The sequence below is a fragment of the Betaproteobacteria bacterium genome, from assembly GCA_016194905.1.
GTDB lineage: Bacteria > Pseudomonadota > Gammaproteobacteria > Burkholderiales > JACQAP01 > JACQAP01.
In genome coordinates this window covers 1-55,215 of record JACQAP010000017.1, presented here as the reverse complement: position 1 = coordinate 55,215, position 55,215 = coordinate 1, and the positions used below count along the sequence as shown (strand labels likewise).

General features: G+C 59.7%; 63 protein-coding genes and 3 pseudogenes (1 of these 66 only partly in view). 26 read left to right on the top strand and 40 right to left on the bottom strand.

What is annotated here, in order from left to right; translation table 11 throughout:
• Positions 1-340 carry the 5' portion of a hypothetical protein gene (locus tag HY067_10665; GenBank protein ID MBI3528418.1) on the bottom strand. The gene continues 17 nt to the left of window position 1, outside the view, so the window shows 340 of its 357 coding nt (coding positions 1-340); the start codon lies at positions 338-340; the stop codon falls past the left edge of the window.
• Positions 341-540: 200 nt separating this feature from the next.
• Here HY067_10665 and HY067_10660 point away from each other — a divergent pair, with 200 nt between their 5' ends.
• A complete protein-coding gene (locus tag HY067_10660) occupies positions 541-1,125 on the top strand; it encodes a YceI family protein (GenBank protein MBI3528417.1) in 585 nt (194 codons plus the stop codon).
• 80 nt (positions 1,126-1,205) lie between these two features.
• Here the strand turns inward: HY067_10660 and HY067_10655 are convergent, their stop codons facing one another.
• Both HY067_10655 and HY067_10650 read right to left on the bottom strand, forming a co-directional pair.
• Positions 1,206-1,715, bottom strand: a complete 510-nt coding sequence (locus tag HY067_10655) for a hypothetical protein (protein ID MBI3528416.1) — start codon at positions 1,713-1,715, stop codon at positions 1,206-1,208.
• Positions 1,716-1,860: 145 nt separating this feature from the next.
• Entirely contained in the window at positions 1,861-2,823 is a 963-nt protein-coding gene (locus tag HY067_10650; GenBank protein ID MBI3528415.1) for an amidohydrolase family protein, read from the bottom strand.
• Between the two features lie 400 nt (positions 2,824-3,223).
• Between HY067_10650 and HY067_10645 the strand changes: the two genes are divergently transcribed.
• The 3 genes and pseudogenes from HY067_10645 to HY067_10635 all read left to right on the top strand — a co-directional run bounded on the left by HY067_10645 (position 3,224) and on the right by HY067_10635 (position 6,223).
• Positions 3,224-4,117, top strand: a complete 894-nt coding sequence (locus HY067_10645; protein MBI3528414.1) for a hypothetical protein — start codon at positions 3,224-3,226, stop codon at positions 4,115-4,117.
• Positions 4,114-5,322 (top strand): serine/threonine protein kinase, encoded by a 1,209-nt coding sequence (locus tag HY067_10640; protein ID MBI3528413.1) that lies wholly within the window; start codon positions 4,114-4,116, stop codon positions 5,320-5,322. Before HY067_10645 ends, HY067_10640 begins: the two co-directional genes overlap by 4 nt.
• Before the next feature lie 82 nt (positions 5,323-5,404).
• Positions 5,405-6,223 (top strand): annotated as a pseudogene (locus tag HY067_10635) (glucan biosynthesis protein).
• 143 nt (positions 6,224-6,366) lie between these two features.
• Here the strand turns inward: HY067_10635 and HY067_10630 are convergent.
• Complete coding sequence (locus HY067_10630) at positions 6,367-6,570, bottom strand: cold-shock protein (GenBank protein MBI3528412.1); 204 nt, start codon at positions 6,568-6,570, stop codon at positions 6,367-6,369.
• A gap of 426 nt (positions 6,571-6,996) precedes the next feature.
• Between HY067_10630 and HY067_10625 the strand changes: the two genes are divergently transcribed.
• Positions 6,997-7,257: a UBP-type zinc finger domain-containing protein gene (locus HY067_10625; GenBank protein ID MBI3528411.1), complete on the top strand. Its 261-nt coding sequence runs from the start codon at positions 6,997-6,999 to the stop codon at positions 7,255-7,257.
• A 106-nt stretch (positions 7,258-7,363) separates the two neighbouring features.
• On the opposite strand, the gene HY067_10620 is transcribed toward HY067_10625, so the two are convergent.
• The 5 genes from HY067_10620 to HY067_10600 form a co-directional block, all read right to left on the bottom strand.
• On the bottom strand, positions 7,364-8,290 hold the full coding sequence (locus tag HY067_10620; GenBank protein ID MBI3528410.1) for a cytochrome C-binding protein: 927 nt from the start codon (positions 8,288-8,290) through the stop codon (positions 7,364-7,366).
• A 140-nt stretch (positions 8,291-8,430) separates the two neighbouring features.
• Positions 8,431-8,727, bottom strand: coding sequence for a hypothetical protein (locus HY067_10615; GenBank protein MBI3528409.1), 297 nt, complete (start codon positions 8,725-8,727; stop codon positions 8,431-8,433).
• Positions 8,720-9,187 carry a hypothetical protein gene (locus HY067_10610; GenBank protein ID MBI3528408.1) on the bottom strand — a complete coding sequence of 156 codons (468 nt, stop codon included), beginning with the start codon at positions 9,185-9,187 and terminating at the stop codon, positions 8,720-8,722. The genes HY067_10615 and HY067_10610 overlap by 8 nt, the downstream gene beginning before the upstream one ends.
• 2 nt (positions 9,188-9,189) lie before the next feature.
• Positions 9,190-9,678, bottom strand: coding sequence for a DUF2269 domain-containing protein (locus HY067_10605; protein ID MBI3528407.1), 489 nt, complete (start codon positions 9,676-9,678; stop codon positions 9,190-9,192).
• Positions 9,675-10,769, bottom strand: coding sequence for a saccharopine dehydrogenase NADP-binding domain-containing protein (locus HY067_10600; GenBank protein MBI3528406.1), 1,095 nt, complete (start codon positions 10,767-10,769; stop codon positions 9,675-9,677). The genes HY067_10605 and HY067_10600 overlap by 4 nt, the downstream gene beginning before the upstream one ends.
• Before the next feature lie 291 nt (positions 10,770-11,060).
• Between HY067_10600 and HY067_10595 the strand changes: the two genes are divergently transcribed.
• The 3 genes from HY067_10595 (at position 11,061) to HY067_10585 (ending at position 12,832) form a co-directional block, all read left to right on the top strand.
• Positions 11,061-12,095, top strand: a complete 1,035-nt coding sequence (locus HY067_10595) for an aldo/keto reductase (protein MBI3528405.1) — start codon at positions 11,061-11,063, stop codon at positions 12,093-12,095.
• Positions 12,096-12,131: 36 nt separating this feature from the next.
• A complete protein-coding gene (locus tag HY067_10590) occupies positions 12,132-12,389 on the top strand; it encodes a Spy/CpxP family protein refolding chaperone (protein MBI3528404.1) in 258 nt (85 codons plus the stop codon).
• Between the two features lie 170 nt (positions 12,390-12,559).
• On the top strand, positions 12,560-12,832 hold the full coding sequence (locus HY067_10585) for a hypothetical protein (protein ID MBI3528403.1): 273 nt from the start codon (positions 12,560-12,562) through the stop codon (positions 12,830-12,832).
• A gap of 116 nt (positions 12,833-12,948) precedes the next feature.
• Here the strand turns inward: HY067_10585 and HY067_10580 are convergent, their stop codons facing one another.
• From HY067_10580 to HY067_10565, 4 genes are all read right to left on the bottom strand, one after another.
• Positions 12,949-13,152, bottom strand: a complete 204-nt coding sequence (locus HY067_10580) for a cold-shock protein (protein ID MBI3528402.1) — start codon at positions 13,150-13,152, stop codon at positions 12,949-12,951.
• 273 nt (positions 13,153-13,425) lie between these two features.
• Positions 13,426-14,034: a hypothetical protein gene (locus tag HY067_10575; protein ID MBI3528401.1), complete on the bottom strand. Its 609-nt coding sequence runs from the start codon at positions 14,032-14,034 to the stop codon at positions 13,426-13,428.
• Positions 14,035-14,087: 53 nt separating this feature from the next.
• Entirely contained in the window at positions 14,088-14,588 is a 501-nt protein-coding gene (locus HY067_10570) for a hypothetical protein (protein ID MBI3528400.1), read from the bottom strand.
• A 47-nt stretch (positions 14,589-14,635) separates the two neighbouring features.
• On the bottom strand, positions 14,636-15,481 hold the full coding sequence (locus HY067_10565; protein MBI3528399.1) for a TauD/TfdA family dioxygenase: 846 nt from the start codon (positions 15,479-15,481) through the stop codon (positions 14,636-14,638).
• A gap of 225 nt (positions 15,482-15,706) precedes the next feature.
• Between HY067_10565 and HY067_10560 the strand changes: the two genes are divergently transcribed.
• The gene (locus tag HY067_10560; GenBank protein MBI3528398.1) at positions 15,707-16,144 is read left to right on the top strand and encodes a CHRD domain-containing protein; all 438 of its coding nucleotides are present in this window, start codon (positions 15,707-15,709) and stop codon (positions 16,142-16,144) included.
• Positions 16,145-16,249: 105 nt separating this feature from the next.
• Here the strand turns inward: HY067_10560 and HY067_10555 are convergent, their stop codons facing one another.
• A complete protein-coding gene (locus tag HY067_10555; protein ID MBI3528397.1) occupies positions 16,250-17,995 on the bottom strand; it encodes an adenylate/guanylate cyclase domain-containing protein in 1,746 nt (581 codons plus the stop codon).
• Between the two features lie 377 nt (positions 17,996-18,372).
• Here HY067_10555 and HY067_10550 point away from each other — a divergent pair, with 377 nt between their 5' ends.
• From HY067_10550 to HY067_10540, 3 genes are all read left to right on the top strand, one after another.
• Positions 18,373-18,972, top strand: coding sequence for a DUF4124 domain-containing protein (locus tag HY067_10550; protein MBI3528396.1), 600 nt, complete (start codon positions 18,373-18,375; stop codon positions 18,970-18,972).
• Between the two features lie 519 nt (positions 18,973-19,491).
• Positions 19,492-19,851, top strand: a complete 360-nt coding sequence (locus HY067_10545) for a hypothetical protein (GenBank protein MBI3528395.1) — start codon at positions 19,492-19,494, stop codon at positions 19,849-19,851.
• Positions 19,852-19,870: 19 nt separating this feature from the next.
• Entirely contained in the window at positions 19,871-20,197 is a 327-nt protein-coding gene (locus HY067_10540; protein ID MBI3528394.1) for a hypothetical protein, read from the top strand.
• A gap of 210 nt (positions 20,198-20,407) precedes the next feature.
• Here the strand turns inward: HY067_10540 and HY067_10535 are convergent, their stop codons facing one another.
• A complete protein-coding gene (locus tag HY067_10535; GenBank protein MBI3528393.1) occupies positions 20,408-21,226 on the bottom strand; it encodes a hypothetical protein in 819 nt (272 codons plus the stop codon).
• A gap of 637 nt (positions 21,227-21,863) precedes the next feature.
• On the opposite strand from HY067_10535, the gene HY067_10530 reads away from it, so the two are divergent.
• Entirely contained in the window at positions 21,864-22,121 is a 258-nt protein-coding gene (locus HY067_10530; protein MBI3528392.1) for a hypothetical protein, read from the top strand.
• Between the two features lie 28 nt (positions 22,122-22,149).
• Positions 22,150-22,287 carry a hypothetical protein gene (locus HY067_10525; GenBank protein ID MBI3528391.1) on the top strand — a complete coding sequence of 46 codons (138 nt, stop codon included), beginning with the start codon at positions 22,150-22,152 and terminating at the stop codon, positions 22,285-22,287.
• 170 nt (positions 22,288-22,457) lie between these two features.
• On the opposite strand, the gene HY067_10520 is transcribed toward HY067_10525, so the two are convergent.
• From HY067_10520 to HY067_10480, 9 genes are all read right to left on the bottom strand, one after another.
• A complete protein-coding gene (locus tag HY067_10520) occupies positions 22,458-23,237 on the bottom strand; it encodes a hypothetical protein (GenBank protein ID MBI3528390.1) in 780 nt (259 codons plus the stop codon).
• A gap of 26 nt (positions 23,238-23,263) precedes the next feature.
• Positions 23,264-25,201, bottom strand: coding sequence for a C1 family peptidase (locus tag HY067_10515; GenBank protein MBI3528389.1), 1,938 nt, complete (start codon positions 25,199-25,201; stop codon positions 23,264-23,266).
• An 18-nt stretch (positions 25,202-25,219) separates the two neighbouring features.
• Positions 25,220-26,161: a hypothetical protein gene (locus tag HY067_10510; GenBank protein ID MBI3528388.1), complete on the bottom strand. Its 942-nt coding sequence runs from the start codon at positions 26,159-26,161 to the stop codon at positions 25,220-25,222.
• A gap of 18 nt (positions 26,162-26,179) precedes the next feature.
• On the bottom strand, positions 26,180-26,422 hold the full coding sequence (locus tag HY067_10505) for a M15 family metallopeptidase (protein MBI3528387.1): 243 nt from the start codon (positions 26,420-26,422) through the stop codon (positions 26,180-26,182).
• A 741-nt stretch (positions 26,423-27,163) separates the two neighbouring features.
• A complete protein-coding gene (locus HY067_10500) occupies positions 27,164-28,864 on the bottom strand; it encodes a hypothetical protein (GenBank protein ID MBI3528386.1) in 1,701 nt (566 codons plus the stop codon).
• Between the two features lie 46 nt (positions 28,865-28,910).
• Positions 28,911-29,486, bottom strand: a complete 576-nt coding sequence (locus HY067_10495; protein MBI3528385.1) for a hypothetical protein — start codon at positions 29,484-29,486, stop codon at positions 28,911-28,913.
• Between the two features lie 662 nt (positions 29,487-30,148).
• On the bottom strand, positions 30,149-30,943 hold the full coding sequence (locus tag HY067_10490; GenBank protein ID MBI3528384.1) for a helix-turn-helix transcriptional regulator: 795 nt from the start codon (positions 30,941-30,943) through the stop codon (positions 30,149-30,151).
• A 691-nt stretch (positions 30,944-31,634) separates the two neighbouring features.
• Entirely contained in the window at positions 31,635-32,405 is a 771-nt protein-coding gene (locus tag HY067_10485) for a hypothetical protein (GenBank protein MBI3528383.1), read from the bottom strand.
• A 195-nt stretch (positions 32,406-32,600) separates the two neighbouring features.
• Positions 32,601-32,912, bottom strand: coding sequence for an EAL domain-containing protein (locus HY067_10480; protein ID MBI3528382.1), 312 nt, complete (start codon positions 32,910-32,912; stop codon positions 32,601-32,603).
• On the opposite strand from HY067_10480, the gene HY067_10475 reads away from it, so the two are divergent.
• On the top strand, positions 32,897-33,112 hold the full coding sequence (locus HY067_10475) for an EAL domain-containing protein (protein ID MBI3528381.1): 216 nt from the start codon (positions 32,897-32,899) through the stop codon (positions 33,110-33,112). The two genes, HY067_10480 and HY067_10475, sit on opposite strands and share 16 nt — an antisense overlap.
• A gap of 72 nt (positions 33,113-33,184) precedes the next feature.
• Here HY067_10475 and HY067_10470 read toward each other — a convergent pair whose 3' ends face one another.
• The 6 genes from HY067_10470 to HY067_10445 form a co-directional block, all read right to left on the bottom strand.
• A complete protein-coding gene (locus HY067_10470) occupies positions 33,185-34,432 on the bottom strand; it encodes a choice-of-anchor D domain-containing protein (GenBank protein MBI3528380.1) in 1,248 nt (415 codons plus the stop codon).
• Positions 34,433-34,622: 190 nt separating this feature from the next.
• On the bottom strand, positions 34,623-34,880 hold the full coding sequence (locus HY067_10465; protein MBI3528379.1) for a hypothetical protein: 258 nt from the start codon (positions 34,878-34,880) through the stop codon (positions 34,623-34,625).
• A gap of 83 nt (positions 34,881-34,963) precedes the next feature.
• Positions 34,964-35,923, bottom strand: a complete 960-nt coding sequence (locus HY067_10460) for a hypothetical protein (GenBank protein MBI3528378.1) — start codon at positions 35,921-35,923, stop codon at positions 34,964-34,966.
• A 13-nt stretch (positions 35,924-35,936) separates the two neighbouring features.
• The gene (locus HY067_10455) at positions 35,937-36,308 is read right to left on the bottom strand and encodes a hypothetical protein (protein MBI3528377.1); all 372 of its coding nucleotides are present in this window, start codon (positions 36,306-36,308) and stop codon (positions 35,937-35,939) included.
• Complete coding sequence (locus tag HY067_10450; GenBank protein MBI3528376.1) at positions 36,305-37,162, bottom strand: peptidoglycan-binding protein; 858 nt, start codon at positions 37,160-37,162, stop codon at positions 36,305-36,307. The genes HY067_10455 and HY067_10450 overlap by 4 nt, the downstream gene beginning before the upstream one ends.
• A 472-nt stretch (positions 37,163-37,634) precedes the next feature.
• Positions 37,635-37,895, bottom strand: a complete 261-nt coding sequence (locus HY067_10445; GenBank protein MBI3528375.1) for a hypothetical protein — start codon at positions 37,893-37,895, stop codon at positions 37,635-37,637.
• Positions 37,896-38,141: 246 nt separating this feature from the next.
• Between HY067_10445 and HY067_10440 the strand changes: the two genes are divergently transcribed.
• Positions 38,142-38,690, top strand: coding sequence for a hypothetical protein (locus tag HY067_10440; GenBank protein ID MBI3528374.1), 549 nt, complete (start codon positions 38,142-38,144; stop codon positions 38,688-38,690).
• Between the two features lie 28 nt (positions 38,691-38,718).
• Here the strand turns inward: HY067_10440 and HY067_10435 are convergent, their stop codons facing one another.
• Positions 38,719-39,522, bottom strand: coding sequence for a class I SAM-dependent methyltransferase (locus tag HY067_10435; protein ID MBI3528373.1), 804 nt, complete (start codon positions 39,520-39,522; stop codon positions 38,719-38,721).
• Positions 39,523-39,883: 361 nt separating this feature from the next.
• Between HY067_10435 and HY067_10430 the strand changes: the two genes are divergently transcribed.
• From HY067_10430 to HY067_10420, 3 genes and pseudogenes are all read left to right on the top strand, one after another.
• Positions 39,884-40,489, top strand: a complete 606-nt coding sequence (locus HY067_10430; GenBank protein MBI3528372.1) for a hypothetical protein — start codon at positions 39,884-39,886, stop codon at positions 40,487-40,489.
• A gap of 215 nt (positions 40,490-40,704) precedes the next feature.
• Positions 40,705-41,118 (top strand): annotated as a pseudogene (locus HY067_10425) (DUF2844 domain-containing protein).
• A 16-nt stretch (positions 41,119-41,134) separates the two neighbouring features.
• A complete protein-coding gene (locus HY067_10420) occupies positions 41,135-42,322 on the top strand; it encodes a DUF3443 domain-containing protein (GenBank protein MBI3528371.1) in 1,188 nt (395 codons plus the stop codon).
• Positions 42,323-42,438: 116 nt separating this feature from the next.
• Here the strand turns inward: HY067_10420 and HY067_10415 are convergent.
• The 3 genes and pseudogenes from HY067_10415 to HY067_10405 all read right to left on the bottom strand — a co-directional run bounded on the left by HY067_10415 (position 42,439) and on the right by HY067_10405 (position 43,535).
• A pseudogene (locus HY067_10415) lies at positions 42,439-42,507 on the bottom strand (SOS response-associated peptidase).
• 102 nt (positions 42,508-42,609) lie between these two features.
• Positions 42,610-43,125, bottom strand: coding sequence for a hypothetical protein (locus HY067_10410; protein MBI3528370.1), 516 nt, complete (start codon positions 43,123-43,125; stop codon positions 42,610-42,612).
• 32 nt (positions 43,126-43,157) lie between these two features.
• Complete coding sequence (locus HY067_10405; protein MBI3528369.1) at positions 43,158-43,535, bottom strand: helix-turn-helix transcriptional regulator; 378 nt, start codon at positions 43,533-43,535, stop codon at positions 43,158-43,160.
• A 140-nt stretch (positions 43,536-43,675) separates the two neighbouring features.
• Between HY067_10405 and HY067_10400 the strand changes: the two genes are divergently transcribed.
• Both HY067_10400 and HY067_10395 read left to right on the top strand, forming a co-directional pair.
• On the top strand, positions 43,676-43,963 hold the full coding sequence (locus tag HY067_10400; GenBank protein ID MBI3528368.1) for a hypothetical protein: 288 nt from the start codon (positions 43,676-43,678) through the stop codon (positions 43,961-43,963).
• Positions 43,964-44,399: 436 nt separating this feature from the next.
• Positions 44,400-45,719: a ThiF family adenylyltransferase gene (locus HY067_10395; protein ID MBI3528367.1), complete on the top strand. Its 1,320-nt coding sequence runs from the start codon at positions 44,400-44,402 to the stop codon at positions 45,717-45,719.
• A 209-nt stretch (positions 45,720-45,928) separates the two neighbouring features.
• Here the strand turns inward: HY067_10395 and HY067_10390 are convergent, their stop codons facing one another.
• Together HY067_10390 and HY067_10385 are read right to left on the bottom strand one after the other, a co-directional pair.
• The gene (locus HY067_10390; protein ID MBI3528366.1) at positions 45,929-46,285 is read right to left on the bottom strand and encodes a hypothetical protein; all 357 of its coding nucleotides are present in this window, start codon (positions 46,283-46,285) and stop codon (positions 45,929-45,931) included.
• Positions 46,286-46,657: 372 nt separating this feature from the next.
• The gene (locus tag HY067_10385; GenBank protein MBI3528365.1) at positions 46,658-46,945 is read right to left on the bottom strand and encodes a DUF1330 domain-containing protein; all 288 of its coding nucleotides are present in this window, start codon (positions 46,943-46,945) and stop codon (positions 46,658-46,660) included.
• Between the two features lie 145 nt (positions 46,946-47,090).
• Between HY067_10385 and HY067_10380 the strand changes: the two genes are divergently transcribed.
• Entirely contained in the window at positions 47,091-48,038 is a 948-nt protein-coding gene (locus tag HY067_10380; GenBank protein ID MBI3528364.1) for a DnaJ domain-containing protein, read from the top strand.
• Positions 48,035-48,385: a hypothetical protein gene (locus HY067_10375; protein ID MBI3528363.1), complete on the top strand. Its 351-nt coding sequence runs from the start codon at positions 48,035-48,037 to the stop codon at positions 48,383-48,385. The genes HY067_10380 and HY067_10375 overlap by 4 nt, the downstream gene beginning before the upstream one ends.
• Positions 48,386-48,596: 211 nt before the next feature.
• On the opposite strand, the gene HY067_10370 is transcribed toward HY067_10375, so the two are convergent.
• The gene (locus HY067_10370) at positions 48,597-48,824 is read right to left on the bottom strand and encodes a type II toxin-antitoxin system HicB family antitoxin (protein ID MBI3528362.1); all 228 of its coding nucleotides are present in this window, start codon (positions 48,822-48,824) and stop codon (positions 48,597-48,599) included.
• Between the two features lie 186 nt (positions 48,825-49,010).
• On the opposite strand from HY067_10370, the gene HY067_10365 reads away from it, so the two are divergent.
• The gene (locus HY067_10365; GenBank protein ID MBI3528361.1) at positions 49,011-49,982 is read left to right on the top strand and encodes a histidinol phosphatase; all 972 of its coding nucleotides are present in this window, start codon (positions 49,011-49,013) and stop codon (positions 49,980-49,982) included.
• A gap of 136 nt (positions 49,983-50,118) precedes the next feature.
• On the opposite strand, the gene HY067_10360 is transcribed toward HY067_10365, so the two are convergent.
• The 3 genes from HY067_10360 to HY067_10350 form a co-directional block, all read right to left on the bottom strand.
• Positions 50,119-51,816 carry a glycosyltransferase family 39 protein gene (locus tag HY067_10360; protein MBI3528360.1) on the bottom strand — a complete coding sequence of 566 codons (1,698 nt, stop codon included), beginning with the start codon at positions 51,814-51,816 and terminating at the stop codon, positions 50,119-50,121.
• Positions 51,817-51,938: 122 nt separating this feature from the next.
• Positions 51,939-52,619, bottom strand: coding sequence for an anti-sigma factor (locus tag HY067_10355; GenBank protein ID MBI3528359.1), 681 nt, complete (start codon positions 52,617-52,619; stop codon positions 51,939-51,941).
• Between the two features lie 3 nt (positions 52,620-52,622).
• Positions 52,623-53,159 carry a sigma-70 family RNA polymerase sigma factor gene (locus HY067_10350; protein ID MBI3528358.1) on the bottom strand — a complete coding sequence of 179 codons (537 nt, stop codon included), beginning with the start codon at positions 53,157-53,159 and terminating at the stop codon, positions 52,623-52,625.
• 234 nt (positions 53,160-53,393) lie between these two features.
• Between HY067_10350 and HY067_10345 the strand changes: the two genes are divergently transcribed.
• Both HY067_10345 and HY067_10340 read left to right on the top strand, forming a co-directional pair.
• A complete protein-coding gene (locus HY067_10345) occupies positions 53,394-54,290 on the top strand; it encodes a metallophosphoesterase (GenBank protein ID MBI3528357.1) in 897 nt (298 codons plus the stop codon).
• Positions 54,290-54,670 (top strand): cytochrome c oxidase subunit II, encoded by a 381-nt coding sequence (locus HY067_10340; GenBank protein MBI3528356.1) that lies wholly within the window; start codon positions 54,290-54,292, stop codon positions 54,668-54,670. Before HY067_10345 ends, HY067_10340 begins: the two co-directional genes overlap by 1 nt.
• Positions 54,671-55,215: the final 545 nt, after the last annotated feature.

Below are 55,215 nucleotides of genomic sequence, written 5' to 3'. Positions count from 1 at the left end.
TGAGCGTATGCCGCCGGGCGCGAATGTAAGGGCGAATTTCCTTCGGCCAGCGCCCCTGGTCCACGGCCTTTTCCCAGGCGTCGCTTAGCAGCACTTCAGCGCTTTCGAGCTCGTAGATGGCACTGTATTTCGGCTCGCCTTCCGCGACCAGCGGCTTTTTTTGTCCGTCTATCCTCATGGACGCACCCGGTTCGGACGTCACGCGGGTTGCCGACAGCACCCCCGGCACCTTGAGCAGGAATGGCACGTGCTCTGCGTCGTAGATTTCGTTGAAGAGAGCTTCCTTGGCGGGATCGATGTCGAGACTGGCGGTGAAGACGTACCTGGCTTTCGGATGCATGACTTGTCCTCCGGAATAGTGTCGGGCGCGATCGACGCACACCCGGTCCGGCGATGTTAGCAGCCCGCCCACCGTTTGGCGGAAATCGTTCGATGGCGCGACAGGCCGTGACATGGCGATAATGCAGGAAACGCGACGATCCGGCAGCCTGGCCGGGCATCGGCGCCCGGATTCGACAACGCGGATATTCGGAGGTTGTGATGAAACTTGTTTCTCTCGTGTTCGGCTTTTTTTTCGCCGCGCTTGCCAGTGGCCATGCGTCGGCAGCCGATCGTTACAGGATAGACCCCGACCACACGTTTGCGCATTTCGCCGTCGTGCATACCGGCGTTTCCTCCGTGCGCGGCCGAATGGGCGTCATCAAGGGAAGCGCGACACTGGATGCAGACAAACAGACCGCGGAAGTCACCGTGGACCTCGATCCGCGCTCGATCGATACCGGTGTAAAAAAACTCGATGCCGTGCTCAGCGACGAAATGTTCTTCAACGTCGCCAGGTACAAGACGGCCCGCTTCGCCGGCCGCGCCGTGAAGTTCAGGGACGGCGTGCCGTCGGAATTCGACGGCGAACTGACGATTCATGGCGTGACCAAACCGGTGTATCTGACCGCCGATCACTTCGTCTGCAAGCAGGTCAAGATCATGGTGCTGGATCGCTTCGTCTGCGGCGGCGACCTCCAGACGACTTTGAAGCGGTCGGATTTCGGGCTGGACAAATATTCGTCGATGGTCAGCGACGACGTGCGGCTCGTGATATCGGTCGAGGCGATCCGGGAAGATAAATGAATCGGTGACTGGCAACTGGTGACTAGTAATTGGTGGCGAATGCCCAGTGCCTCGAGCCTTTACGATTGACCCGCGCCAGTTCATCTCAGCTTGGCGATTTCCCGCAGTTGCTGATCGTAGTGATCGGAGAGGGTCTTGAGGCTTTGCTTCAGCAACGCCTTGGCGTGATCGTATTTCTTAATCTCCCCAGCCATTGCCCGTTCACGGACGTCGGACGATGAGCTGCCCCGGTCGCTACCCGCGGGCGCAGGAAACCGGTTTACATCGAGCGACGGGGCCTTGTCCAGCTTGCGCTCGAGTTCGCTCAAACGACTGCGCGATTGATTGAACTCCCGGGTCAGCGCGGAGTAGCGCCTGTCCGTGGCGCGGATGCGCGCCCTGCGATACTCCTTCAACTGATTGGTATTCGCCTCCATGCGCGTGATCAACACCGCGACATGGTCGTTGATCTGCGTCATTTCCGGGTAGGCATGCGCGGGCAATGCAAGTTGTTTGGCCTGGGCAAGGAGATCCGCCGCCATCGCTCCCGGGGCGGCGAGTTGCAGCACCAGCGCAAAGGCGGCGGCAACGAACATTGTTTCGGTCTTCAACGATCTCATACTCAATTGACGACTCCTCACTCTTGCCTCAAAAACAAATCGGCATAGCAATAGTGAACTTTAGCTTGAAATTGCGCTTTTGCGCAGCCGAAAAGCGGCGGCGGTCTCGCTCTTGCCCAGTCCCGAGCCCCCGTTCTTATTCGAACCCGTACAGCGTAGCCGGATTTTCGACCAGCACCTTGCGCAATGTGCGTTCGTCAGGCGCCCAGTCGGCAAGAAGATCGAACAGGATCGCGTCGTCGGGCTTGCTTGCGATTTCCTTTACCGTCGGGTGCGGCCAGTCGCTGCCCCAGACCATGCGTTCCGGCGCAGCCTCGACGAACGCTTTTCCGACGGCGCCGGTATCCGCATAGCTCGGCGGCCCGACCTTCGTATCATGGTAGGCACCCGATACTTTCACCCACGCCCGCCCCTTGTCGACCAGCCCCAGGATGACGCGATACGACGGATGATCGATACCCGCGGGCTGCGGAACACGCCCCAGGTGATCGAACACGATCGGGGCCGGCAGCCGCAGCAGCAGATCCTCGATCTGCACGATCTGGTCGCCCAGCATGTGGATCTGCACATGCCAGCCGAGATCGTTTACGCGATTCGCCAGCGGCTCCATCATCTCCAGCGAAGTCGCGCCCTTCTGTACCAGATTGAAGCGGATGCCGCAGACGCCAAGATCCGCGAGCCGCTTCAGCTCGGCATCCGTCACGGTGTCGTCGACCACCGCCACCACGCGCGCGCTCAAGCCGAGCTTTGCTGCGGCCTCGAGCGAAGGACGGTTGTCGGTGCCGTAAGTCGACGGCGTGACGATGACGGTACGCGAAGTGCCGATGCGCTTCTGGAGCAGCCCGTAGTCTTCGATTGTCGAATTGGGCGGTCGCAGCGTAGCTGTCGGAGCAAGAGGAAAACGGTCGTCATAGAAGTGCATGTGGCAATCGCACGCATTGGCCGGCGCTTTGAGCTTCGGCGCCGCAGTGCCGGAAGAAAAAGGCACGCGATGTTCTTCGGCGCGGGATTCCTTCAGGGCAAGACCGCCTGCCGCCACCAGGGCCGCCAGCCCGGCGTTCTTGATGAAAGTGCGGCGGTCGATCTCATCGTTCGTCATGGTCTTACCCTTCGCTGCACAAGCCACGTGGCCCGGGAATTATTGTAGTGCGAGAACGCAATGACCTGCTACACCTGCGCATCGCGATGCGAATCCGCCCAGTCTATACCGAGGGCATGAAGCATCGCATAGATCCCGAAGGCGCACGGTTGCCGATCAAACTCGATTCGACCTCGAATGGCGAATTCGTACCGGTCGCACTCTCGGCCGCGAACCGCGCCGCCAATTACCGTCGCACGCGAACGCCTGGCCTATCTGGAAAATCCCCAGCCTCACCACCTCACCTGCGGACCGGTCGTTGTCGTTCCACTCCCGTTTTCCCTTCTTCCCTCTCACCGCGTCCCTCTCCCCTTTTCTACGCGTGTAAAATCTTGCGTTTACCCACCCTTCGACCGCCAACGTGAACGATCCCGGTTCCCTGCCTACGCTCGCCAGTGTAGTATTCATCCGCATTACGGAGTTCGCACGCCGGCCGGTGCCGGAGCAGGCGCGTCTGCGCGCGCAGCTCGAATCCGCACTTGCGGTGGCGCTGATACGCATTCCCTTGCAGATCCGGATCATTCTCGACGCGCCCGACGGCATGGCGATCGCCGTGCTGGGCAATCCGGCGGCCGCGCTCGACATTGCGCAACGTTGCATGAGCGCGTCGGCCGCCGGCGTTTCCATGGCGGTGGCCATCAACCATGGCGCGATCCGTCTCGCCCCGGACGATAGCGGACATCAAGGCCTGATCGGCGATGCCGTCGGCACCGCGTCGGCAATCGCGCATTTTGCGGGTCCGGCGCGCCTGTTCGTGTCGCGCTCGTTCCGCGAAGCCCTTGGGGAATCCTCCCCCGCCCGTGCGATCTCCATTCGGCCGGCCGGCATCTTCACCGACGCCAATGTGCGCACGCATGAACTGTTCGCCCCGGACCCGGCTTCCGCGCATCGTCGCCGCAAGATCCTCGCCGCCGTGGGCGCGGTGGTGCTGATCGGCATCTTTGCCGTACTGGTGTACTTCCACGAGAACATTCGCCATGAGTGGCGTGTCGGCCAGCCGGCCACGCTCGCACTCGACATCTATCCCGATGGCGATATCTTCGTGGACGGCGTGGCAAGGGGAAAAAGCCCGCCGCTCGCAAGTCTTCGGGTCGAACCCGGACAGCACACGATAGAACTGAGAAGAAAAGGTGAAATACCGTTCCGCACCAGCGTCGATCTGCGGGCCGGCAGGTCGACGACCATCGAGTATGCCTTCGCGCCTGGTGGCGAGCGCGGCTTGCTGCGCCGATTGCGCGATTGGGTATTGCGATGAACGACATGCTGCAACTGGGCCGTTACAAGATTCTCGGCGAACTCGGACGCGGAGCGATGGGCATCGTGTACCGGGCCGAGGACCCGGTGCTCGATCGTCAGCTCGCCATCAAGACCGTATTCGTGCCGGCGGACGATGCGGATCGCAGGGAATACGAAGCACGCTTCACCCAGGAAGCAAGAGCGGCCGGCAAGCTCGGCCACCCCGGTATCGTGACCATCTACGACGTCGGCCGCGAAGGCGAAATGGTTTACATGGCAATGGAACTGCTTGAAGGCGTGGATCTCGGCGCCCAGGCGGCAACACGCCGATTCTCGGTGACGGAAGCCGTGGGCATCGTCGAGCGGGTCGCGGACGCATTGTCGTTCGCGCACGACCGCGGCGTGGTCCATCGCGACATCAAGCCGCCCAACATCATGCTCCTCGGCGGCGGGCGCGTGAAGATCATGGACTTCGGCATCGCGCGCATGCGCTCGTCGGACCTCAAGACGCAGACCGGACTGATGATGGGTACGCCGCGCTACATGTCGCCGGAGCAAGTATCCGGCCGGATGGTGGACCAGCGATCTGACATATTCTCGCTTGGCACCGTACTGTACGAGTTGCTCACCGGCACCAAGCTGTTCGCAGGCGACGAGGCAACGGAGATCATGTACAACGTCTCCCAGTTGCGACCGGTGCCGCCGAGCCGCATCAATCGCCAGGTTCCCGCGATGCTTGACCTCGTGGTGGCCAAGGCGCTGGAGAAGGACGTCGGCGAGCGTTACCAGGACGCCCACCAGTTCGCAGCCGACTTGCGTGCTTGCCTGAACGAGCTCGGCGTTCAGCGTGCAGACACCGATACGACGCAGCGCATCGATCGGCGATCCGGTGCGGCGCAAGCAGCGGACAAGACGGAAAAATTTCGCGCCGGAGACGGCGACGCGACCATGCCGGCAATCGATACCGGCACAAGAACTCGCAGCGGCAGGCCGCAGAACATCATCGTCGATTCGAATACGCGACTGGCCGTATCGCAGCTCTTCGATTCCTCCGCGGCGCTCAAGCGCCTCACCGAACCGGAGAAAAAAGATCATGGCAGGCTGATCGCTTCTCCCCGGCCTTCGAACTTCCTGGTACGCATGTGGCGCGATCTCGAGATGCGGATTCTGGTTGGCGCCATGCTGGCCGCTGCACTTGCCGGCGTCATCGTCGCCGCGTACTGAATCCGCAGGTGCTCGATCCGCCTGTGCGGATCGAGCAGGCTACGTGTCGGAACCGATTCCGCGTGCACCCCTCTAACAGGGAGAGTTTCCGGACTTCACCGAATTCTGGGTCGAAGAACAGGCCGAATCCGCCGATGCCATCAAGGTCTACGCGTTGCTCGACGGCCCATCCGTCGTGGGCGCTTATCGATTTTCGATGCGGCGCGGACGCGCCGTGTTGATGGACATCGATGCAACGATCTTCGTCCGCGGGGACATCGCACGCCTGGGCATTGCGCCGCTCACCTCGATGTACTGGTTCTCCGACACCATTAAACCGACTGCAGTCGACTGGCGTCCCGAACTGCACGACTCCGACGGGCTCGCGCTCTGGACCGGCAAGGGAGAACGCATCTGGCGCCCGCTGAACAATCCGTCCGGCCTCGTCGTGTCCGCATTCGCCGATGATCGGCCGCGCGGTTTCGGACTGTCGCAGCGCGACCGCAACTTCGATCACTATCTCGACGGGGTGCGTTACGACCTCCGGCCTTCCCTGTGGGTCGATCCGCTTTCCGGATTCGATCGCGGTGCCGTGCAGCTCGTCGAACTGCCGACCGACGACGAGATTCACGACAACATCGCGGCAATGTGGGTGCCGGCCGAGCCAGCAGCGGCGGGCCGCACTTTCGATTTCAAGTACCGCCTGCAGTGGTCCGCCGACGAGCCTTTTACTTCATCACTGGCGCGATGCGTGGCGACTCGCCTTGGCAATGGCGGCGTCCCCGGATTGTCGCGCCCGAAAGGCGTGCGCAAGTTCATGGTCGAGTTTCTCGGCGCGCCGCTAGCGAAACTGCCGTTCGGCGTGAAGCCGGAGGCGGTGCTGTGGGCTTCGCGCGGAGAGTTCTCGGAAGAATGGCGATGAAACGCTCAGCGAGACCTGGGCCTACCAGTATCATCCGTTCGGCAACGGCTGATCGGCGGAATGCGAACGGCGGGAGGCATCGAAGCGGAACAGAAAGAAAAAGCCCGGTTTCCCGGGCTTTTTCTTTGCTGCCGCCGTCCTGCTCAGGCAGGGCGGATGTTCGACGCCTGATCACCCTTGGGGCCGGTCGTCTTGTCGAAGGTCACCTTCTGGTTTTCCTTGAGCGACTTGAAACCGTTGCCTTGGATTGCGGAGAAATGGGCAAACAAATCCTTGCCGCCGTCATCCGGGGTAATGAAGCCAAAACCTTTCGCGTCGTTGAACCACTTAACGGTACCTGATGCCATCTTTATTCGTCCTTGAAAAAAATTAGTGATAGAGGCTTTCGCCAGAAGGCGGCAGACCAAGAGGAGAAATTAAGGAGATCTGAGGAGTACCGTTCTAACGGGGCTACGACGGACCAGCAATATCAGCGCTTGGAGATTCCTGCGGCTTCCTTATACCCCTTTACCCGTGCTCGGTCAAAGGTCTCATAACGGGGGTTTGGAGGTCTGTTTTGTATGATAAATCCAGGAATTTATATGACCATGGCCTACGCATTCGGGTGCTGCGCAAGGCCGTTATTCCGATAGCTGCCTGTCCTCGCCCTCCGGATATCGGGTCCCGGCTTTCCGGCTCGCCGGCGGTCGGACAGGAAAGAAATCGCATCTTGCGGAAACTCGATTTTCATTAACATGGGCTCTTCCGATCATCCTGGAATCGAAGGAGCGGCGATGCCTGCAGTTTGCGAACACATCAGTCAGATTCGTGATGTGAAACCCTCTGCGAAAGGTTGCGAGGATTGCCTGAAGACAGGTGACACATGGGTGCACCTGCGGATCTGCCTCCAGTGCGGTCACGTGGGTTGCTGCGACTCCTCGAAGAACAAACACGCCACCAAACATTTTCAGAAGACCGCCCACCCGATCATGCAGTCCTTCCAGCCGGGCGAATCATGGCGATGGTGCTACGTCGACCAGGTCTACATTGAATAGCCGGGACGGACTCATCGCAGCCACGCGGGGTTGTCCCGCCTTGCCTTCTTCACGCAATCGACGAACACTGGCTATTTTTTCGGCAAAGGCTGCGTCTGCAGTCATTTCACGGAGCGAGCGACGCGGTATAGGCGGCGATCGCCACCATGTCTTCTTCGCTCAATCCGGCGACGACCGACTTCATCAACTCCGCCCATTGCCCGTTGCGCAGGCCGTGCTGGATATCGTAGAGCTGGCGCACGACATAGCTGGGTGAGCGGCCGGCCAGTGCAGGCACCGGACCGAGGCCTTTCAGGTCGGCGCCGTGGCAGATCGCACAAGGCGTTGTCCTGCCTGCACCACTGGTGATCAACGCCTCGCCTTTGCGGATGCTGCCGATCGGCACATAAGCGATGAAGCCGGAATCCGAGTCGCGCAGCTCGGTGCGTTCGAGATTTTCCGGCATCTCGATGATGCGCTGGCCGATCGGTTCCGTGCCGCCGCTATCGTCCGCAATCAGCATCCAGCCACCGACTTTTGTCTTCGGCACCGTTTCGGTTTCGACAATCCGGATCCACGGCGCCGGTTTCAGCGAGGCGAAGTATTCGGCGGCGGCCTTCGTGTCTTCCTCGCTAACCAGCTTCGCGACGGCGACCATGAAATTGATCGGCAGACTCGCCGGCTCCGAGCTCTTTCTTACGCCGCTCCTGAAGTCCGCCACCTGCTGCGCAATATACGCGGCGGGAAGTCCCGCCAGGCTGGAGTTTTCCGGACGGCCGAGCCCGTTCGGCAGGTGGCAGTAGCCGCACGCGAACTGGCCCGGCTTGTTACCGCGCCCGACGACATCGGGCATCGACGGATGATTGTCGGGATGCCAGTCCGGCGGACTGAAGAGATCGCGGATCTGTGTCAGCGTGTAAGCGGCTGCGCTATTTGGAACGTGCTTCAACGTACCGTCGTCGGGGGCGGGTTGAATACCCGGCGGATTGACCGGATAGGCCCACACCGGAAGCGAATCGGCTGCATCGGCGGGAACGCCGGCAGCGATGGCCAGGAAAGCATATGTCAGGACGACTGCGAACTTGCTCATGGCCCCTCCCACTTGGTCTTATTGTTTGTGTCGATAGCAACCGCTGGAAGAATAGTGTATCCCGCCGCCGTCTCGCGTAATACCCGGTCTCTCGCGTCCCGCCGCTAAATTCCCAGATATTCGGCTGCCCAACGATTGCCGAATCGCCCGTCCGGATCCCATTGCCTCTTCGTGACCAGGAATTCTGTCGCACGCGGATAGCACCTTTCGAACTGGGCAGGTAAGGGCCAGCGCTGGTATGGCAAATAGGAGGAGACACGGATCAATGCATTGATTTCGGTTGCGTTCAGACGGCTTACATCATCGATAAACTCTTTGGTGAAACCGATTCTCGGTGCGAGCAGAAGGGCAGACGACGCAGCCAGGGCTGTGTTAAATCGACGGCGGGACGCATCAATCATGGGAACGCTGTCTGCCCAGATAGCGCGCCATAGCGGCGAACCGCCGGCTTGTTTCCCGGGCGAAGAGATAGCCTGCCATCGGGTCGAGTATTGCTCCGAGCCACTTTGGCCGCAGCTTGATCGAGTAGGTGTAGATCAGATCCGACCCACCGTCGCCCCTGTCACGAAAGCGCATGGACGCAGCCCAGAGTGCGAAAGGCCCCGTGGGCTCGACCATTTCAGCGGAAGCTTGCGGGGGTGGGTTGTAGGACAGGAACCGCGTGCGCATCGATAGCCATGTTTTCCATCCGAGGCCGACGTTTGTCGATACGGCACCAACGTAAGGATGCGATCCGCCACCTTCAACGTAAGTCACGTTGAGCAGCGTGTCCCACCTCAATCTCACGTTATGATTGAAAAACGCCTCGAAAGCATCCGCGCTCTTTGCAGGCATGATGAACTCGAGTTTTCCGCGCGCCATGTTCAGGTTAAAGGCAGAGGCTTGGCGACCATCAAATAGACGAGAAGCACCACGGCCGTGAAGGCCGGAACACCCAACGCGAACCACCAGCTAAACCAGCGGTGAAAGTGCGCCGGCAATGCTTCGACCGAAGATACCCGTCCTGCCTCTCTCTCGAGCATGATTTGAATCGCGACGACCGGCAGCCAGCACAGCCCGACAAGAAAGAACAATCCCCATGCGGCCATGGACCAGGCGCTTACCATCGGCCAGCCGAGCAAGTTCATCAGCACAATCCCACTCACTGCCTGGATTACTACCGCGGGCGCGATAAGGCAGGCGTCAGCGATCACAGCAAGTCGAAGAACGGCGCGCAACGATACGATTTCACCCGACTTTATTGCATTGCGATAGCCGAACCAACAGAAGAATGCGATCGCGAGACCCGCCCCGAGGAGAATTGTCGCGCTGAGAATATGTGCAGTCTTCCAGAACCAGAATGCGTCGCTCATGCCGGGCCTTCCTTGATGGCAACCGAAATGCGCCAGCGCGCAAATTCGGCCTCGAATTCGGCGAGCTTCAGAAAACCCATGCACACAAACGCTCCGCTGGCCGCAACTTGTCCGCGTGCAAGTTTGCGCGCAAGCAGGATTGCAGCCATGCAGGGAATCTCCGGGCCGTGGTTGGCATCGGCAGTGAGGTGCCAATCGATACGCATCTTCGATCCGTCGCTGCTGATGCCGGCGAGACTTACCAGCATTCCGCCGCGCTCGCTTCCGAAACAATCCAGCAGCGATGCCACGCGATTCAACAACGGCGCCGCACGCTCGATCGGCAAAGGCATCCCGGACCGGCGCAACGCTGCTGCAGACCAGAGCGCGAGATGTTGAATTCCAAGTTCGAGTGCGGCACGAAACTCGACCGTCCTTACGCCGGGATATCGCGCGGGAAATAGATCGAGATCGGGAATATCGCACGCGGCAGCCCAACGCACGCCCAGTCCGGAGAAATCCACGCGAACAAGTTCCTGCCAGCCCGATGCGTTGCGCCATTGGCCGTCACGCATCCACTTAAAGGGCTTTCCTGCATAGCTGAACACCCCGGCAATGGTCGCCGTCCCGCGCGGAGCGCGTTGGCCGGGAGCAATGTACGTTTGAATTTCATCGATCTGCCGAAATCGGGTAATGAGTTCGTCCACGACCGCAGATGACAGTGCGGGCACGGTGCTCGCGCCCGATATCATAAGCAGCCCTGAATCGCGCGCCAGCGAATCGATCTCTTGTGCAAATCCGTTGACGAATGCGCGACCGTCGGCCAGATCTATGTAATGCGCCCCCGCTGCAACCGCCGCCTTCGCAACGCGATAGTCCTGTCCCTGGAAAGGTCCGGCGCAATGGATGACGATATCCGGAGACAACTTCTTGAGATCCGCTGCGAAATTCGATGAAAGCAAATCGAGTTTCACAGCCTGTATTTTCTGATGGGGACCGATCGCGCCCGGCGCGCGCCCAGCCGCTATGACCTGAATGTCCGGATCGGCGCTAAGAGCGTGGCAGATACGCGCACCAAAATTTCCATAACCGCCGATGACGACTGTTCTCATTCAGGAAATGTGGATTTGTACACCGCAGACCACAATCGATTTCGGCGATTCTAGCGTCTGGAGGCGTGCTTGGGCATGTCATGGCTTTTAACGAGACCCAAGATCATCACCTTTCCGTCGGCCTTCCCTTTCCCTTTTTCATCTTATGGCCGAATGCCCTGGCGAAGCCTGGAGTACTCTTTTAGGCCGGTATCCTCTTGGGCACCGCTTTCCTCTTTTACCTTTTCTCTCCAATCTTTCCGCTGTGCCATTTGCTACCCTATAAGGCTCACGTCATCCATGGAGGTTGTCATGCGCTACCGCCTGCTCGGCCGTTCCGGCCTGCTCGTCTCGGAAATCTGTCTTGGCACGATGACTTACGGCGGCAAGGGACGCTGGCAGCCGATCGGGCAGCTCGGGCTCGCAGAGGTTGAAAGTCAGATCAAAGCGGCGTTCGAAGCGGGCGTCAACTTCATCGATACCGCGGACGTCTACTCGGAAGGCGATTCGGAAGGACTGGTCGGCCAGGCGCTGAAGAATCTCAAGTTGCCGAGGGAAGAGCTGGTCATCGCCACCAAGGTGCGGGTCCGCATGGGCGCGGGACCGAACCAGGTCGGCCTGTCGCGCGGACACATCATGGACGGCGTGAACGCCAGCCTGCGTCGCCTGCAACTGGACCACATCGATCTCTACCAGATTCATGGACAGGATCTGGCGACGCCGATGGAGGAAACGCTCCGCGCACTGGAAGACCTGATCCGTTCCGGCAAGGTGCGCTACATCGGGCTGAGCAACCATGCGGCCTGGCAGATCATGAAGGCGGTTTCGATTTCGCAGCATCGCGACTGGAACCGCTTCGAGAGCATTCAGGCTTATTACTCGCTTGCCGGCCGCGAACTCGAGCGCGAGATCGTGCCGGTCGCGCTCGACCAGGGATTGGGAATTCTCGTGTGGAGTCCGCTGGCTGGCGGACTGCTGTCCGGAAAATTCGCCGAGAACGATAAAGGCCCGGATGGCGCAAGGCGCACCAGCTTCGATTTTCCGCCGGTCGACCGCCCTCGCGCCTTCCGCTGCGTCGAAGCGATGCGGCCGATCGCCAAAGCGCACGGTGTTTCCGTTGCCCGCATTGCGCTGGGCTGGCTGCTGCATCAACCGGCCGTCGCAAGCGTCATCATCGGCACGAAAACGAAGGAACAACTTGCCGACAACATCGCCGCGACCAACCTGCGGCTGTCCGAAGCCGAACTGAAATCCCTGGACGAAGCCAGCCAGTTGCCGCCCGAGTATCCGGGATGGATGTTCGATCGGCAGAACCGCGACCGGTTTTCGGGAGGCGCGATCACGTAAAAGAGAGTCGCCTGGCAGGCTCATGCCGACAGCGCGATTTCACGCACGCAGGAAAGAACGGCAAAGATGGAAGAGCATCGCTCGCACAAAGGCGAAGCACGCGCCGAGGTCGATACGGCAACAAAGCTGGACAAAATGTCGCAGGCAATGCGTGATCGCGCCGATCAGTTGCAGAAAGTCGCCCAGGATGCCCGGGCTTTCGAAGGCGTCCTGTCACCCGAACAGAAGACGATCTTCGATCTCTACTGGAAGGCGCAGTTTCATCAACGGATGGGCCATCGTCCGCTGGCATGAGCTTCAAAAAGTAGAGGCAGCGGATAACTTACGACCGCGGTAACAGGAAGTTGTGGGCCCGTCAGTAACCCGGAACCGGGCAAGAGTCCGATTCACGTCCTGCGCGTTTCAACCCGTCCCCAACCGTTACGGGTACCATGAGGTTCCAAACCCATCCGATCGGAAACGTCATGGCAGCTCCAGCTACTGTACGGCCTGCAGATCCTGTGCGCGACCTGGCAGCGAGGATTTTTGTCGAACTGGTCTGCCGTAACGTCGTCGTCACCGAAAGCGCCGCGCAGATCAAATCCAATCCGGAGAACCTCGCCAGGATCAGCTTCAAGCTGGCTGAAACATTTCAGCGTGTCGACGTCGAGCTCAAGGCCCCATCGTTGCCGAAGAATCAGGAATTCGACATGAAGGCGGCCAGCTTGCCCGGGTGGGAAGCGGAAAAGCCAGGGTGAGGGCGCGGAATTCGCGCCGAACGACATCGGTACGACGACAAAGAAAAAAGCCCGGTTTCCCGGGCTTTTTTCGCTCAGCGCTGATTCCTCAGCCCTGGGCCCCGCACTCCCCCTGCTTACGCAGGTTGAATGTTGGATGCCTGATCGCCCTTGGGGCCGGTGGTCTTGTCGAACGTCACCTTCTGGTTTTCCTGCAGCGACTTGAAGCCGTTGCCCTGGATCGCGGAGAAGTGGGCAAACAAATCCTTGCCGCCGTCATCCGGGGTGATGAAACCGAAACCTTTTGCGTCGTTGAACCACTTAACGGTACCTGAAGCCATTTGAAATCTTCCTTAACTGATAGTGAATGGGCGTTTCGCCCGAAAGCGAGAACATCAAGAGGTGAAATTAAGGAGATCTGAGGAGTACCGTTGTACCGGGCTACTACGGACCAGCAAACTCAACGCTTGAAAATTCTGCATCGTCGTTATACGTGGTCAACCGCGCAAGGTCAAAGGTTATTTGGCTTTTTTTGGCTGGGGGGTACCGGATGCTGTCGTCCCATTCGATCGACTGGCTGTTTCGGTCCACCCCTCTTGACTCACTCCGAATCCCTACTTCTCGGTCAACGCTTTGCGGAAGCCGGGATTGTGCACCAGTTCATGTGTCGCTCCGACCACTGCGTCGCTCAGCACCTCGTAGTAGTTGTCCGCCTTGTACGAGATTCCGTAGCGGCTGGAAGTCCCCGTGGTGGCGACCACCCACAGAATCTTGCCGTTCGCATCGGTGAGCGTGGCCTGCAGTTCGACTTCGGCGTTGTAGCGGTTGGTCTCTTCGGCGAAGAATTTCCTGACCTCGCCTTTCAGGATGACATCTCCACCGCTTTCCACCACATTGAGACCGAGCGCGGACATGAGCGATTTCACCTGATAAGTCACGAAGCGCGGGACATCCTCCTTCGTGGTCACCTTGCGCAGCGGAACCTTGTTCATATTGCGACCTATGAAGGCGGGATCCTCGCGATTGTCGGTGAAAGAATCGATCTGGAACTTGATGCCCTCGAGACCTTTCAGATCGACCGGCGACCTCTCGGACATCGGCGCGGTCGGCTTCCAGACCAGCGGGATATTTTCAAGTTTGTCGGCGGCGGAGGCCGTGGCGAGGTTGCCGAAGGCGATGCCGGTTGCGAGAACTGCCAGCGCGAAATGGAAACGCTTTCTCATGCTATTTCCTCCATGGTGAGCGATGGGGCGTGAATTGCGTACGGACTGTTTCTCTAGTTCACTTCCCCCTTGTTCAATCTACCGGTGACGGCATCGATCTCGACGGTCGCTTTATGGTTGCTGGGGAGAAACATCTGGTATCTGTACATCGGCTTGCCGCTTACGCCCACCGAAAGCTCCATTGATGTCACCCTGACCGGGCCCGTGAAAATCTCCGGCGCCGATGCGCGGGCCTTTGCTTCCGCGAATGTAGCACGCTGATACATCGAGTAGCGAAACAGGCCGGTCTTGCTCTTGAACTGGAAGTTCGTCGGATTGGCCGGGTTGCAGAATGCCTCGGCATTGGTGCCTTCCGGACTCAGAACACTGACTACGTAAGGCGTCATCTCTCCGCCGCCGCTTTGCTGCCATCCGGTCACAATGCCCGGACGTTCCTTCAGCACCGCTTCCAGACAAGTCTCCAGCGTCCCGCCGGGCTCCCAGGGATCGGCGGCGAAAGCAGCCGGCAGCGCAAGCAAGTTCAGCGAGAGCACGCAAAAGGAAATGGATTTCATAGTCGGGTCGAGTGATGTAAGAAGGTCCGCCATCGGGTTTACGCCATCTACTGCAGCGTCCTGTCCGCCACCGTGATCCTGTGCAGCAGCCGGCGATGGCCTTCGTAGCCGCCGGTGGCGGCATGGATCACGCTGCGGTTATCCCATATGATCAGCATGCCCTCGACCCATTTGTGGCGGTAGACGAATTCCAGCCTGGCCTGATGGGCGTACAGCTCTTTGAGAATCGGGATGGCTTCGTCGTCGGGAATGCCGTCGATGCCGATGGTGTAACCCGGACTGACGTAGAGCGCGAGGCGCCCGGTTTCGGTATGCGGTCGCGCGAGTGGATGAAGCTGCGTTTTCAATGCCGAGTCACCGTACTTGATCGCCATCGAACGGCCCTTGTCGCGCTCGCCGTACATTCCGTCCTTCGCATAGCCCTTGCGCGCCGAGTGAATCGCCATCTTGCCTTTCAGCAGCGCCCTCATGGAACCCGACAAGCCGTCCCATGCGGCGTACTGATTTGAAAACAGGGTGTCACCGCCGGTCGGCGGAATGATGTTGCCATAGAGCACCGTCGCCGCGGGCGGACGCTTCAGGAAGCTCCAGTCGGAGTGCCACGTCTCGGCGAAGATCGGCGTCTTCTCGTCGGCCTCGCGCTTCACCTGCACCACGCGCGGATGTCCGGCGATCGCTTCGAGGTACGGGTCTTCGCCGTTCGGTCCCATGTAAGCGGCGAAGCGCTCGATGTCCGCGATTTCCATCGGCTGGTCCGGGAACGCGACGACCTGGTACTTCAGCCAGGCGGCACGAATTTCGGCCACTTCCCCGGAGGAGAGGTCTTTGGTGAGGTCGACCCCGCGGATGAGCGCGCCGCAGGATGCTTGCTGCCGGGTCGCTTCAATAGCCATTTCGTAGCTTTCCTGTCATCGGCTGTTCACAAGACCGATTTTAGACTGCACGCAGCAATCATGCAGGCCGCCGCAGGTCCCCCTGTCGCCATTCCCCGACTATCCGCAGGCTCCTTGTCTTCGCTATCGCACCGCCCCGCCCGGAACTCCGTGGATAACGTCGGTGTCAGATGGGCTGAACCGTCGTCACCATCCGACGTTCGATCAACCCATGGAGGAAATCACATGAAACCAATTTTTCGAAAGACACGCATCGCATGTGCCGGCTTTACCCTGATTGCGGGTGTTCTTGCTGCAAGCACCGGGCTGGCGATAGCCGGCGCGTCGAAAGTTACGCTGAGCGGCGCTCAGGAAGTGCCGCCGGTCCAGACCTCGGCGGCAGGGACCGGCACGATCACGGTCAATGACGACAAGACCGTCAGCGGCAGCGTAACCACGACGGGTGTCAAAGGCACGATGGCACACATTCACGAAGCGGCGCCGGGCAAGAACGGCGGGGTCGCGATCCCCCTGGAAAAGAAATCCGACAACGAATGGGCCGTACCGGCCGGCGCCAAGCTCACCGATGCGCAGTACAAGAGCTACAAAGCCGGCGACCTCTACGTCAATGTTCACAGCGATGCGAACAAGGCCGGTGAAATCCGCGGTCAGTTGAAGCCCTGATCTCCATCAAGCAGGAATGAGGGGCGTCGGGCAGGCAGAAAACGGATCGTCTGTTCCCTCATCGCCAGCCTGACGCTACGAGACAGGTAAAACAAACTTGATTCCTTACTGCGATGGCGGCGCCAAGCCCGCCGCGCGGAACGCATCAAAGACGCGCGCCAGTACGGTTGGATCCTCGTAAGGTAAGCGTTCGATGAAGGGCTTCGCCAGGACCGCCGGGCTGATGCGCTCCGCTTCCCGCATCGCCTGCTGCGCCTGTTCGAAACGCCCCAGTTCCGCGTAAGTGGCAGCCAGAAAACCGTGCGCAGGCAACCAGTCCGGATTGCGGCTCACGACCCGGTTGAGTTCCGCCAGGGCGTCGTCGTAGCGGCGCATCAGGAAGTGGACGTGGCCCAAGGTGTACGAATAGCTCGGCGGATAGTGGGGATTCAGGCGCATCGCCTTCTGCACCGGCACGATGGCCTTCTCGGGATGCGACCAGCTCAGCACCTCTCCAAGTATGAAGTGGGAATGAGCATCGCTCGGCGCAAGATCCACTGCGCGTTGCGCTACGATGATCGCCTTGTCATGCGCCCTCTGCCAAAGCAGCGCAGTGGCCAGGGCCCGGTAGGCGGCCGGCAGCAGATCGTCCAGGGCGATGGCGCGCTCGGCAAACTCGAACGCACGTTCCAGCGTTTGCCGTTCCTGGGACCAACCCATGGTCCAATCCCGGTGGTAGGTATGGGAAAGCAGGGCATAGGCCTCGGCAAATTTCGGATCCAGGTCGACGGCCTTTTCGAGCATGCGCCGTGCCGCGATGTTCGACTCGCTCGTCGTGCGCTGCAGGTAGTCGATGCCGCGCAGCAAGCAATCGTAGGCTTCGGGAAGATCGGTGCGCCGGCGTTCGCGCTGCTGCTGCTCGCCGCGGGTAAGCGTTATCGCGAGCGCATCGACGATGCGGCGGGTGATTTCATCCTGCACTGCGAATACGTCATCCAGTCGGCGGTCGTAACGGTCCGCCCACAGGTGACGGCCGCTCGATGCATCGATCAGCTGTCCGGTAATGCGAACGTGGTCGCCCACTTTGCGCACGCTTCCCTCGAGTACATAGCGCACACCCAATTCGCGGCCGACCTGCTGCACCCTGACCGCCTTGCCCTTGTAGGAAAAGGTGGAATTGCGCGCGATGACGAACAGGCCAGAAAGCTTGGACAGGTCGGTGATCAGATCTTCGACGATCCCGTCGCTGAAATATTCCTGATCGGGATCGGCACTCATGTTGTCGAACGGCAGCACTGCGATGGAAGGAATGCCGGGCGGCGTGAGGCCTTGTCCTGATTTCACGGCTGTTTCCGTCGCAGGCGAGAGCCCTACGCGATAGGCGCGCACGGGCTTGGCGATGTTCTTGGCGGCATGCTCGCCGATGAACTCGTAGTGAAGGGCAACCTTGTTTTCGACCTGGTCGTAGGTCGTGCCCGAAATGCAGATCCCGCCGGCTTCCGCGAGATCCTGCACGCGCGCGGCGATGTTGACCCCGTCGCCGTAAATGCGCTCGCCCTCGGCAATGACGTCGCCCAGGTTGATGCCGATGCGAAATTCCATCCGGCGTCCCGGGGGCAACAGCTCATTGCGAACGGCCAGTGCCTTCTGGATGGCGGCGGCAGAATGCAGGGCATCCACCACGCTGGGGAATTCGGCGAGCAGGTTGTCGCCGGGAGAATCCACCACCCGTCCGCCGTGTTCGCGTATCAGCGAAACCATGAGGTCGCGGTAGGCCGTCAGCGTGCGAACGGTCGCCGCCTCGTCGTCGCCCATCAGGCGGCTGTAGCCTTGCACATCCGCACTTACGATCGCGGCGAGTCTTCGCTGCATGAATGCCCTTGAAATGCGTTTGGGATTCGCCGAGCCCGCCCGGGAGGGAGACAATCCGTGCCGAATGTACGCTGGCGTCGATAGTGGGTCAATCAGCGCATCCTGGTCGCCAACGCCACGGCACGTTGCGGACCCACACCTTCTCCCGTTTGGTAACGAAGTGTCACCAGGGCACAGGAACGCGGCATTGCACGTTGCGGACCCACACCTTCTCCCGTTTGGTAACGAAGTGTCACCAGGGCACAGGAACGCGGCATTGCACGTTGCGAGGGGAACCTCGTTGCGGGATGATCTGAACCGGTTGTCGCCGTCCGCGGTCTTACGATGGAAGGGCGGCACGCCGTCCGGGCCCATACCCATACGAGGAGAACGCCGACATGCGCGCGCGACTCATTGCACTTTTCCTGCTCGCTGCAGCCGGCCTGCTGTCAAACGCGACCGCGAACGCCGACATCCTTCGCTGCAACGACGCGAACGGGAACGCGCTGTACACCGATTCCGCCTGTCCCGCCGGCATGCGCGCCGTCGGCGTCACGTCGTTCCCGCTATCCTGCGCCACCGAGGATTGCGAGCGCCGCCGCGAACGCGACCTCAACGAAGCCTACGAGCGCGTTCGCGCTGAAAAGGCGCAGTTGGCCGCCTACACCGCGGAGCGGCACAAGCGCGAGCTCGAAGATCGCTGGCTCGACGAGGCCCGGTACGAAGCCGAGTTGCACAGCGCGGAGGCTGCGCAAGCCTCGTCTGACGAAGTGGTCTATCCCGCCTATTCCCTCGTCGGCATCCCGTCCAGGTGCGGCAAGCACTGTTTTGCGTTCCCCCAACATCGTCACTTTCCGCTCTCCAGGATAGGCGACGTCGACCACGGGCATGACCACATGAAAGGTCCCGGCAACCGCCGTGAAGTCCGCGCGGTCGGGAACGAACCGCGTCGCCCGCTGCGCGGCACGACTGCCGGCAAACGCACCGTACCGTTGTAATGTTGGTCATTTCATTAGGGATGAGGGGTGAAACGAGTCAAGTCTTCAAGCCCCTTGATCCCTTAACCCTCGCTCCTCACCCCTGCCCGCCCCCTGCCGAAAATATAGCCGTCCGATCCCGCGAATGAGGTCCATACTGGTCGTGCCGCGTGTTGCGTCCGGCCCCCGGCGCGACAAACTGCCCTGCCAGGGCATCACGGAGATCAGCATGAGTACCGGCCGGAAAGAAAAACCCCTTTCACCCCACCCGCCCAAGAGAATGTTTGATTGGCCTGCAGGGCCAGTGCACAAGGACGCCGCTTCGCAAACTGATTCATCGGAGAAGTCCGCTAAGCCGGAACACAAAGCGGCGTTTGCGCAAGGAACCTACTACAAGCAAGGCGTTCTTGTTCCCGGTGGGCCGCACAAAGGCCCGATGCCACGCAGCAGAAACCGGTAGGCCGGCCAATCGATTTTTCCGGGCAGATCGCACTGGATCTGCCCGGTCGCAGTTTTTTTCAATCTCTGTCGAGGTAGACAATGGGCGATGAAAAATGGGCCGTGCATTTCAAGCAATTCAGGACTCGCACCGAAGTGCGTAGCACGCTGACCAGCACCCTCACCACCCTGATGGAGCCCGGCAGCGGCCGGACCGTGTTTCCCGCGGAGATCGGCGCGCTTTCCACCGGCAATGACCGCGAAGTGATGGAATCTTATTTGCTCGTAAAAACCTTCTGCGACAGCAAGAAGGGAAACGATCGCCGTTCCATCGCAGCCACCATCGGCGGCGAAGTACGCGAACTGTTCGCCAAGGCGCTCGAGAGAATGAAGGAACTGCCTCCCGAGCCGATCCGACGCGATCCGATCATCCCCGCCGGGCGCCTGGTCCGGCGCGCCTGAACGAAGCGACGCGCCGTCCATGACAGCCGCCTACGATTCGGTCGGATATCAGACGGCGTTGTCGCAAGCGCATGCAAGCATCAAGACCGTAATCCAGCGCCGGCAACTCGATCCGCTGCGCTACATCGTCGAGATCGATGCGGGACTGCCCATCTTCGAAACCCGCAGCACCCACCAGTTGCGGATTGCCTACAACCGCTTCCAGGTCCTGTCGATTGAAGCCACCATCCCGCATGAGTGGATGCTGGAACAGACGGGGAAGGGCCACGAAGATTTTCTGCTCGCCGTCGACGACATGGTTCTGGCACTGAAAAGCAAGATTCAGGCGGCGGGGCGGCCAATGTAATGATCGTTGGCGGAAGTCGCCGGTTGAAAAAAGATCCGCGCGCGGATCTTTTTTTTGGGCTGCCTCGATCCGGAACATCTCCGCGAATCGGTATAAACTTTCAGGCGGGAACGGTAATCGGGCTGCGGGTGTCCCGGCGCCGAATTCCATTTGATTGACGGTGATCGCGTCTTTGCCACCACGCTAATCCGCCTTCCGTCTTTTCCGGAATCAGGCCATCGTTTTTTGCAGCAGTGCCGCCGCGATCCTGTCGAGTTGCGCCCAGAATTCCACCTTGATCAGAACCCAGCGGATCGGCCCGACCGAGAAGTGTTCCGAGAATTGTCTGGCGACGCGCTCGAATTCCTCCCGGCTCTCCAGGTCGTAGTAAAGTTCCAGCAATCGCAGGTGCGGGTAGGCGGAATAGCGTGGATAGCGGGCAATCGCTTGCTCGTACAGGGCGATCGCGCTGCGGATGCGGCGAATGCCGAGCAGATCTTCGGCGTCCACCAGAATTTCCTCGACAGCGGCGTTCGATGAAGGGTCCGCGCTCGGGTTGGTCGTGCGCTCAGTGAAGCCTTTCGACGGGTACAGGCTGCCGATCGGGGAATTCCGGAAATGCCGGCTGCCATTGCTCGCGAACCATGACTTGTAGACGGATGGACGAGGCTTGCCGGCGGGTCTGCCTGTCGCCGGAATTTCGCCACTCGCCGGGGTTTCGGCACCTGCCGGCGGCTCTCCCAGGCTCTTGAAGCGTTCCCGGTTGACGTAGTAGTAGGGATCCCACACGTTGGTATTTCTGGCGGGATAGATGTATTCATGAAGTTGCTTGAGCGAAACCAGCTCCTCGGCAACGTCGGGCGGAAAACCCTGCCGGTCGATGCGGCTGGGCATGATCAGCTCGTCCAGATACCTGATCGTTGCGGGCGATCCCCAGAGTTCGTTTATTTTCTGGAGGATGCGCACGTACTGCTTGGCCAGTTGCTCCGGAAAATCGATTTTCTTGGCCATGCAGTCGCTGGCTATACGGTCGAACGGGGTATTGTTCATTTGGTAAGCCTGTTCAGGAAAATTCGGTGCACACAAATAGTCGGACACGGTCCTGGGTTCGAAGACCCCCGGGGGCGGGGAAAAAGCTCCCCTTCGGAGGACTTCTGCGTCCAGCTTCCTGCTTTCGTCGCTCGCATCAAGCCAAACCAAACCACAACTTCATTTGCCTGACATAACCGATAGCAAGACGCGCTCCACCCTGTGAGAGGGGCGGCGGCAAGTGCTCCAAAGGCGGTTGTAACCGGGCGACTGCATTCACGGCCGGGAAGCCAGGAAGCCGTTTTACGCTGCCGGGAGGCTGGTCAGCGCTTCCTTCGTGCGGCGATTGCCAGTCGAACCGGGGTCTTCGGCTGCCCTCGACGGCGAAGCTACTGACAGTTATCGACAGAATATGCTCCGCTATGAGCGGTCCGCAGCGTCGACATCAGGCTTCCGAACGCTTCAGCCGACCCATCCGCGCAATGGACAGGATGCAGAAGGTCGCACAGGACACGCGAGCGCTAGAAAGTTTGCCGACACCCGTACTGGCGACGATTTGGATCAGTACATCCGTTATCACAGCAAGCTCGATCCGAGATCATCCTCCAGGTCGGCTACTCGACCAGGTCGCCTTACGAGTATTCGCACCATATCAAGATTGCGCGCGACTTCGGCCATGCGGCCCGAGCGCCGCAACGCGATCAAGGTGCTGATGCTGATGGACATCGGCGGTACGATGGATGACCACATCAAGCTAGCCGAGGAGCTGTTCTCCGCCTCGAAGACCGAATTCAAGCACCTCGAGTTCTACTACTTCCACAATTGCCTCTACGACTTCGTGTGGAAAGACAACCACCGCCGCCATTCCGAGCGCACCCGCATGTGGGAGCTGCTGCACAAGTACGGGCACGACTAGTAAGGTGATCTTCGTCGGCGACGCCACTATGAGTCCCTACGAAATCCTGCAGCCGGGCGGCTCGGTCGAGTACTTCAACGAGGAAGCGGGCGCGGTGTGGGTGAAGCGCGTCGCCGAGGTCTACTCCCAATGCGTCTGGCTCAACCACGAGCCCGAGGAAGTCTAGCCCTACCGGCAGTCGACCCAGATCATGAAAGAACTGATGAATAACCGCATGTACCCGACCACCATCGGCGGCCTCGAAAAGGCCATGAAGGCACTCGCCACGTAGGTAGCCCGCTTACCGCGATTCCGCCATGCCCGCGTTCCAGCGCGCAGCGGATCTGCGGGGCGCGGTCACGGCTTGCCGTAGATCTTGCCGATGTAGCTCCTGTCCCCGGCCGACAGCCTGGTGTTGTTGGGCGTGGCGCGGCCGCCGACGATCAGATCGGGTGGAAAGTGGTAGAGCATGATCGATTTGCGGTCGAACTTGGTGGCATTCAGTTGGTCGAGCGAGTATTTCTCGATGATATTGTGGTAGATGTCCTCCTGCGACCAGTTGTTCGGCGGCCCGCTGAACACTTGGTAGACGCGGGCCTCGTTCCACCGGATCCCACCCTTCGGGTTCTGGTGCTCGTGGATGCAGCCGAGCGCGTGGCCGAACTCGTGAACCACTACGCGGCGGTACTCCTCATCGTCGGTGTCGTCCTTCAGCCAGCCGAAGTTCATGGTCGGCTCGTTCGGCTTGAAGTAGTCGGCGTGCAGGCAGTCGGTGCCGATCGCCGACCACGAATCGCGATCGGCGTTGAACGAGACGCGGATTTCCGCGCCGCCCGTGCCGCTGAAGTCGAAGCCGATCTTGGCGTACGTGCTCCAGGACTTGGCGTGGCCGACTACTCGCTGCCGCTGCGTCGGGCTGCCGTCCATGAAGCGCACGCGCAGCACCTTGCCCTTGGGCCAGAGCTTGCCCGTGAACAGCGCCATCTTGGCTGGATGCAGCGACACCCCGCCCAGCAGCGCCGGGATTTTCGGCTTGTTCCTGGCGTTGGCCTCGATTGCCAGCGCCGCGGCGTCGGGTTTCATCTCGTAGGGAATCACGCGATCAATGCAAAGGTGCAATCCGGTGTCGGTGGCCATGGTCGGTCTCCTTGTCGAAGGTCGCTCTAGCGGTTGAGATAGCCCCGGTGCTGGCGCAATCCGGCGGCGGTGCGCCGGAATGAGAATTCCGCCGCGCCGCCGGTCTTGCGATCGAGAACGCGCGCGAGGGTCGCTTTCACGGTGGCCGGATCGTCGTCGAAGTCGCCGTGATGGCTGGAGCCGGAGGCATCGGGCGAACCCACGTCTTCCACATTCGGCGATTTGATCCAGTCGATGCGCTTGGCCCTGATCAAGCTACCGAGCTTCGCGTGCTTGCTGATGAATTTCTCCATGCCGAGTAGCGGCACGCCGTCGCGGAACAGCGGAATGCGCGGCGGATTCTCGAACGCGTTGGACACCAGGTAGAGCAGAGACTTGTGGTAGACGTTGGCGCAGTTGTCGTCCTGCTCCGCCGCGTCGGTCAGCGCGAACAGGGCGAAGCGCCCGATCTTGTTCCCCTGGATCGCCGGCAGGTAGAACTGCTCGAACAGCGCCATGGTGCAGGCCGGCGCCCACAGCGTGCACGACTCGATTTTGCGGCCGAGGTCCTTGGTGAGCCTTTCCACCAACGGTGCATGGAAGATGCTGCCGGCGCTGTGGCCGACGACGTGGATCTCGACGTTCGGCAGCTTGTCGATGCACTCGAGCGCGAGGCGCGCGCCGCCGGTGGCGCTGGTCGTGGCCATCTGGCCGTTCTCTTTCATCTCGTCCCACTCCGCCTTGCCGGTGAGCAGGCGTGCGATCGGCTCGAGCGCATCGTCCAGCCGGTCGAGCATGAAGTCCTTGGCCGAATCGAGGAATCCTTCCGGCCGCCGCCGGCTCAACGCGTCCGCTAGCATGTTCTTGAGCGTGGTCCAGTAGTCGGTCTTCCAGATGAAGGCCAGCGGATAGACCTCGGCTTCCAGCATCGGCTCACGGTAGTCGGCAACGCGCTGGATCGCGGCGTCCTCGTCCACCAGCCCGCCGTGCGCGTAGAGCAGCAGGCGCTTTTTCCTCCAGTTGGCGGTGATGCGCTGGAAATCGCTCTGGATGATTTCCTCGATGTCGTGCGCCGTGGTGCCGAACTGGCCTGAGGAGCGCAGCTGACCGTCGTTGCCGATGCTGATGATGTGCGGCCGCAGGTCCGGCAGCGAGTACGAGCGCGAGCGCATGGCGCCGGCATAAGCCGTCTTCGTGCCGACGCCGGTTTCCACCTTGATCGGTGCGCCGAGCCGCGCCACCCAGACGTCGGTGCCGTTCTTCAGCCAGTCATCATAGGACAGCAGCCCGAAGCCGCCCAGGCCCCAATTGGCGGCCCAGGAGTTCTGGATCCAGAAACCGCGCTCGTCGTAGGCGACGATGGCGAAGGCGTGCCCGCCTAGCACCTCGTCCTTCCACGGGATCACGCCGTCCCCGCCCACCGCGTTCCAGCCCGCGTGCACCGAGGCCGTCGCGTACAGCACACCCACCTCGGCGAGCGCCGCGTGCATCGCCACGATGTCCTGGTGGCGCACACGGTAGTAGGCGCCAAGCGGCCTCCCGGCCGCGTCCCGGGCACGCCGCTCGCTAAGTGCGCCGCCGGGGTTCGTCGGATCGTACGGCCAAAGCTTCTCGCCGCATACGCCGTGCTTGTGCCAGCCTTTCATCGCGCCGCGCGCGCTCGAGCCGTCGTAGTCCTCGCCGCTCCACTCGTCGTAGCGCTTGGCCATCTGGTAGAACATGCGCGGGCTGATCGGCTCCGGGTCGGGCGTGACGTGCCGCATGCGTAACAGGTAGTGCGCGACGGTGGCGAGGCCAAAACCGGTGCAGGCGCCTTCCTGCCCCTGATTCAGGACGGGCACGCGGGCCTTGCGATAATTCGCAAGCGGGATCCGGGTCGGCACCTCAACTAGTGTCGCCTCGTACATCAGATCGCGGAAGTCGAGGGTGTCGGCGCGGACGTTGTACTTGCGGCCCCGGGTCGTGCTGCTCGTGCGGGTTGCCATGGCGGTGTTCCTTGCGGGTTATTTCTTCGCGGTGTCGGCGGCCTTCTGCGCGTTCTGCGTAATGCGGTCCAGCACGTCAGGCACCAGCCGCTCGGCGAAGCCGGCGAGGAACGACCACACAACCAGTTTAGCGAAGTCGATGCCGCTTTTTGGCCCGGTGCAAGTGACAAACGTACTGAAAGTGGTACCGCACTTTGTGATATCGCCGTCAACTGCGATTTCCGGCACCAGCTTGCCCGCGATATCCGACATCCCGGCAATGAACAGCATGTAGAGCAGCGTGGCGAACACCGCGCCGCTCAGCAGCGCCAGCACGATACCGACGAAGCCGGTATCCAGCCCCGACTGCACCAGCACCGGGTCGGAGGTCGACAGCGGCTTCGCGACCACATCTTGCAGGCGGCGCACGATGCTCATCAACGAGCCCGCCATGCCCGTGAACACGATGATCCCGAGGGTCGAGATTTTCTCGAACTGAAATGTCGTTAGCAGCAGAAAGGCGAACGGCACGAACATCAGCAGCGTGAGCCACAGCTTCAGGTCCTTCAGCCGCTCGTCGCGCGCCCGTCCCGAGGTGTACAGCCAGTGGAATTCCTCCAGAATCTTCTCCAAATCGGCGCGCAAATCCGCCGGCGACGCGATTGCCGGGTCCGGCGGCTTGGATGCCTCGTAGGCGGCGTAGACCTCTGCGCCCACGGTGCTTTTGAACTTGGCACGCAGGATCCAGGCGCGGCGCCGCAGCTTCTCGATCGGCTGCAGGCGCACCACCGCGAGCTCCAGCACGTAAATGTCCTTCCAGCCGATGTTCGGGTAGCGCGCGGTGATCGCCTTGGCGTCTTCGGCCGCCTTGACCGCGACTTTGTCCTCAGGATCCGGCGCCGGGGCCGACTCGAAATCGGCGAGGATGCTCTCGTAGTAGCTTTTCGCCTGCTTCAGCAAGTCCGGTACCGCGTCGGCCATGATCTGCGCTCTCTCAGCTCAAATTCGGAAACGTCGGCTCCACGCCCTGCGCCAGGTGAAATCGGGCGGTTCGAAATGCGGGTTGTCGTTGAAGCTCTTCCAGTCCCCGCCCCACGCCAGGCCAAAGCCCTTGGCCGCCGCCGCGAAATCGCGGAACAGCTCCACTTCCCAGTGCAGCGTGGCGCCGACCTTGAACGCGACGTCGAACGCGAGCGCCGGATAATAGTTGTGCAGGCTCTGCCCCGGCTGCGCATTGGTCATCACTTTTCCGGGTGCGGTACAGCCCCTCGCGTAGTCCACCGCTTGGTCTGTGGTCGGTCTGCGCCAGGAACACCTGCGGCGACCGGGGATGCTGCCCGGCGAACGCTCTGCTCGCCAGCTGGCCAATTTGTGCCTCAACACCAACAGTACGTTTTCGTAGATCGCGCCGCATCACCCGTTCAGGTGACAAACTATGCGTATAGGAAGTGGTTCGTTTGCATCCCACCAATAAGCCGTGCACAGTCCACTTGTCGATGCAGTCCAGTTTTTCCGAGCAAGGAATAGGGCCGCGTCTTGATCGTGTTGACGCTCACGCTGTGGTCAGCCGAGCAGTCGGCGACGGTTTTCCCCATCGTCAGGACGCAAGCAATCTGCGCTTTGGTCGCAATCAGCTAAAGTAGGTTGTAGAAGGTCAGTTTTCGATCGGTGGCGAGATCGAGCGGACTCCACATAGCTCGGGGCCCGAGCGGCGCATCGCCGTGACGAATGGGAGGCCGCCAACGCCTGTATCAGACACTCGACTATCTGTCCCCTATCGAGTTCGAGCATCGTGCGGGTGTATCCTAAATCGCTGTCCACCAAATCGGGGCTAGCTCAGCTCGACCTCCCTCTTGCGAAGCAATAACCTTTCATGCAAAGCTCCCGGAAAATGTTGAGTAGCGACTGAAGGTGCGGGACTACCCATCCCGGAGCCGATCTACCCAATGCCACCCGATTCCGGGTGAGCCTGATATAGTGGGCTTAAAATCCAAAGCGCTTGAAGATCTGGCTCAAGCCACCGGGTAAGCGCGTTGCAGGAATCTTGAACGTAAGGCCCAGGGACAATCGATTCCCCTCGAAAACACGGCCGAACTCGCTCAAATTCGCGTTGTCGTGCTGATACGCCACAAACAATCCAACCAGATCCGACATGCCATGGTCCACCCGTACACCATAGCTGTCTGTCGATAGGTGGCCGACATCGGTTTCGAGTGAGTACCGGACGTAACGGTAGTACACGCTGAAGATCGTTCCGGGGAGTTGTGGCCAGCCCTTCGCCAGCCTGGCTTCCCATCCATAGCCCTCATAATCGATTTGTCCCTCGACTTCGTACGCGTACGTCGGCCCCAAGATGATCCACCAGTTCTCCGGACCGTTAATGGGAATCCAGACATCAAGACTTGCCGCCCGCTTGCCGAAGCGGCTCTTCGCGGCGAGGGTCGAGAAACCGAGGCTGCCGCCTACCAAGATGGAGTATGGGCCGCCGAGAGGCTGCGGCAATTGCCAACCACCGTCATCATCGTACTTCACTACCCCTTCGTCGCCAACCAGATCGTAGAATCCGACACCCAGTGACGCGTCGCAGGCACCATCCTTGACGTTGCAGGCTGGAGTCCATTCGGCATCCTCGAAGATGCTTGCGGAGATAGTGGGCGCCTCTGCTCCATCATCGCCCTTGACCTGCGCCAGCACTTCAGAAATCGACGCGGTCTGCACGGCAAGCAGGTACAGCCTCTGGGCCAATGATTTCTTCGAGAACAAATATCCGTCCCCTCGAAATCGCTGTGATTCATGATTGTCGATGGCGCGGCTCAACGTATCGCAGGCGGCATTCAGTTCAGAAGCAGTCTTGAAGACACCATCCACCTCCTTCTTGCCGACCACTCGGTTCAGGAGAGCAGGCCCGATACTCACGTCGTGACAGATCGTGCGAATAACAAGTTTTACGGATTCCGGCGGAGCGAAAAAGAACGGGACCCCTATCCTGTTCGCCTTGTCGTGCGTACCCAGCGCCATCGAATCCACCAGTGCATTGCGATCCGTCACGACGTGCCCGCCCGCATGAAAATCCATCAAGTAGTGATCGGCCGCCGCATTGCGCACAAGACCTTGGAAAATTTCGCCCTGCGACGCGGCGTACAGGGCAGAGACGTGATGCAATCTGAAGCTGGAAATGGCCGCGCCTTGAAAGTGGGAAGCATTGAATCTCGCCGCAATGGCCGCAGCGATCTCGTTGACCAGGCAGATGCGGTCAACGGCCTTCCAGTAATCGAGAACCTCATCTGCTCCCCTATTGCCTTTGGGAAGAAACAACGCAAAGAATCTGGAAGGCGCTTCGACCTGATCGACACAAGACGCTATCATTCCGTACAGGCCCAGTTGCGGCGCCGAAGATTTCGCCAGTGCTGTATCGGGTATCACCACGTTGCGGCAAACGGGCACTTCCGTACGATACATTTCTGCCATCATTGGACAGACGGTTTTCGCATTGTCTCCGGCCAGCCTGTCTTGATTCATGGATATCACGGCAAGGAATATTGCTGCGTCCCCGATTCGCTGGTGTTCATCGGAATCGAAGGCCATGCCCGATGAACAGTATCCACAGAAAACCATCAAGACAAAACACCGGAGATGCCCGTCACGGACAATACGTTCCATCGCTGCCGTGAATAGGAGCGTCATGGCAATCCCTCTTCGATCAAGTCAAATTCGGGTACACGCAATATCCCTAAAACGAATCGAAGGTATAAGAGAACAACAAAAGCACGCCGCGCTGACTTGTCTCCTTGTATCGGATTGTTGTTTCTCCAGCCGGCAGGGGCTGGTTCTTCGTAATTCCGTCACCGAGTACCTGCACCGATGGGTCGATCACCATGCCTAAACCAACATTGAAACTCGAGTTGGTGCTTCCACTCCTTCGAAAACCGACCATCCATCCGAATCCGATTGCATCGATGATATTGTCGCTGCCGGGTTGAATGGCCATGAAAGGTCCGTGACCCCATTTTGTCGCCTCCGGACCACCGAGGAAACTATGCGTTCCCCCAAGCTCCGGATAAAAGAAGTAATGCAGTTCCAGCATGACACGGGCAAGGTCATTTGTGTCTTTCGTTACTCGCACAATTCTGCTTGAATCGAGCTCGGCTGTCTTCACCCTTTCCACCGATCCTGTAGCGTGCGTGACCGAGAATCCAACCCCAAAATTCATGCCCTCGAACGTGCGACTCGTGTCACCAGCCGCGAACACTGGGGTGCAAAGAAGCAGGACTAAATTAAAGACAACTACCCGAAATACTGCACACATGATTGTCGCCTCCAAGTTCAAAGCAATTGATGGGGAATGACGATACCTAGCTAAAAAATGCTCCTTTAACAAACAATAGTCATTCACTCAGATTCACGTTCCGGTCTGACAAGTTAATGTGTCAATATTTTAAGAATCGCTTTCGCATTGCCTTTGCGTGCCTGAATGCGCACGGGTTGAAGCACGGAGTAGTAGGACTTTTTCATCGTGATGTCTGCCTCCAATGGAATGCTGCCTTTAGAGCCAATGGAAATGTTATGGCATACAAATTCCGGAGCTAATCCTGCGCCCGCGGAGCGACTCACATCTATGCCACCAATCCCAAGGCATCCTCTATGTTTTCTGCGCCAAATCGCGGACGCTTCAGTCCGCGTACGATCGAAGTCGGGAAGCTACTGTGAAGCAACTCTTGGCCGAATTTCTCACAGACAGGGTCCACTCATTCAAAACCCTAGTGATTTCACCCTCCGTCCACATCATTCGTTTGGGTGAGAGCGCCATACACAGACGCGCCAACAACGGAGGCGTCCCAAACTAAGGTACGCGCCCACATGCGTCGGGCCAGGTCTCATTCGTGGGAATTCGGGTCAAAGAATTGTGCGCAGCGTCCCACTAATCGGAAACCCCCGATCAAGCCGGGTGTACGGAGCCAGGCCGCCCGGCTACATTGCCGCCAACAGGCGCACAAGGTCCACTTGCCGATGCAGGCCTGTCTTGCCAAGCAGAGCGTTAAGATGGGTTTTTGTCGTGTTGACGCTCACGCCGCGGTCGGCCGAGCATTCAGCGATGGTCTTTCCCATTGCCAGGGCGCAAGCGAGTTGCGCTTCGGCTGGGGTGAGTCCATAGAGCGCCCGGAGGTTGTCGACGGGAGGTCCCCCATCGGCGACGAGATTACGCAGGCACAGTAAGGCGCGCCGGCCTGCAACGGCACCTAGCACTGTGAAACTCGGACATCGAGTCGCCGTGACCGACATGGGAGGCAATCCGCGGCGTGCGAACAGGAATTTCGATATCCCTTCCGCAGGCGAATCCCGATTGGGCTGAAACAGGACACGGAGGAACGCGGCAAATGTCGGACGCACGACAGGATCTGCCGCACGGATGCGCCCATCTCCGTGGACCAGCAGAACTTCCCCGCGCTGCAATACCGATTCCGAACATCGATTGGCAAGTTCGACGCGATGCTCTTCGTCAACGACAATGATTCCGACGGGAACGAGATCAAGCATCGCCAGCAGGAGTTCGACGGAATATCCCGAAACGCGACTCTGGCTCCGCTGGTTCGGTCGATTATTCGAGGCGGTGCGCCGGACCCCGTCGTTGCGATAGGGATCGGCAAGCGTGTTCGACGTACCCGACACGCGCGCTCTCGCACCTGGAGTACTCTGACCATCCGGACGCAAAGACCCAAGCCTTCCGGTGGAACCGGAAGGCTCTTCGCGAAGGTCAAGTCTCACCTGGTATCCCCTCCCCTTGAGCTACCGACACCGGTGACGCGCTGCTTCGATCGTCACCCATAACCACGGAGCCTGCGGCGCCGTCTCGCCCCGCATTGAAAACAACCCGTTCGCAAACTAAGATTTCTTCTTATTCCATGGTCATGGGCGCACGTATAGAACGAATCTTCCGGGAAAGCAAATATGACAAAACGGCAGATTTCGAGCAGAACGCACCGCAACAAGAAAGTTCGTGTTGATGCGAAGACATTGTGTCCAGTTACCTGTCTTATTGCGGGATTGTCTGGAAATTTTCGAACGGTGTTTATGCCCTCGCAGCCACATCCACGCAGGGACTACCTGCAAATACGGCCAAAGAATATTTTTGAATAACGATATTCTCTTATGTACTCAATCCCGTATATTCACTGCTGCGAGCTTCGCACAGCGCCGCTTACAGATGAGTTACGGTTCGAAGTACCAAGTACCGGTGGGGGTATGACTCGAATAGAATCCAGCCGGACGAGTCGTCGATCTGCTGCTGGTGATCTCGTTCTACTGCGGCGTGGTGCGGTCACTGGGAGCGCTGCGGATCGACCTCGAGGAGGACGATCGGAAGGTTTTGCAGGAGTTGCCGCCGGGCGGATGAAGCGGCTCGCGCTTCACGCTCGCTGCAGACCAGACCGAGGCCAACCAACTTCCGTCTGCTCAACTACCGCTTGCACACCACGCGCTGTCCCCCGGCACCGGCATACAAAATCATCTTCCCGGCGACCAGTTCCTCGATCGCAAGCGTACTGACCTGTTTGGGATCGGTGAGCTTCAGATCCTTTCCGGACAATTCGTACTTGAGGTCGGTTATCTGTCCGTCACTCGATGCGATGCTGAGGGCGCCATCCTGCTGAAAATTGTATTTGCTGTTTCGTCCGGAAATGGCATCGCTACAGGACCACTCGCCCAGAAGCGGATTCGCAGGCAAGTCGGCCGGTGGCGGTATGGATGCGGCGGGAGGAGCGACGTTGTTCGGTGCGGCCGATGCAGCGGGCTCGCTGGCAGGCTGGACGGGTAAGGGAGCGGGCTCGACGGGCCGGGATGCGATTTGCTTCGCCGGCAGGTTCTGCGGTGGAGGTGTTGCGCTGTGCTTTGCCCACCATACACCCACGCCGATCAACATTACGCCGGCAGCGATCCACTTCCCCCATTGCTGGAGAAACGAAGATTCCGGCTCATCCTTCGCTGCGGGCGGCGCAGGCGCGTCGCGACCGGACAGGGACCCGTCGTACGCAGCGCGCTGGATGGGATCGGAAAGAACGGCCTTCGACTGTTGCAGGACCACCAACTTGTTGGGGTCCTGAATCGTGGCCACCTTCAGCTCCTCAAGGCGCCTGGAATACGCCGCCTCGATGTCCTGCACGGAAGCCTTGGAATCGACGCCGAGAATCTGATAGAGGGTCTTCTTCATGGCGACCGGGAGAACATCCATAAATCATGCGCCTACCGGCGGACCATCGCAACAGGCTGCAGGGAGAAATGAGAGACTCGAAGCCCCGAACGTGGAAGCGGGCGCCGCCGTTGATCGTCAGGACTTGGGACCCGTCTTGTGCCCGGTTCGATTTGCCCGTCATTGCCTCAGTTCCGGTGCGGATTCGGGTGCAAGGACGAAGCGATGGTTGCTATCTCAGACAAGGAGTTCCACTGGCGAGACACCAAACCCCTGCACAAAGTCTACCTGGATTCGTCGCAGATGTTCGAGCGCCGCAGCACTCTCCACGTATTCCGCGATTGTCTTGCTGCCCATTGAATGACACCGGCTATTGATTTCGACAACCTGGTCCAGGGGGACGCTTACGACGTTGATTTTTACAAAGTCCGGCACTATGACTTTCAGCAGATCAAAGCATCGCTCGCTGCCATCGAACCCGGCGAGCGTAAAACAGCAGCGGTGCGGAATTAAGCCCGTCGTTTGTGACAGACATGCTTCTCGGTGAATCGAACCAGGCCATAGTGCGGTCGATGATAGACATCGGACATACGCTCGACATGCGAGTGGTTGCGGATGGTGTCGACAAAGCTGAAACCCGCGATGCGCTCAGGCTTTTGGGCTGCGACGTCATCCAGGGCGCCGTGGTCTCCCAGCCCCTGTCATTTGCTGAGTTGATTCCGTTGGCCCGTCGAGCCGAGAACCCATAAATCAGCCAGCGCCACCCTGGGCGGTCCTGCTCACGAACAGCGGACCTGTGTTTGTGGTATCGGCGATAACTTTCACGCCCCCTTACCGCTCAACGAGACACTGCGGGGACTGCCGGGCGCGTCGTCGACAATCGACAGTATTCCCGTACAAGCGCCTTTGCCCGACGGGACAAACGTCACGTCGATTGCGCAAGTCGCCCCCGCCGCGATGGTCAACGGGGACGTGATGTTCTGCGCGAAATCTCCCGTGGTTTCGATCTTGCTGACGTTGATCGGGTTACCGGTCCTGTTGACTATTGTTACCGTCTGCGCAGAGCTGCGGGTGCCAACCGCTTGTCGGCCAAAATTCAGGCTTGTGGCGGATAGTTCAACGCCTGGTGTCCCGGTCACACGAGGCTTGTCCGGCTGTAGCTTGGTGGTCAGTGCCCGGATGTAGAGCAGAACCGTTTCCGAGGCAAAGCCCGAGACGAAACCCAGGGCGACCGTGGTCGCGCGCGACGTTGGGTCGACCAGATAGTAGGCAGTGATCGCGATAAGCGGCGCCGATACGACCTGCAAGATCTGAAGCACCAGGTATTCCCGCGCCTTTCCGTTGGTGATCGGCTGTGACGTATCAGGCCCGGTCCGTTCCTGATATTCGGGTACCCTGCGCGTCATGCTGACAGCGGATCCGACGAGCGCAAGCACGACAAAATACAGCGGTACAGCCAGTCCGCCCTGGATGCGCGCAGGAACCCACGACTTGATGTCTTCTTGCTCGCGATTCGCATCAGATTGCGGCTCTACGCGACCGCCCACATTGACTATCCACTGATCGGTGTTTTTCCCGCACTGCAACTCCAGGGGTAGTGCGTTCTTTCCGTTATCCAGCGACTCGACACAACCCTTCACGATGCCGATCGGGCTTTGCATCATCAGGCGCGGCAATTGATTGGAAAGCGGGAATACGATAAATGGAAGGATTGAACTCAGGATGGATAGCCACGTAAATACGTAACAAAATACGATGACTCGACTGAGCTGAGCGTTAGATACTTCCCTCCCTGAAAAAACGACGAGAAACCACACCACGATGCCAAATATCGAACTGGCGATGACAACAAATAGAATAATTTCCCAGGACTCTATTGCCCCGTCCTGGAGATGGGCCGAGAGATATTTCCAGGAAATCCAGACGACGAGCGCGACTATGCCGATTCCGACGAGGCTGCCGATGCGATCCGACGCAAATCCGGTGATCGCGTCCAGAATTTCCTTGGCGTTGTTCATGGCAGCGACGAATCGATTCTTGAGCGAACTGTCTTGAAGGTTGTCGGCCATTGTCAGTCTCCGCAAATTTGTAAGAAGGTCAGTTTCGTTCCGGGCGAAATGGGCAATGTCGTGCGCACCCGGCGGTTCGCCGGCGCGACGCATGCCGCGCAATGGGAATCCGTCCTGGATAGTGCATCACGTGCAATGTTGATCGCGAATAGGAGCATGCTTCGTTCTTTCCTGATTCGGGCGATCCCGTTCACGGCGTATCAGAGGTTGTCGGTGTGTCGGAAGTCTGCGGCGTGCGCGGCGTGTCGGGCGTATCGGGAGACTGCGGTGTCGGCCGGGACGGAGGCGTCCTGTCTGTGGTAGGCGTATCGTCCGTGTTTGGCGTATCGCCCGTAGTCGGCATATCGCCCGTGACTGTGGTATCGCCAGTGACTGGCGCATCCGCGATACCCGGTGTCCTGCGCGCGCCAGGTGTGCGGCGTGGCCCGAGGCTAGGTGTTTTAGCCATGGTCGCAGAACATCAATTCAGATTCGGCACGGCGGCCCCGGCGGCGTTCCAGAGAGCCCGGTTCATCGTGGCCGGCAGCAGCCTCATTGCGCCGGCGCAGTGTATTCCCGGCACAACTTGGCCGCGAAGCCGTCAGCGAGCGACTTGGCGGCCAGTCCGGTCACAAAGAATTTCCCCATGTCGACGTCGACCTCGCCGGACTTGCTCTTGACGTCCGAGCCGAATTGGCCCAGGACCGACAATGCATCGAAGGCATCGAATTCGCCTGGAGTTTCGCCGAGCAACCGGATTGCGTTGCCGTCCTGCTGGCGCGAGATCGCGGGGACAACCGCAACATCCTGGTCCTTGTAACCCAGGGAGAAACCGCCGGCGCCTTCGGTTGCGGATCCGGTCAGGACAAGGCCGAAATTCACGTGCTCGGCAAAGACAAGCGACCGGGCCTTGACGGTCTTGGTCTTGTTCTGGCCGACGCCGGAAGTAGCGGATGCGGTGGTGGGTGCGGCTGCGGGGGTGGGAGGGGGCGTCGGAGTCGGGGACGCCCCTGCGCCTCCCGCCGCCGCCGTTGCACCAGGGGCGGGCCGCTTTGCTTTCGCTCCGAAGCAATCGAGACTAGGCGTCTCCGGCATCGCCATTCCCTTCCCGAGCTTGTACGCGTAACCGTCTGAAAGCTTTTTTGCGGCCTGACCGGTGGCAAAAAATCTCCCCAGTCCGCTTTTGGGCGATTTGGCGTTGTTGTTGCTATTGATGGAGAACTGCCCGAAAACAGAAAGCGCATCCGAATGCTTCTCGCCATTCTTCTCCATGCTCGCCTCTATTTTTTCGGTACTCCCGTCGCCCTGCACCACGGTCACGGGGACGATCGCAAAATCACTGCCCTTGTAGCCCAGCACGAAGTCGGCGCCCTGGCTGGAGGCGGAGGTGCCGATGTCGATCCCGGCGGTGTTCGACTGCACGAATATGAGCGGCACGTCGCCATTGGTGGCGCAGCCGGGCACCAGCATCGCCATTGCACACAGCGCGGCAAACCAAAACATCCTGTTCATGGTTTCCTCCTTGTCATTGGGTCGGGCGGACGACACAGACGCCGGTCCGGTCGCTTAGCAATTCGTCGAGCTCCTTCAATTGCTCGTTCGTCTTGATCCACACGATGAGTTGGCAGCCATCGCTCGCGAACGCGGCCACCGTCGAATCGTGATACCCCAGCGCAAATCCTTCGAATCCGTTGATTGCGCCGATACTGGTCGATTCGACCACCGTCGCGCCCGCACCGGGCTTGATTTTCACCGACACGATGCCGAAGCCCCGTTTCACCTCGACATCGTCTTTGTCTGCCGTCTGGATCCGCACCACCGCGCAGCCACCTGATCCGAGCGTCGCGCTGATGGCGCACGCGATGACAAGGCAACCGAGCCGGGACATGTTGCTCACGCGGTCAACTTGATGCCGGTCTTGTAAGCCTCCACGAATCGGTCCAGGCCGTGGCTGCCGCCGTTGACGAGACGCCGCGCGCCGGCGAAGTCCCAGTCGAGCAGCGCCTCCTTGAGCGGCCGCTCCTTGTCTTTCAGGAACGCGGCAAGCAGTTTGCCGGCGATCGCCGGGTCCGAGGCCAACTCGGGATGGGCGATCAATTGTCCTTTCAGCCCGATGACCTTGCTGTAGTTCGTATAGTTGGCGCGCCCGGTCAGTTGCACGTAGCCGCGGCCGCGGAATCGCTCACCGTCGGGCGGACCTTTGTTGCCGAGATCCTTGCGGGAGTCATAGAGATCGAACGCATGGCCGGCGGGATCCGGCGAAGTGTTGTAGCGCGACTGGCCTTCCGCCACCGGCTCGAAACTCTCGGTTTCCGCACGAATGGTGGACAGCGCTGCCAATACTATCAGCCGGTCATGCAGCGTCGCGTCGCTGAGCGCCGTCAGAACGAACGGCAGATTGCGCTTGATATTCGCCAACGGTGTATGCGGAAACATTTGCGATACCGCCGCGGGGGTCATCAGGTCAATGACGCTGGCCAACGGCGGCGCGGCGGTTTGGTTCAGCTCGGCCAGCGTGCGCGGTCCGGCGACACCGTCTGCAAGCAATCCTTCGCTGCGCTGGAAAGCCATCACGGCCGACTGGGTGCCCAGGCCAAAAACGCCGTCGGCCGCGCCGGGATTGAATCCCTTGTCGAGCAAAGCGTTCTGCAACGCCTTGATCTCCGCTTTGTGGGCAGCCATGTCTGGCATGCCAACTTGCAGGAGCGTCCTCTGACCTTTGGATGCGGCTTTATTTTTGCGGGTTGCCATGTCGTCTCTCGAGGCTTGTGGTGGTCAAAGTGATTGCTGTGGCTTTTTCAGATCGAGTCGCGGAAGGTGTGCATTGCACACCGACAGTCAGCGAGGCGATCGTCTGCGTTTGCGGTATCGCGGCCATTGAAATCGGGAACGGAAGGATCGCGTCAGCACCGGCCTTCTTTTTGGGCACATTCCGAAGTCATATCACTAGCATATAGATGACATTCTGCAAAAATCAAATCTGACAAATGATAGATTTGGAGCGATTAATGCACGTGACATAGGTTTTCCCTTTTACTACAAAGATGCGACGCATTCCGTTGTTTTGGAGAGGGATACAAGTCCATTTCTTGCGCACGCCAGATGCATGTGGCATAGCAACATGCGAAGCGCCATACCTCGGTTGCCGTCGCTGAATATTTTTGATTTCGCAGTATGAAGCGCCCGATCTGAGACGTCAGACTGGCACGGAGTGGGTTACGGATTACTTACACAATGGACCTTGTCCGCTAAATAATAAGCGGGAGGTGGGATCAAGCTGGAACAGGAAAGGTTGAAGGCGAAAACGGAAGTGCGGCTGCTTTGCCTTGATGATTTCCCCGGTGGAACGGTCCAGGCACGGGATCGGGATGATCGAAGTGGGAGAGACGTTGAAGCGGCGGGCGAAGGGATGCTTGTTATGCCGGCCGATGTCCCAAAAGCGCTCGATCCCGGCTTCCTCGGGCCTGACGTAGCGGCCACACATGGCAGCCTCATTCCTTCCCGTTCAGAACTCGGCACCGCGAGCAAAGTCTAATCGTTACAAGTTCCATGAACCACATCCCCGTCCGAGATAAATCCTATGCCTCCAGCAGGACATCGTCCTACCTCGTATGGGGGAGTCTACGAATCCGTGGGCTAACCGTGGGCTGCGCTTTCTCATTCTGTCCCTGTGGCAGGCAGCGACTTGCCGCGCATCGCGCAGGGTTGCGCCAATTGCAAGGAGGCAGTGATGAATATTGACACGTCAGGTCAGGTGACCACCTCGCGACTCCTGAGCCGGGACAACTTGCGGATGACCACCGGGCTAATGGAGGTCACCATCGCCAGATCGCTTTCAGCGGCATTCCTCTTTCTGCTCTCGTGCGCCGCCTTCGCGAACGATACAGAGCCGGTAATGGACGAATCCCAGGTTTTGGAAGCGATGCGCTACTGCCAGACGGCCGCCGTGCGGGCCGCCTGGGGCGCCCAGGCGCGCTTCCTTGGAGCCCCTCCCCTGTTCAAATACATCTCCGAAACACCGCTCAAGAGGATGTTCATGGGGGATGACCCCATACCGGCCGATGCGATCTACGTGCTGGACGAGCTCAATGCGAAAGAGCGTCATGAATACGAAGCCGTCGCTCTGCATGGTTGGACGCAGGCCGACACCTGGGTTCGGGAGGGACGCAAGCAGCCCGACTACGAGTTGTTGGCGGCCGTGTTCTACCAGGGCTGCAAGGAAATGCTGATCCCCGGAACGAAAGATCCGAGGACGTCCGACGAAATCACCGTGCACTGAGCCTGCCGGGTAGGGGGCGACCAAACGCCTACCGTTTCGTCATCACGACTTCGAGATAGTCCGCTGACACCACCAGCGTATCGTCTCCCGACCGGTTGAAGCGGTTGAGCATGTCGTCGAGTTCTGTCAGGAATTCGCCCCGCCGTTTTTCGTCCAGGGCTTCGAGCGTGCGGATGATCGGGCCGAAGTAGGTGCGGAAAACCTCGATCCAGTGTCCGCTGTCGCGATAGCGGAACAACGCGCTGCGCTCGAAGATGTGCATCTCGGAAATCCCGACGCCGAACAGTTCCCGGAGGCGCTGCTGCGTGCCCCATTCGGAAGGCGGGCGCAGGCCTTCCGCGGGCGGGAGATATTTCGCCACCAGGCCGAAGGTCTGTCCCCAGAATCCGGCGGGCGTCCAGTTGGCCATGCCGATCCGGCCGTCCCGGCGACACACGCGAAGCAACTCCTGCGCGGCCTTGTCCTGATTTGGCGCGAACATCGACCCGTACACCGACAGCACCGCGTCGAACGATTCGTCGGGAAACGGAATCTCCTCGCAGTCTCCGACCTCGAACCGGGCAGGCAGACGCTCCACTGCGGCGCGCTCACGCGCTCTCTCGATCAGCGCCGGTACGTAATCGATTCCCGCCGCGTCGCACCCCCGCCGCGCGGCGGACAAGGCCGCATTGCCGCTGCCGGTCGCAACATCCAGGACCTCCTCCCCGGCGCGCAAGCCCACGGCTTCGCACAGTAGCTCGCCGGGATACACCGTGTTCCAGGCGATCATCGCAAAGTCGCCGGTTGCCCAGGTTTTCAGTTGCTGCGCTTTGACTGCCTTCAGGTCTGCCATGTGGGTTCCTCCTCCAGAGCGCGTAGCGGATCAGTGGAATTTCATACTACTCGGATGGAAAAGACATTGAAGCGGCGGGCGAAGGGATTATTGTTATGTTGGCCGATGTGCCAAAAGCGCTCGATCCCGGCTGCTTCGGGACTGACGCAGCGGCCATACACGGCGGTATTGTCGCCGGAACCGGAAAGACTCGGGACCTCAACGACCAGGGAGATGCAACTAAGCGGGCCAGAACCGGCTCTTACTTCGATCCTACCGGCTCCGCTATGTAGCGAAGCGCGATGTAACAAAGAAGTTTGTCCACGGAAGCCGGCACGCCTGCGTTAAGCTTTAAGTTGCCCCTGCCGCAGAAGGAAGGAGGATGGCCGTGAGAAAGATCCTGATTGCCCTTGCGTTACTGAGTCTGGTGGCGACGAATGCCAATGCCCACGACGGCTGGAACGGCCACTACTACCATGGAGGTGGCGGGCGCTATTTCTGGTGGGGTGCCGCTGTCGGTGCTGCCCTGACGCTCCCCTTCTACTATTCACAGACTTGGGCGGAACCGGGGCCCTACTACTATTACTACCCTGGCCCCACGGTCTATGTGCAGAATCCGCCAGTGTATGTGCAGAGCCAGCCGACCTACACCGTCACCCAGGCCCAGCCGGCAAATGCCGTAACCCAAACACCCAACAATGGTGTCATCGAACTGGGTCCGGTCAGCGCCCTGCCTCCAGCGAATTCCATCTCCGCGCCGAATCCCGACGCGAGCCAGGCGCCCGCGGGGCAATGGTTTGTCTATCCCAGCAAGGGCCAAAGCCCGCAACAGCAGGCGAACGATCGGTATGCCTGCAACAGATTGGCCATCAACGAGTCCGGCTATGATCCGGACCTTCGCTCGCATCGTAATCCGGACACAGGACCCGCGGCTTACGGGCGTGCGTTGAGTGCCTGCCTCGAGGGACGCGGTTACGCCGTAAGGTGAGGGAGCACACTGCTTCATTCCTTGTCCGGCAGCCGGTGCCGTCCCAAGATGCGTGCCGTCCGACCGGGGACAAGTCTGCCGATTCACGAACGCACGGATCATCACTGAGGGGGAAGTTCGTGCAGGCAAAACAGTGTTTCGAGCCGGGAATCACCACCCCGGAAAGAACGCAGAAACCAGCTTCGATCGTATTGCTCTCGGGCATCGTGCTGTTGATGCTCGCCATCCCTTTCCCCGCATCGGCAACATTGGGTTAGAACTCGACCTCGATCGAAGTCGACAGGGTGTCCATGCAAGCCACCCTGCGAATGTTACCCGCCGTGAAGTACACCGTGCATGAAATCCAGACACCTTCCGGAACGACGGTCAGGGAATATGTATCGTCGGCGGGAACCGTGTTTGCCGTCGCCTGGCAAGGGCCCGTAATGCCCGATCTACGGCAAGCTTTGGGTAGCTATTTCGATCGGTATATCGAAGCCGCCCGCGGAAAACATGCCGGTCATCGGCATCTTGCGGTTCGCGAACCGGGCCTCGTTGTGCAATCGAACGGGCATATGCGGTCGTTTTCCGGAAGAGCCTATCTTCCACAACTGTTGCCGCAGGGCGTTACCGTCGAGGAAATACGATGAAAGGGGAAAGGGCGTCATCGTGCGCGACTTCGCGGCAGTAGCGTCGTTCGGAATCCTGCTGTTGGCGACCGGGTGTGGCGGCGGCGGTGACGGCGCGTCATTCACTGCCGCGAACGTGCAAGCCATCACGGTCGATCCCGGACCAGCCAACAACGTCAACCTCCTGTTTACCACCGTCACGATTTGTGCGCCGGGCAACCCCTTCAACTGTCAATCCATCGACCACGTGCTGGTCGATACCGGATCAACCGGCCTGCGGGTCATGTCTTCCCTGCTATCGCCCTCGCTGTTGCTGCGGCAACAGACGGATGCCAGTGGCAACCCGGTCGTCGAATGTGGCCAGTTCGCATCCGGCTACACCTGGGGCTCGGTGAAAGTGGCGGACGTGAAAATGTCGGGAGAGCAAGCCGGCTCGGTGCCGATTCAGGTGATGGGAGATCCCGCCTTTTCTGTGGTACCCGCCAGTTGCTCGAGCGTCGGTCCCGCCCTGAACTCCGTGCAGGCGCTCGGCGCCAATGGTTTGCTGGGCGTGGGCGTGTTCCAGCAGGACTGCGGGCCCGCATGCGCTCTGAACGTGATCCCGGGTACCTACTTCATCTGCCCTGCGACGGGGTGCCAGCCGGCGCAGGCAAGCCTGACGCAGCAAGTGCAGAACCCGGTCGGAATGTTTTCCCGCGACAACAATGGCGTCATCATTGCGCTGCCGTCGGTCCCCGTTACCGGAGCAGTCAGCGTGAGCGGCTCCATGATTTTTGGCATTGGCACGCAAGGCAACAACGGGCTTGGCAACGCACGCGTTATCTTGGTCGACCCGAACACCGCGACATTCACCACGGTTCGGAACGCGGTCACCTACAGCAACAGCTTCATCGATTCCGGTTCGAACGCACTCTTCTTCGCAGATCCCAATATTGCGACCTGCAACACTGCTGTCGGTTTTTACTGCCCCGCTTCCACGCAGAGCCTTTCCGCCACGAACCAGGGCGCGGGCGGGACGGCCAGCATGGTTGTGTTCCGGGTCGCGAACGCCGAATCCCTGTTCGCGGCCAACCCGACGTTCGCCGCAATGGGCAATCTCGCCGGAACGAATTCGGACGCGACCAGCTTCGACTGGGGACTGCCGTTCTTATTCGGCCGCAATGTGTTTACGGCCATCGAGGGACAGAACACGTCTGCCGGCTTCGGACCGTACGTCGCCTATTAGTTTGTCAAACTCCGGCGCGCATTGACGAGTTCGATCTCGCCGGTAGGGCGGTCCAGGCGGAGGATCGGGATGATCGAAGTGGAAGACACGTTGAAGCGGCGGGCGAAGGGAGGGTTGTTGTGCCGGCCGATGTGCCAAAAGCGCTCGATCTCGGCTTCTTCGGGACTGACGTAGCGGCCGCACATGGCAGCATTGTCGCTGGAACCGAAAGGACTTGGCGATCAACACCTAGGGCATAGAAATTATCTTTATCCAATTGTGCAGGCCGCACCCCATTCTTCTGCAGTTCACCAGTCGATCAGACCTTCTCTATACAACGTATCTTTACGAATGCTGGCTTCTAATCTGGTCACATTGAAAACGTCTTGTATGGCTCTGATCGATTTGCAATGCCTTTGAACGAGCAATACCGGCATAGTGAATTCGTGCGAGAACCGATCAGCCTGTGTTTCTGAATCTTCGATGCTTGTATGAGAAGCATTAGATGTTGCGCGAGCGAAAGTAGCCGCGTGCCTCAGAACAATATGACCCAGTTCATGCGGCACAATTAATTGATAACTTGGATCGCCTTCACAAATCGCTTCGTACGTTTCTGCCGCGAGAAGAATTTCTCCTTTATCTGGAATAGCTCGAGCTGCTTCGCCCGGTATCCGTGAAGATTCCACTATGTGATAGTGAATACCATTTCTCCGTAGTCCATTCTCTAACAATTTCACCATATCGATTCTTGACTCAGCTATTTCTAAATGTAGGCGCACATTCAAAGCCGAAACCCGAATGTCACCTACTGGCTTTGGAGCCACTTTATATCCTCGGCTACGACTCCACGGCCCAATCATTCTTCCTCACTTTTCCCCGAGAAGCCTACCTTCTTAAGAAATTTTTCACGCGATTCCTTATCAAGATCAGCCAGGTTGCGCGCAAATGCGACCACGGCGGCCCTACTCTGTCCATCTAGCTGACTAACGTTTACTGTTCGACGAGTCCGATCTACAGCAGCAGTTAGGCTGGCCAAGTCTTTTGTCTTCCTACCTCTTTTCCTAAAAAAGCCAACAACTTTATCGACCAAATCGTCCGTAATACCCTTTTCGCCCATCTCTACGGCTGAGAGATAGGTCGCCGAAAACCCAATTTCTTCAGCCATTTGGCGCAGCGATACCTCCTCTTTCTCCCTGAATTGACGAACAATTCTCCCGAACTCGGTGATTGCCATAGTCACCTCCTGTTTTTGCGGAATGTAAGCCGCTTCATTCTAGATCTCGCCCACTTGCGACGTCAACCAAAATGGGTGACAATTCTCAATGTCAACCATATTGGGTGACACATACTCATCTTACACAAGGAAACCAAGCCATGAGCGAACTTATTGCAGAAGCAGCAGTAGAAAAGAAGCTAGAAGTCATTGTGATTTACAACGGCGTACCGAAGTCAATTGGAATCGAGCCTGACGACACCATAAAGCAGCTGCTGGATCACGCGATTCAAGTCTTCGCTCCACTTCCGCAACCCCATCTTCTGTCGCTCTTTACCGAAAAGGGAGAGGAGCTAAACGAGTCTCTTACGGTGCGACAGGCCGGCATCCAAAAAAGGCAGCAACTACTTCTCCGCCCAAGTCAGGTGAAAGGCGGGTTTCATTCATGATGTACCTCTTGCCACAGGCGCTTCTAGATCAGACGTTCTATCTGGTGCGTCATTGTGGCGGGGGGCAGCGAGAGTGCCAGGTCCTCTGGACAAGTAACTGGTGCGCGCCCGAACTCCTTCTTGCTGCGGTACATCCTGCACATTCTGCGCATGCTGGAGGTTTCGTTCTCGACGGGAACTGGCTCAACTCATTTTGGCTTGATTTGGCCACAACGCAAAGTGGAATTAGGGTTCAGATCCATACTCATCCTAGCGAAGCGTTTCATTCTCACACTGACAATATGTACCCGATCATTCATTCACCCGGCTTTCTATCTCTCGTTATTCCTAACTTCGGGCGTGGACCAGTAAGCTTTTCAGGTGTCTATCTCGCCGAAATTCGCTCGGATGGAAGTTGGTGCGAGGTACCCATCGACGAACACTTACACGTGATTCGATGAAGACTTCCCTCGAAGCGGCTCTCGACCGCACGCTACTGCTGATGCGGGACGAACTTGATGACAGACCGCGGAACGACGTGCTTCTGGCTGCACTAACAGAAACCGAGATTGCCCTAGTTGCTGACGCGAGCGACCTAAAGTCTCACTCTGCGCAGAGCGCCTACATTACCGCGGCCATGCTCATGGCGAGATCTGGGCATCGAGTGCATCTTGCGGCACCCGATGTGCCCCTGGTTGGGCCCCAACCACCATTAAAGGAAGGCGGTCTAATTTCGTGTTTGCTTGAAGTAGGTGAGGATCTATTGCCCGGGATCACATTTCAAGTTGGCCAACCGAAATCTGAGGTGGATCTTGGTATTAGATTTAGAGACACCAAGTCAGATGTACTAGCGAAACGTATACGCACAGTTTCCTTTAGATCTTGGTCGGCTAGTCTTCGTTCTTCTAACGCCCCCGCGAAATCCACCAGAACGGATTGGCCTTTCGGCGGTTTGGCGAGCGCCGGCCTTATTTCAGCTGAAGGATTCAAAATAGCAATGCAGAAGCTCAGCCGCTTCGCAAGAAACCCTTCAACGTTTAGAGAACGATTTGCCAACATAGTAGAGGTGGACTTTCACCTTGCGCCACACTGGACCCCACAAGCAACCAACCTGGGTCAGATTGATTTCATCAGCGCCGGCGCGATAATTAATTGCGCCCTATTCACGTTAGCCCGAATTCCGCGCCTCATAGCGAACGGCCGAATCGTCGACGCAGATATCAGTGACATCAGCAACCTAAATCGAAATGCACTATTGCTAAGATCAATGCTGGGACTTCCCAAAGTAACGGCAATCGCTGGTCTCGACCTTGGCGGCCTAAAGCTTCAACCAGTAGAAACGCGCTACGATTTAGAAACTCAATCTCTGCTTCGGCCACTTGCGTCAAACGTGCTCGTTGGCGTCGATGACATACCAACCAGGTGGTTAGTTCAAAGAGACTCACGCGGGTGGCTTGGGGTGGGCGCAACAAGCCATTGGTCGTCAATGGCATCCTTTCATACTGAAGGATTGGCTTGCGCAGGTTGTCTTCATCCGACCGATGATCCCAACGACGCTACCATACCTACTGTTGCTTTTGTCTCGTTCTGGGCAGGACTTTTACTCGCGACGTACCTAGTCAGGGCCGCGAGTGGCGAAATGGTGCCGCTCCGGCATCAGCAAATTTTTATGACACCACTCCGACCTGAGCAGCCTTGGCGCTCTTCGATTGTTAAGCGATTGGATTGTCCCGTAGAAATACATGGTGATCCAACCTCCCAAGAGCTTATTGCGTAGAGCACACTGATTCAGCCTTGACCTTCTAGCTTTGGGCTTGCTTCTTCTTTCGGCCCTCCGTCCTGCTTCTCGTAGCAATTGCACTTGCTGTCTCCGTCACGTCGCCAAGAATATGCGGTGCAAAGCCGCTCAGTGGAATAGTAGTTCCGGCATAACATTGTCTTTCGCAAATGTTAGCCTGCACTGAAACGCGCGTGAGTAGCGCGTTTTCACGGCTCTCCCGGCACGTGCCGCATGACCTTCGATAACTCCTCCGCCTCCCCTCTCAGGGCTGCGTCCAGTTGCGCAAGGCTTTTGCGGTGAGCAACCATATCTACCGTGTCCACCGTGTCGCTGCCCAACATGCCGGCGAAACCGGCCTGCGTCCTGGCCGTCAGTGCCTGCCGCTGCTGCGTGATTTCCCGCATGCGGCTGCAGCGGGCGGATTCTTCGTCGACGAGCGCGGCCGCCGCTTCGCTCTGACCAACCGGAGGGGTGAAGGACTTGCCGCAGGTCTTGCAAGCGAGTGTGGAATTTCCCGGCGCGGCAACGCCAGGCTGGGTGTTGCGAGAAGACGAAGCAGGCATCGAACATTCCCCCGACTCTGCGATTCCCTTGATCGGGCCGGCCCGATGAAGAACGCACCGGCTTGGCTTTGTGCGGACCCGGGCTGGAGGAGCCCCTCTTGTTACCCGCGTGGCATGGACGATACGCCCACCACCGGAGGCGGTAAAGGCCCGGTGAAGCCGTGAATGTCGGGGCCGCCCAATTCTAGCTTTTCCTTTGCGCCCTCTCTTTTTTCCTCTGCGTCCTCTGCGTCAACGCTCTTAAGGCCGGCCCTCGGCCGGCTATGCCACTCTCGCAGCACACTACCCCTGGTCCATCCGAGCTGCCGTTACATCATTCACGACATTTATGGGCGTAATCCGGTATCCCGTGGACACGATATTCACGGTCTTTCAAACTCCCTCGACCACAACGATATTGCCCTTCGACGCCCGCATCCGGATCTGCTTCGGCACACGGTATTCCTCCGAGTCGTACCACTGGCGGGCGCGCGCGGCGCTTTCGAATTCCAGGATCACGATGCGCTTCGGATTCCAACTGCCTTCCAGCACGTCGATCTTGCCGCCGCGGACCACGAACTTTCCGCCGTACTGAGCCAGGGTCGGCCCGACCACCTTGCGATATTCATCGTAGGCGGCGGGGTCGTGGATTTCGATATCGACAATCATGTAAGCGGACATGCGGAGGCTCCCCGGTTCAAGAATCCGACAGGATAGAAAATCATGCGATCGAAAGCCAGCGAAAAACACAGGCCTTGAATCCGGGTCAAAGTGACGTAATCTTGGTGATGAAACGGCCGGACCGGCCGTGCCTGGACTTCAGCCGATGAAATACAAGGACTACTACGAAATCCTGGGCGTCCCGCGGGACGCCCAGGCCGATGCCATAAAGAAGGCGTATCGCAAGCTGGCGCACAAAACCCATCCGGACGTCTCCAAGGATCCCAAGGGGGAGGAGAAATTCAAGGATATCTCCGAAGCCTACAAGACCCTCAAGGACCCGGAAGCGCGGGCCGCCTACGACAAGCTGGGCAGCCACCGGCCAGGGGAGGATTTTCAGCCGCCTCCGGACTGGGGCCAGCAATTCGGCGACGGCAAATTCTCGTTCGAGGACATCGACCTTTCGGACCTGTTCGCCGGGCTCGGTGGCGCCAGGCGTGGCGGCGGCGCACGCGGCGGCAGCTTCCCGATTCCGGGCCAGGACTACGAAGTCGCTGCGCCGATCACGATCGAGGATGCCTGGCGCGGTACTGAACTGGAGCTGAATCTCAGCGTGCCGGAATACGACGAGCACGGCCGCATGCGTCGCGTGCCGCTGACGTTCAAGGCGCGCATTCCCAAAGGCGTGACGGACGGAGAAAGGCTGCGCCTGCCGGGCAAGGGCGGCAAGGGACTCAACGGCGGACCGAACGGGAATCTGTATCTCACCGTCGCGCTGCTGCCGCATCCGCTCTACCGCGTGACCGGCCACGATCTCTACCTGGATCTGCCGCTGTCGCCATGGGAAGCCGCGCTTGGCGCCAGCGTGGAAGTGCCGACGCTGGGCGGACCGGTCCGCCTCAAAGTGCCGGCGGGCACGAACACGGGGCAGAAACTGCGCCTCGGCAAACGCGGATTGCCGAAACGGCGCGAAGGCGAAGGCGACTTGTTCGCGATCGTGCAGATCGTCGTGCCCACCTCGCCCAGCGAGCGCGAGAAGGCGCTATTCAAGGAATTGGCGGAAGCTTCGAAATTCAATCCGCGCGCGTCATTTCCGACAGGAGATGAAAAATGAAAGTCGAACTCACCGATGCACAATGGCTGAGCGAGCATGCCGAGGTGTCAGTCGAGGAACTGGCGGAGTTGTCGGGATTGTCACCCGAGCTGCTGCGCGAACTGGTCAACTACGGCGCGCTGGTTCCGATCAATGCGCAGGTTCCGACCAATGCTGAAACGGCGCAGTGGACCTTCACCGCCGACTGCGTTGTCGCCGTGCGAACCGTGAGTCGCCTGCGCGAGGATTTCGATCTCGATGCGAATGCATTGTCCGTTGCCCTGACGCTGATCGAACGCATTCACGGGCTCGAAGCGCAGCTTCAGGACTTGCGTTCGCAATTCCCGACGCTGCGAGTCAAAAGGTAAACGGGGGAAAGGTCACCCTCTCCCCGGCCCTCTGACGGGGTACTCCGGGCTTCGCCAGGGTATCCCGTCAAGGGCGAGGGAATAATCAAGTGCAAGTGCTGCGTGCTGTGTACTGACTGCTATGAGAAAACTCGGGGTCCGAAACAGTTTGATGCGGATTGTCTGGAAGCCCGCCTTGGAGAGGGCCGAGATAAGCTGTTTTCCGGTAACGCTAGGCAGCGTCACCATCGGCTACGGTTACGCGCTGAACACCGATGAACTGGAGAGATTCAGGCTTACCGCCTTGCACCTCAAGGCAGAGTTCGATTGCTTCGCGGATGCGAACCATTAATTCGTCAAGAGATTTTGCCTGGGTATGACACCCCGGCAAAGAGGGCACGGAGGCCACGTAGAAGCCCTCGCCATCCCGCTCCACCACAACGTCAAAATCCCTTTTCATTCGCTCTCCATATGGAGCTAGGTTCCATGAGACCGTACTACCGGTCCGGCTGCAAATTATATTCCGATCCCGGTATTGCGAGTGAAAGGTCAAAGGGGTGTCACGTCCGTCACGGATTCACTTCTGGCATCATTGGCGGACACAGCGCATCCGGAGCCGGATGCCAATAACCGGGAGAGAGCCGCCATGAAAAACCGACTGATCACTGCAGCGTTCGCCGCACTGAGCCTGGCCGCCGTTCCGGCGCTGACGGCGCCACCGGTTGGATTCCCCGCCCCGCCGCCCAAAGTCAGCCCCGCGCAGGGCGCGATCGATTTTCACGTGCATTCCGAGCCCGATGTTTTCGGACGCAGCATGGACGACATCGACGTCGCCGTGCTGGCGAAACGCAAAGGCATGCGCGCGCTGGTGCTGAAGAACCACGTCACCATGACCGCGGACCGCGCGGTGCTGGTCATGAAAATGGTGCCCGGCATCGAGATCTTCGGCGGCATCGTGCTCAACAACGCCGTGGGCGGCATCAACCCGATGGCGGTCGAGTGGATGCACCGGATGTCCGGCGGGCGCGGCAAGGTGGTGTGGCTGCCGACCTTCGATTCCGACAAGCACGTCAAGACGCTGGTGGACCCGAAGGGCAGCGGCATCGTCGTCGCGCCCAACGGCGTCGTGACGCCGCAGCTCGAGGAAGTGCTGAAGATCATCGCGCGGGAAAACCTGGTGCTGGCGACCGGGCACATCCACGCCGAAGAGGTGATGGCCGTGGTCAGGCGCGCAAAGGAACTCGGCGTGAAGAACATCCTCATCACGCACGCGCTGACCAATATCCCCGGCCTGTCCATGGAGCAGGCCAGGCAGGTCGCGCAGATGGGCGCTTACATCGAGTATTGCTATCTGCAGTCGATGACCGGGCCGGACGCGCAGCACGCCTGGATGAAGCACTGGAGCAAGGTGACGCTCAAGGACGTGGCAAAGGTGGCCGGCGACATCGGCGCACAGCACATTGTGCTTTCCACCGACCTCGGCCAGCACGCGATGATGACGCATCCCGACGGGATGGAAGACATGATCACCGGCCTGCTCAAGGAAGGCGTATCGCAGGCGGACATCGACCTGATGGTGAAGAAGAACCCCGCGCGATTGCTGGGGCTGGAGGAGTAAGGCGCAAAACCGCCGTGAAAACGCGCAGTCCCATCGCGCGTTTCAGTGGAGGCTAACATTTGCGAAGGCCAATGTTATGCCGGAACTACAATTCCATCGCTCTGCGGACATCGTCCGCATCGTGGCAAAGGTTTTTTTACTGCATTTTCCGGTAAAGCCAGAAGTGTTCGTGACGGTCGCCGGGCCGTGAGCCGTCCCAGAACAGCGACCATGGTTCGCCGGGCGACTGTGCGCGGGGTGCGCGGGTCTGCACCAGAAGCAGGCCGCAATCGTTGCGCGCCGAGGCGTTCTCCTGCCGCTCGGTGACGATACCCGAGAAGTATTCGAAGATTCCCCGCTGGGATTCGCCGAGCGACCGGCTTGCAATGCAGCCGTGATCTGCCGGCAGCGCCCGCGCCAGTTCGGGCAGCATCCCGCGATAGGTCATGCCCGTGTCGACCCAGTTCACCATCAGCGTGCCAAGCAGCCCCCACACCGTTGCAACGCCGGCGGCCCAGATCATCACCGACCGGTACCGCCCCGACCTGTTCGAAATCAGCGTCAGCCATCCCGCGCTGAGCACGAGCGCGATGCACAGCAACAACAGTCGGACATGAGGCGCATAGAGCGGCTGCTTCTGCTGCAGGGAGGCTGAAAGTTGCGCGGGAAAGCCCAGATCGACCGCAAACCAGCATGCCCATACGGCAAGCGCGAGGCCGGTGAACAGCAACGCGGTTAGCCAGTGAAAGTATCGTGTCACGACCGGCGGCAGGTTCTCCAATCCCAAGACGCCGAGCAGTGCCAGCGGGATCAGCAACGGCATCGCATACAGTTCGCGCGCATCGGCGGCGGCGCTCAGCACGGTGAACATCACTGCGAACACCGTGGTTGCAATCTGCAGCGCCGCATCCGTGCGCACTTGCCGGCGCCGGATCCACAACGCGCGCAGCGCGAACGGCAGCGAAGGCAACGCAAACCAGAGCAGAAGCTTCGTATAGGCATACGGTTCCGCCACGGGGCCGAGGTGCGCAAAACCGAGGAAGCGGCCGAAGTTGTTGGTCCAGAACCAGTCGATGAAAAGCTGCGGGGACCGCAGGTAGAGCGCCACCGACCAGATGCCGAGCCACGGCGCCGCCGCGAGGAAGGCAATGCACAACACGGCGAGATAGCGCCGCGTGCGCCACTGCGCATAACACACAGGCAGCAGCAGCGCGGTGATGCCGATCACGCCGGGGGCGAGCAGGCCTTTCGCCATGAAGCCGAGGCCGATGCCGGACCCGAGCCAGAATCCGCCGGCAAGCGGGCGCCGCAATGCAAGCGCGAAACCGTAGATCGCGATCGCGAATCCGCACAGCAGCGCATTGTCGGTGACGAGTTGGTGCGCGTGGATCGCCAGCCCGAGGCTGCCGATCAGCAGCAACGGCGCGACCCACACAGGCCGCGATGGCAACAGCACCGAACTGGCGCGCGCCGTGAACAGCGCGGCGAGGCCGACGAAGAATGCGCAGGCGAGCCGCGCGGCGTCGTACAGCGGAAGGACCGGCGAGGCGATCTTGGCGAACAAGGCCGCCACCAGATAGAAGATCGGCGGCTTTTCCATGAAGGGCTCGCCGGCCAGCGTCGGCACAACCCAGTCGCCGGTGCGCAGGATGTGATTGACGAGACCGAAGGTGTAACCTTCGTCGGGCTTCCACGGATCGTGGCCGATCAGGCCGGGCAGCATCCACGCGCAGAAGATCAGCAGCGCGATCGCGGTCGGGTGATATGCGATCCACCGGCGCACCTGGGCGCCGATGGGCCCGCCGGGTGCGACGACTGGCGACGGAATCGACTCGGGCAAACTGGTGCGGAACAAGAACGGATTCGCTGGGTTGAAAGTTTAGGGCCTTCCGGCGCCGGCTGTCATTTTACTGTACTCCATGCCGCCAGGCATCCGGATCGAAACGCGGAATCTAACGGTGTTTTCTTAAGCCAGACTTAAGGACGATCTCCCGAGGCGAGCAAACGCACGACGTCGCGCAATTCGCCGGCATTCACGTCGGACACGGCCCAGAACTGCATGCCATCGCCGGTCCAGTGCGCGACATTGAACCCCTGGCGCACGGCGAACACCGGGTCTTTCGATGATTCGCCAGCGTCGGGCCAGACGAAAACATTGATCGTGTGCCGCTTCAGCCGATATACCAGCGCCGCGACCGGGCGCTGACCCAGATAATCGAGCCGGCCGCCAGCGAGAGGAATGCCTTCGGCAGCAAGATCTTTCACCGGCGGCGCATAGTCGAGCTTGCCCGAGAACCACGGCTTCACCGCGTGCTTGTCCGACGATTCCACGTCGACCAGATGCGCACTCATCAAGGACCGGACATGGCTGTCCACGACCGCCTGCGCAATGCGATCCTCATCGCCGGTACCGCGCAATGCCAGCATCACCGCGATACTGGCCACGACGCCGACTGCGAAAGCCGCGCCCATGTTCGTCCAGCGCCGCCACGCTTCCATCGGCAAGGCCAGCGCTCCCGCCGCGGCAATCTCCCCAGCGCGGCCCGTGCCGATCTCCGCGATCCTCGCGTCGATCCGCGCTCTGAGCTGCGGTGGCGCGACATGACGGGTCGCCCCGGCCTTGATCAGTGCGCTCAGATCATCGTCACGTTCGTCCATGGCTCATCCTTCCTCGTCCAGCCGGCCCAGACGCGCGCGGAGCATCGCCCGGGCGCGCGATAAGCGCGACATGACCGTGCCGACGGGAACGTTTGCGATCAGCGCAATTTCCTCGTAGGCAAGTTCTTCGAGTTCCCTCAACACGATCACCTCGCGGTAAACCGACGGCAGCCGCTCGATCGCTTCGTCGATGCGGGCGCTCTCGATTTTGCGGATCAGCCGCATCGCAGGATCGCCCCCACCGGCTTCGGCCGATCGTTCGGCGAACTCGCTGTCGCGCTCTTCGTCGAACTCGATCTGGTCGCCGAACTGCCGGCGCTTGCCCAGCAGCGAGTAGCAGGTGTTGCGCACGATCGCGAGCAACCAGGGCCGCGCCTCCTCGCCCCGCAGGTGATCGAAGAAGCGGAAGGCGCGCAGATACGCGTCCTGTACCGCGTCCCGCGCGCTGTCGTCGTCCTTCAGCAGCCAGCGGGCCAGGTTATAGGCCGCGTCGAGATGCGGAAGCACCACCGCCTCGAATTGCTGTGTCCTGATGTCCAACCCGGCTCCTCCGCGATTGCGGCTTCGAGCTGAATATTGTATGCCGGCCAATTTTTGGTTTCCGTTTCCGTTGTGCCCTATTGCGCAGGTTCCTCGATGCCATACCGGGCGGCAGGGCGTTTTATTCCCGCATTTTTTGCGTTGCACCGGGAATAAGGCCGGGCGGCGTCCGGTATTGCACTCCGGAAGCACAGGCTGCGGCCTGCCGTCCCATCAATCTTCAGGAGAATCACAATGATCGATCGCCGACGTTTTCTGCAATTGGCCGCCGTGGGTGGCGGTGCCGTCTTCGGGTCCGCCTTGCCCGGTTCGGTCCGCGCTGCCGGGAAGAACGGTACCGCGGGTTACGAGGAATTCTTTTTCGTGCAGTTGTCCGATACCCACTGGGGATACAGCGGCCCCGCCAACCCGCAGGCTGACAGCACGCTGCGCAAAGCCGTGGCGACCGTCAATGCGCTGGATATCCAGCCCGACTTCATCATGTTCACGGGCGACCTGACCCACACCACCGACGATTCCGCGGAGCGGCGCCGGCGCTTGACCGAGTTTCGCGGCATCGTAAGCGAACTCAAGGTCAAAGACGTGCGCTTCATGCCCGGAGAACACGATGCCTCGCTCGACAGCGGCGCGGCGTACAAGGAGCTGTTCGGCGAGACGCACTATTCGTTCGATCACAAAGGCGTGCACTTCGTCGTGCTCGACAACGTCTCCGATCCCGGCGCGAGCGTGGGCGAAACCCAGTTGCAGTGGCTGAAAGCCGATCTCGCCAGGCTCGGAAAGTCCACGCCGATCGTCGTGTTTACGCATCGCCCGCTGTTCGATCTGGCGCCAGCCTGGGATTGGGCGACCCGCGACGGCGCAAAGGCGATCGAAATTCTCATGCCCTATCCGAACGTGACCGTGTTCTACGGCCACATCCACCAGGAGCATCACCATCAGACCGGGCATATCGCTCACCACTCGGCAAAGTCGCTGATCTTTCCGCTGCCGGCGCCCATGTCCCAGCCCAAGCGTGCGCCGCTGCCGTGGGATCCGGCGCAGCCAAACAAGGGACTGGGCTTCAGGGAAGTCGAAACGGAAGTCAACGACGCCCGCTACAAGATCACCGAGTTCCCGGTCGTGAAGGGCTGATGATGAACAGGCGACAGGCACTCAGGCAGGTCGGCGCCATCGCATTGCTCGGCGCATTGGCCGGCGGCGCCGCGACAGCTCGTCGTTCCGTTGCATCCGGGAATGCGCAGGTGATCGAAGTGGTGGCGCAGCGATTCCGCTTTACGCCGAACGAGATCGCGCTCAGGAGCGGTCAATCGGCCGTCCTGGCGATCACGTCGCTCGACTTCGTGCACGGTTTCAAGGTGCCGGAACTGGGAATCCGGACCGACCTGGTTCCCGGCAGGGTGACCCGGGTGACGATCAAAGCGCTCGCGCCGGGCCGCTACGACTTCCTCTGCGACAACTTCTGCGGCGGCGGCCACGAGGAAATGAACGGAACGATCATCGTATCGGATTGAGCCGCGCCGCCAGAAATCAGAGGCGAGAGGAAGGAGATCGAGATCGGCTTGTCGCCTTTACTCAGTTGCAGTAGTCGCCATTCGATCTGGCGGGTACTGTAAAGTTAGATCGCGACTCTAACCTGCCTCTTGAACGGCTGAACGCGGCCAATTCCAGAAGTTTTGCTATACGCTCGAAAGCGGACCTTTGTCGGCAATGTCCGACCCTACGCGGTCATTTACATGCTCTAGACAGAGGTCGTTTCCGTGCCCAAACTATCGAAGCGGGGATGAAGGAAATATGACGAGAGTCTTGTTATCTTGCACTGATGTGCTATCCCAACACGCGCCTTGTTATCCGAACAAGAAGTCTGGATTATCCCAACAACGCGGTGTTATCCCGCGACGGTGCAGGATAATTACAAGTTGAACTAAACCGCCTAGTCGGCGGTGGTTTCCTTGTGCATGCGCCTGCGCGTGTAGCCAGCCGTCTCCTGTAATTTTCCATCCGCTTCATCACGAAGTCTCGAGGATATGTGCTCGATGGTGAGCTCTGCCACGCTGTT

Coding starts and splice junctions, on each gene's coding strand:
- HY067_10660 (MBI3528417.1), top strand. CDS start 541: ATGAAACTTGTTTCTCTCGTGTTCGGCTTTTTTTTCGCCGCGCTTGCC.
- HY067_10650 (MBI3528415.1), bottom strand. CDS start 2,823: ATGACGAACGATGAGATCGACCGCCGCACTTTCATCAAGAACGCCGGG.
- HY067_10640 (MBI3528413.1), top strand. CDS start 4,114: ATGAACGACATGCTGCAACTGGGCCGTTACAAGATTCTCGGCGAACTC.
- HY067_10630 (MBI3528412.1), bottom strand. CDS start 6,570: ATGGCATCAGGTACCGTTAAGTGGTTCAACGACGCGAAAGGTTTTGGC.
- HY067_10625 (MBI3528411.1), top strand. CDS start 6,997: ATGCCTGCAGTTTGCGAACACATCAGTCAGATTCGTGATGTGAAACCC.
- HY067_10615 (MBI3528409.1), bottom strand. CDS start 8,727: ATGATTGATGCGTCCCGCCGTCGATTTAACACAGCCCTGGCTGCGTCG.
- HY067_10610 (MBI3528408.1), bottom strand. CDS start 9,187: ATGGCGCGCGGAAAACTCGAGTTCATCATGCCTGCAAAGAGCGCGGAT.
- HY067_10605 (MBI3528407.1), bottom strand. CDS start 9,678: ATGAGCGACGCATTCTGGTTCTGGAAGACTGCACATATTCTCAGCGCG.
- HY067_10600 (MBI3528406.1), bottom strand. CDS start 10,769: ATGAGAACAGTCGTCATCGGCGGTTATGGAAATTTTGGTGCGCGTATC.
- HY067_10595 (MBI3528405.1), top strand. CDS start 11,061: ATGCGCTACCGCCTGCTCGGCCGTTCCGGCCTGCTCGTCTCGGAAATC.
- HY067_10585 (MBI3528403.1), top strand. CDS start 12,560: ATGGCAGCTCCAGCTACTGTACGGCCTGCAGATCCTGTGCGCGACCTG.
- HY067_10580 (MBI3528402.1), bottom strand. CDS start 13,152: ATGGCTTCAGGTACCGTTAAGTGGTTCAACGACGCAAAAGGTTTCGGT.
- HY067_10575 (MBI3528401.1), bottom strand. CDS start 14,034: ATGAGAAAGCGTTTCCATTTCGCGCTGGCAGTTCTCGCAACCGGCATC.
- HY067_10570 (MBI3528400.1), bottom strand. CDS start 14,588: ATGAAATCCATTTCCTTTTGCGTGCTCTCGCTGAACTTGCTTGCGCTG.
- HY067_10565 (MBI3528399.1), bottom strand. CDS start 15,481: ATGGCTATTGAAGCGACCCGGCAGCAAGCATCCTGCGGCGCGCTCATC.
- HY067_10560 (MBI3528398.1), top strand. CDS start 15,707: ATGAAACCAATTTTTCGAAAGACACGCATCGCATGTGCCGGCTTTACC.
- HY067_10555 (MBI3528397.1), bottom strand. CDS start 17,995: ATGCAGCGAAGACTCGCCGCGATCGTAAGTGCGGATGTGCAAGGCTAC.
- HY067_10550 (MBI3528396.1), top strand. CDS start 18,373: ATGCGCGCGCGACTCATTGCACTTTTCCTGCTCGCTGCAGCCGGCCTG.
- HY067_10545 (MBI3528395.1), top strand. CDS start 19,492: ATGGGCGATGAAAAATGGGCCGTGCATTTCAAGCAATTCAGGACTCGC.
- HY067_10540 (MBI3528394.1), top strand. CDS start 19,871: ATGACAGCCGCCTACGATTCGGTCGGATATCAGACGGCGTTGTCGCAA.
- HY067_10535 (MBI3528393.1), bottom strand. CDS start 21,226: ATGAACAATACCCCGTTCGACCGTATAGCCAGCGACTGCATGGCCAAG.
- HY067_10525 (MBI3528391.1), top strand. CDS start 22,150: ATGAGTCCCTACGAAATCCTGCAGCCGGGCGGCTCGGTCGAGTACTTC.
- HY067_10520 (MBI3528390.1), bottom strand. CDS start 23,237: ATGGCCACCGACACCGGATTGCACCTTTGCATTGATCGCGTGATTCCC.
- HY067_10515 (MBI3528389.1), bottom strand. CDS start 25,201: ATGGCAACCCGCACGAGCAGCACGACCCGGGGCCGCAAGTACAACGTC.
- HY067_10510 (MBI3528388.1), bottom strand. CDS start 26,161: ATGGCCGACGCGGTACCGGACTTGCTGAAGCAGGCGAAAAGCTACTAC.
- HY067_10505 (MBI3528387.1), bottom strand. CDS start 26,422: ATGACCAATGCGCAGCCGGGGCAGAGCCTGCACAACTATTATCCGGCG.
- HY067_10500 (MBI3528386.1), bottom strand. CDS start 28,864: ATGACGCTCCTATTCACGGCAGCGATGGAACGTATTGTCCGTGACGGG.
- HY067_10495 (MBI3528385.1), bottom strand. CDS start 29,486: ATGTGTGCAGTATTTCGGGTAGTTGTCTTTAATTTAGTCCTGCTTCTT.
- HY067_10485 (MBI3528383.1), bottom strand. CDS start 32,405: ATGGATGTTCTCCCGGTCGCCATGAAGAAGACCCTCTATCAGATTCTC.
- HY067_10475 (MBI3528381.1), top strand. CDS start 32,897: ATGCTTCTCGGTGAATCGAACCAGGCCATAGTGCGGTCGATGATAGAC.
- HY067_10470 (MBI3528380.1), bottom strand. CDS start 34,432: ATGGCCGACAACCTTCAAGACAGTTCGCTCAAGAATCGATTCGTCGCT.
- HY067_10465 (MBI3528379.1), bottom strand. CDS start 34,880: ATGGCTAAAACACCTAGCCTCGGGCCACGCCGCACACCTGGCGCGCGC.
- HY067_10460 (MBI3528378.1), bottom strand. CDS start 35,923: ATGAACAGGATGTTTTGGTTTGCCGCGCTGTGTGCAATGGCGATGCTG.
- HY067_10450 (MBI3528376.1), bottom strand. CDS start 37,162: ATGGCAACCCGCAAAAATAAAGCCGCATCCAAAGGTCAGAGGACGCTC.
- HY067_10445 (MBI3528375.1), bottom strand. CDS start 37,895: ATGTGTGGCCGCTACGTCAGGCCCGAGGAAGCCGGGATCGAGCGCTTT.
- HY067_10440 (MBI3528374.1), top strand. CDS start 38,142: ATGAATATTGACACGTCAGGTCAGGTGACCACCTCGCGACTCCTGAGC.
- HY067_10435 (MBI3528373.1), bottom strand. CDS start 39,522: ATGGCAGACCTGAAGGCAGTCAAAGCGCAGCAACTGAAAACCTGGGCA.
- HY067_10430 (MBI3528372.1), top strand. CDS start 39,884: ATGGCCGTGAGAAAGATCCTGATTGCCCTTGCGTTACTGAGTCTGGTG.
- HY067_10405 (MBI3528369.1), bottom strand. CDS start 43,535: ATGGCAATCACCGAGTTCGGGAGAATTGTTCGTCAATTCAGGGAGAAA.
- HY067_10400 (MBI3528368.1), top strand. CDS start 43,676: ATGAGCGAACTTATTGCAGAAGCAGCAGTAGAAAAGAAGCTAGAAGTC.
- HY067_10395 (MBI3528367.1), top strand. CDS start 44,400: ATGAAGACTTCCCTCGAAGCGGCTCTCGACCGCACGCTACTGCTGATG.
- HY067_10390 (MBI3528366.1), bottom strand. CDS start 46,285: ATGCCTGCTTCGTCTTCTCGCAACACCCAGCCTGGCGTTGCCGCGCCG.
- HY067_10385 (MBI3528365.1), bottom strand. CDS start 46,945: ATGTCCGCTTACATGATTGTCGATATCGAAATCCACGACCCCGCCGCC.
- HY067_10380 (MBI3528364.1), top strand. CDS start 47,091: ATGAAATACAAGGACTACTACGAAATCCTGGGCGTCCCGCGGGACGCC.
- HY067_10375 (MBI3528363.1), top strand. CDS start 48,035: ATGAAAGTCGAACTCACCGATGCACAATGGCTGAGCGAGCATGCCGAG.
- HY067_10370 (MBI3528362.1), bottom strand. CDS start 48,824: ATGAAAAGGGATTTTGACGTTGTGGTGGAGCGGGATGGCGAGGGCTTC.
- HY067_10365 (MBI3528361.1), top strand. CDS start 49,011: ATGAAAAACCGACTGATCACTGCAGCGTTCGCCGCACTGAGCCTGGCC.
- HY067_10355 (MBI3528359.1), bottom strand. CDS start 52,619: ATGGACGAACGTGACGATGATCTGAGCGCACTGATCAAGGCCGGGGCG.
- HY067_10345 (MBI3528357.1), top strand. CDS start 53,394: ATGATCGATCGCCGACGTTTTCTGCAATTGGCCGCCGTGGGTGGCGGT.
- HY067_10340 (MBI3528356.1), top strand. CDS start 54,290: ATGATGAACAGGCGACAGGCACTCAGGCAGGTCGGCGCCATCGCATTG.